Annotated in this window: 56 protein-coding genes and 1 other annotated feature; of the genes, 42 read left to right on the top strand and 14 right to left on the bottom strand. The window is 37.5% G+C overall.

Going from position 1 to position 57,405, the window contains the following annotated elements; translation table 11 throughout:
- The 3 genes from LY60_RS17495 to LY60_RS17485 form a co-directional block, all read left to right on the top strand.
- Positions 1-483: carboxyl transferase domain-containing protein (locus tag LY60_RS17495; protein WP_281291885.1), on the top strand; the 483-nt coding region annotated here is incomplete at its 5' end.
- A 10-nt stretch (positions 484-493) separates the two neighbouring features.
- Entirely contained in the window at positions 494-775 is a 282-nt protein-coding gene (locus tag LY60_RS17490; protein ID WP_145086957.1) for a sodium pump decarboxylase subunit gamma, read from the top strand.
- A gap of 16 nt (positions 776-791) precedes the next feature.
- A complete protein-coding gene (locus tag LY60_RS17485; protein ID WP_145086954.1) occupies positions 792-1,205 on the top strand; it encodes a biotin/lipoyl-containing protein in 414 nt (137 codons plus the stop codon).
- A 280-nt stretch (positions 1,206-1,485) separates the two neighbouring features.
- Here the strand turns inward: LY60_RS17485 and LY60_RS17480 are convergent, their stop codons facing one another.
- Positions 1,486-1,878, bottom strand: coding sequence for a nucleoside triphosphate pyrophosphohydrolase family protein (locus LY60_RS17480; RefSeq protein ID WP_145086951.1), 393 nt, complete (start codon positions 1,876-1,878; stop codon positions 1,486-1,488).
- A 156-nt stretch (positions 1,879-2,034) separates the two neighbouring features.
- On the opposite strand from LY60_RS17480, the gene LY60_RS17475 reads away from it, so the two are divergent.
- The 4 genes from LY60_RS17475 (at position 2,035) to LY60_RS17460 (ending at position 5,468) form a co-directional block, all read left to right on the top strand.
- Positions 2,035-2,472 carry a protease complex subunit PrcB family protein gene (locus LY60_RS17475; RefSeq protein ID WP_170226290.1) on the top strand — a complete coding sequence of 146 codons (438 nt, stop codon included), beginning with the start codon at positions 2,035-2,037 and terminating at the stop codon, positions 2,470-2,472.
- Between the two features lie 280 nt (positions 2,473-2,752).
- Complete coding sequence (ftsE, locus tag LY60_RS17470; RefSeq protein WP_145086946.1) at positions 2,753-3,448, top strand: cell division ATP-binding protein FtsE; 696 nt, start codon at positions 2,753-2,755, stop codon at positions 3,446-3,448.
- Positions 3,429-4,334 carry a permease-like cell division protein FtsX gene (gene ftsX / locus LY60_RS17465; RefSeq protein WP_145086943.1) on the top strand — a complete coding sequence of 302 codons (906 nt, stop codon included), beginning with the start codon at positions 3,429-3,431 and terminating at the stop codon, positions 4,332-4,334. Before ftsE ends, ftsX begins: the two co-directional genes overlap by 20 nt.
- 9 nt (positions 4,335-4,343) lie before the next feature.
- On the top strand, positions 4,344-5,468 hold the full coding sequence (locus LY60_RS17460; RefSeq protein ID WP_145086940.1) for a murein hydrolase activator EnvC family protein: 1,125 nt from the start codon (positions 4,344-4,346) through the stop codon (positions 5,466-5,468).
- Between the two features lie 113 nt (positions 5,469-5,581).
- Here the strand turns inward: LY60_RS17460 and LY60_RS17455 are convergent, their stop codons facing one another.
- Positions 5,582-7,147: an ATP-dependent metallopeptidase FtsH/Yme1/Tma family protein gene (locus tag LY60_RS17455; RefSeq protein WP_145086937.1), complete on the bottom strand. Its 1,566-nt coding sequence runs from the start codon at positions 7,145-7,147 to the stop codon at positions 5,582-5,584.
- Positions 7,148-7,447: 300 nt separating this feature from the next.
- On the opposite strand from LY60_RS17455, the gene infC reads away from it, so the two are divergent.
- The 28 genes from infC to LY60_RS17315 all read left to right on the top strand — a co-directional run bounded on the left by infC (position 7,448) and on the right by LY60_RS17315 (position 36,099).
- Entirely contained in the window at positions 7,448-7,957 is a 510-nt protein-coding gene (infC, locus tag LY60_RS17450) for a translation initiation factor IF-3 (RefSeq protein WP_040583762.1), read from the top strand.
- A gap of 18 nt (positions 7,958-7,975) precedes the next feature.
- Positions 7,976-8,170: a 50S ribosomal protein L35 gene (gene rpmI / locus LY60_RS17445; protein WP_019229347.1), complete on the top strand. Its 195-nt coding sequence runs from the start codon at positions 7,976-7,978 to the stop codon at positions 8,168-8,170.
- A gap of 27 nt (positions 8,171-8,197) precedes the next feature.
- Positions 8,198-8,548, top strand: a complete 351-nt coding sequence (gene rplT / locus LY60_RS17440; RefSeq protein ID WP_019229348.1) for a 50S ribosomal protein L20 — start codon at positions 8,198-8,200, stop codon at positions 8,546-8,548.
- Between the two features lie 589 nt (positions 8,549-9,137).
- Positions 9,138-10,493: a TrkH family potassium uptake protein gene (locus LY60_RS17435; RefSeq protein WP_170226289.1), complete on the top strand. Its 1,356-nt coding sequence runs from the start codon at positions 9,138-9,140 to the stop codon at positions 10,491-10,493.
- A 10-nt stretch (positions 10,494-10,503) separates the two neighbouring features.
- Positions 10,504-11,145 carry a potassium channel family protein gene (locus tag LY60_RS17430; protein WP_019229510.1) on the top strand — a complete coding sequence of 214 codons (642 nt, stop codon included), beginning with the start codon at positions 10,504-10,506 and terminating at the stop codon, positions 11,143-11,145.
- A gap of 2 nt (positions 11,146-11,147) precedes the next feature.
- Positions 11,148-11,939, top strand: coding sequence for a TrmH family RNA methyltransferase (locus LY60_RS17425; RefSeq protein WP_145086933.1), 792 nt, complete (start codon positions 11,148-11,150; stop codon positions 11,937-11,939).
- A 61-nt stretch (positions 11,940-12,000) separates the two neighbouring features.
- Positions 12,001-12,222 (top strand) — a binding site (T-box leader).
- 280 nt (positions 12,223-12,502) lie between these two features.
- Positions 12,503-13,525 (top strand): phenylalanine--tRNA ligase subunit alpha, encoded by a 1,023-nt coding sequence (gene pheS / locus LY60_RS17420; RefSeq protein WP_145086929.1) that lies wholly within the window; start codon positions 12,503-12,505, stop codon positions 13,523-13,525.
- A 9-nt stretch (positions 13,526-13,534) separates the two neighbouring features.
- Complete coding sequence (gene pheT, locus LY60_RS17415; RefSeq protein ID WP_145086926.1) at positions 13,535-15,928, top strand: phenylalanine--tRNA ligase subunit beta; 2,394 nt, start codon at positions 13,535-13,537, stop codon at positions 15,926-15,928.
- Positions 15,929-16,064: 136 nt separating this feature from the next.
- Positions 16,065-16,802, top strand: a complete 738-nt coding sequence (gene lgt / locus LY60_RS17410; protein WP_145086922.1) for a prolipoprotein diacylglyceryl transferase — start codon at positions 16,065-16,067, stop codon at positions 16,800-16,802.
- 173 nt (positions 16,803-16,975) lie between these two features.
- On the top strand, positions 16,976-17,257 hold the full coding sequence (locus LY60_RS17405) for a GIY-YIG nuclease family protein (protein WP_145086919.1): 282 nt from the start codon (positions 16,976-16,978) through the stop codon (positions 17,255-17,257).
- Positions 17,258-17,497: 240 nt separating this feature from the next.
- The gene (gene mraZ / locus LY60_RS17400) at positions 17,498-17,935 is read left to right on the top strand and encodes a division/cell wall cluster transcriptional repressor MraZ (RefSeq protein ID WP_019229505.1); all 438 of its coding nucleotides are present in this window, start codon (positions 17,498-17,500) and stop codon (positions 17,933-17,935) included.
- Positions 17,936-17,947: 12 nt separating this feature from the next.
- The gene (gene rsmH, locus LY60_RS17395) at positions 17,948-18,877 is read left to right on the top strand and encodes a 16S rRNA (cytosine(1402)-N(4))-methyltransferase RsmH (RefSeq protein WP_145086916.1); all 930 of its coding nucleotides are present in this window, start codon (positions 17,948-17,950) and stop codon (positions 18,875-18,877) included.
- A gap of 2 nt (positions 18,878-18,879) precedes the next feature.
- Entirely contained in the window at positions 18,880-19,350 is a 471-nt protein-coding gene (locus tag LY60_RS17390) for an FtsB/FtsL family cell division protein (RefSeq protein WP_145086913.1), read from the top strand.
- 11 nt (positions 19,351-19,361) lie between these two features.
- Complete coding sequence (locus LY60_RS17385) at positions 19,362-21,497, top strand: penicillin-binding transpeptidase domain-containing protein (protein WP_145086910.1); 2,136 nt, start codon at positions 19,362-19,364, stop codon at positions 21,495-21,497.
- 347 nt (positions 21,498-21,844) lie between these two features.
- Complete coding sequence (locus LY60_RS17380) at positions 21,845-23,329, top strand: UDP-N-acetylmuramoyl-L-alanyl-D-glutamate--2,6-diaminopimelate ligase (RefSeq protein WP_145086905.1); 1,485 nt, start codon at positions 21,845-21,847, stop codon at positions 23,327-23,329.
- 17 nt (positions 23,330-23,346) lie between these two features.
- Positions 23,347-24,321, top strand: coding sequence for a phospho-N-acetylmuramoyl-pentapeptide-transferase (gene mraY, locus LY60_RS17375; RefSeq protein WP_145086902.1), 975 nt, complete (start codon positions 23,347-23,349; stop codon positions 24,319-24,321).
- A 36-nt stretch (positions 24,322-24,357) separates the two neighbouring features.
- Complete coding sequence (gene murD, locus LY60_RS17370; RefSeq protein WP_145086899.1) at positions 24,358-25,734, top strand: UDP-N-acetylmuramoyl-L-alanine--D-glutamate ligase; 1,377 nt, start codon at positions 24,358-24,360, stop codon at positions 25,732-25,734.
- The gene (gene ftsW / locus LY60_RS17365; RefSeq protein ID WP_145086896.1) at positions 25,706-26,827 is read left to right on the top strand and encodes a putative lipid II flippase FtsW; all 1,122 of its coding nucleotides are present in this window, start codon (positions 25,706-25,708) and stop codon (positions 26,825-26,827) included. Before murD ends, ftsW begins: the two co-directional genes overlap by 29 nt.
- A gap of 81 nt (positions 26,828-26,908) precedes the next feature.
- Positions 26,909-28,036 (top strand): undecaprenyldiphospho-muramoylpentapeptide beta-N-acetylglucosaminyltransferase, encoded by a 1,128-nt coding sequence (gene murG / locus LY60_RS17360; RefSeq protein WP_145086893.1) that lies wholly within the window; start codon positions 26,909-26,911, stop codon positions 28,034-28,036.
- Positions 28,037-28,203: 167 nt separating this feature from the next.
- A complete protein-coding gene (murA, locus tag LY60_RS17355; protein WP_145086890.1) occupies positions 28,204-29,466 on the top strand; it encodes a UDP-N-acetylglucosamine 1-carboxyvinyltransferase in 1,263 nt (420 codons plus the stop codon).
- 156 nt (positions 29,467-29,622) lie between these two features.
- Positions 29,623-30,429, top strand: coding sequence for a cell division protein FtsQ/DivIB (locus LY60_RS17350; RefSeq protein WP_145086887.1), 807 nt, complete (start codon positions 29,623-29,625; stop codon positions 30,427-30,429).
- A complete protein-coding gene (locus LY60_RS17345; protein ID WP_145086884.1) occupies positions 30,422-31,132 on the top strand; it encodes a DUF881 domain-containing protein in 711 nt (236 codons plus the stop codon). Before LY60_RS17350 ends, LY60_RS17345 begins: the two co-directional genes overlap by 8 nt.
- A 32-nt stretch (positions 31,133-31,164) precedes the next feature.
- Complete coding sequence (locus LY60_RS17340) at positions 31,165-31,860, top strand: DUF881 domain-containing protein (protein WP_145086881.1); 696 nt, start codon at positions 31,165-31,167, stop codon at positions 31,858-31,860.
- Between the two features lie 36 nt (positions 31,861-31,896).
- A complete protein-coding gene (locus tag LY60_RS17335) occupies positions 31,897-32,217 on the top strand; it encodes a DUF1290 domain-containing protein (protein WP_212633507.1) in 321 nt (106 codons plus the stop codon).
- 95 nt (positions 32,218-32,312) lie between these two features.
- On the top strand, positions 32,313-33,389 hold the full coding sequence (ftsZ, locus tag LY60_RS17330; protein ID WP_145086874.1) for a cell division protein FtsZ: 1,077 nt from the start codon (positions 32,313-32,315) through the stop codon (positions 33,387-33,389).
- Between the two features lie 125 nt (positions 33,390-33,514).
- The gene (locus tag LY60_RS17325; RefSeq protein WP_145086871.1) at positions 33,515-35,119 is read left to right on the top strand and encodes an ABC-F family ATP-binding cassette domain-containing protein; all 1,605 of its coding nucleotides are present in this window, start codon (positions 33,515-33,517) and stop codon (positions 35,117-35,119) included.
- Positions 35,119-35,385, top strand: a complete 267-nt coding sequence (locus LY60_RS17320; RefSeq protein ID WP_145086868.1) for a hypothetical protein — start codon at positions 35,119-35,121, stop codon at positions 35,383-35,385. Before LY60_RS17325 ends, LY60_RS17320 begins: the two co-directional genes overlap by 1 nt.
- Before the next feature lie 513 nt (positions 35,386-35,898).
- On the top strand, positions 35,899-36,099 hold the full coding sequence (locus tag LY60_RS17315; RefSeq protein ID WP_019229488.1) for a cold-shock protein: 201 nt from the start codon (positions 35,899-35,901) through the stop codon (positions 36,097-36,099).
- 58 nt (positions 36,100-36,157) lie between these two features.
- On the opposite strand, the gene LY60_RS17310 is transcribed toward LY60_RS17315, so the two are convergent.
- Genes LY60_RS17310 through LY60_RS17285 form a run of 6 tightly spaced genes read right to left on the bottom strand, consistent with a single transcriptional unit; the run spans position 36,158 to position 42,015 of the window.
- On the bottom strand, positions 36,158-36,385 hold the full coding sequence (locus LY60_RS17310; RefSeq protein WP_145086866.1) for a hypothetical protein: 228 nt from the start codon (positions 36,383-36,385) through the stop codon (positions 36,158-36,160).
- Complete coding sequence (locus tag LY60_RS17305) at positions 36,386-37,393, bottom strand: ABC transporter ATP-binding protein (protein WP_145086863.1); 1,008 nt, start codon at positions 37,391-37,393, stop codon at positions 36,386-36,388.
- Entirely contained in the window at positions 37,390-38,382 is a 993-nt protein-coding gene (locus tag LY60_RS17300; RefSeq protein WP_145086860.1) for an ABC transporter ATP-binding protein, read from the bottom strand. The genes LY60_RS17305 and LY60_RS17300 overlap by 4 nt, the downstream gene beginning before the upstream one ends.
- A 7-nt stretch (positions 38,383-38,389) precedes the next feature.
- The gene (gene opp4C, locus LY60_RS17295) at positions 38,390-39,283 is read right to left on the bottom strand and encodes an oligopeptide ABC transporter permease (protein ID WP_145086857.1); all 894 of its coding nucleotides are present in this window, start codon (positions 39,281-39,283) and stop codon (positions 38,390-38,392) included.
- Positions 39,284-39,295: 12 nt separating this feature from the next.
- Positions 39,296-40,261 carry an ABC transporter permease gene (locus tag LY60_RS17290; RefSeq protein ID WP_019229482.1) on the bottom strand — a complete coding sequence of 322 codons (966 nt, stop codon included), beginning with the start codon at positions 40,259-40,261 and terminating at the stop codon, positions 39,296-39,298.
- A gap of 56 nt (positions 40,262-40,317) precedes the next feature.
- The gene (locus tag LY60_RS17285; protein ID WP_145086854.1) at positions 40,318-42,015 is read right to left on the bottom strand and encodes an ABC transporter substrate-binding protein; all 1,698 of its coding nucleotides are present in this window, start codon (positions 42,013-42,015) and stop codon (positions 40,318-40,320) included.
- Between the two features lie 377 nt (positions 42,016-42,392).
- Between LY60_RS17285 and metF the strand changes: the two genes are divergently transcribed.
- The 3 genes from metF to LY60_RS17270 are packed head-to-tail and all read left to right on the top strand — an operon-like array spanning position 42,393 to position 46,615.
- Entirely contained in the window at positions 42,393-43,274 is an 882-nt protein-coding gene (gene metF, locus LY60_RS17280) for a methylenetetrahydrofolate reductase [NAD(P)H] (protein ID WP_145086851.1), read from the top strand.
- 10 nt (positions 43,275-43,284) lie between these two features.
- Positions 43,285-45,666: a homocysteine S-methyltransferase family protein gene (locus LY60_RS17275; protein WP_145086848.1), complete on the top strand. Its 2,382-nt coding sequence runs from the start codon at positions 43,285-43,287 to the stop codon at positions 45,664-45,666.
- 58 nt (positions 45,667-45,724) lie between these two features.
- The gene (locus LY60_RS17270; RefSeq protein ID WP_145086845.1) at positions 45,725-46,615 is read left to right on the top strand and encodes a polyprenyl synthetase family protein; all 891 of its coding nucleotides are present in this window, start codon (positions 45,725-45,727) and stop codon (positions 46,613-46,615) included.
- Positions 46,616-46,853: 238 nt separating this feature from the next.
- On the opposite strand, the gene murC is transcribed toward LY60_RS17270, so the two are convergent.
- Positions 46,854-48,206 carry a UDP-N-acetylmuramate--L-alanine ligase gene (gene murC / locus LY60_RS17265; protein WP_246145564.1) on the bottom strand — a complete coding sequence of 451 codons (1,353 nt, stop codon included), beginning with the start codon at positions 48,204-48,206 and terminating at the stop codon, positions 46,854-46,856.
- Positions 48,207-48,446: 240 nt separating this feature from the next.
- Between murC and tsaE the strand changes: the two genes are divergently transcribed.
- Genes tsaE through LY60_RS17245 form a run of 4 tightly spaced genes read left to right on the top strand, consistent with a single transcriptional unit; the run spans position 48,447 to position 50,924 of the window.
- On the top strand, positions 48,447-48,917 hold the full coding sequence (gene tsaE / locus LY60_RS17260) for a tRNA (adenosine(37)-N6)-threonylcarbamoyltransferase complex ATPase subunit type 1 TsaE (protein WP_145086839.1): 471 nt from the start codon (positions 48,447-48,449) through the stop codon (positions 48,915-48,917).
- Positions 48,898-49,587 carry a tRNA (adenosine(37)-N6)-threonylcarbamoyltransferase complex dimerization subunit type 1 TsaB gene (gene tsaB, locus LY60_RS17255; RefSeq protein ID WP_145086835.1) on the top strand — a complete coding sequence of 230 codons (690 nt, stop codon included), beginning with the start codon at positions 48,898-48,900 and terminating at the stop codon, positions 49,585-49,587. Before tsaE ends, tsaB begins: the two co-directional genes overlap by 20 nt.
- Positions 49,588-49,596: 9 nt before the next feature.
- Entirely contained in the window at positions 49,597-50,043 is a 447-nt protein-coding gene (rimI, locus tag LY60_RS17250; RefSeq protein WP_145086832.1) for a ribosomal protein S18-alanine N-acetyltransferase, read from the top strand.
- A gap of 17 nt (positions 50,044-50,060) precedes the next feature.
- Positions 50,061-50,924: a M15 family metallopeptidase gene (locus LY60_RS17245; RefSeq protein WP_246145560.1), complete on the top strand. Its 864-nt coding sequence runs from the start codon at positions 50,061-50,063 to the stop codon at positions 50,922-50,924.
- 97 nt (positions 50,925-51,021) lie between these two features.
- On the opposite strand, the gene htpG is transcribed toward LY60_RS17245, so the two are convergent.
- The 5 genes from htpG to LY60_RS17220 all read right to left on the bottom strand — a co-directional run bounded on the left by htpG (position 51,022) and on the right by LY60_RS17220 (position 57,051).
- Positions 51,022-52,902 carry a molecular chaperone HtpG gene (htpG, locus tag LY60_RS17240; protein ID WP_145086829.1) on the bottom strand — a complete coding sequence of 627 codons (1,881 nt, stop codon included), beginning with the start codon at positions 52,900-52,902 and terminating at the stop codon, positions 51,022-51,024.
- A 201-nt stretch (positions 52,903-53,103) separates the two neighbouring features.
- Positions 53,104-53,640, bottom strand: coding sequence for a peptidoglycan-binding domain-containing protein (locus LY60_RS17235; protein ID WP_145086826.1), 537 nt, complete (start codon positions 53,638-53,640; stop codon positions 53,104-53,106).
- A 12-nt stretch (positions 53,641-53,652) separates the two neighbouring features.
- Positions 53,653-55,071 (bottom strand): peptidoglycan-binding protein, encoded by a 1,419-nt coding sequence (locus LY60_RS17230; protein WP_145086823.1) that lies wholly within the window; start codon positions 55,069-55,071, stop codon positions 53,653-53,655.
- 12 nt (positions 55,072-55,083) lie between these two features.
- Positions 55,084-56,496 carry a peptidoglycan-binding protein gene (locus tag LY60_RS17225; protein ID WP_145086820.1) on the bottom strand — a complete coding sequence of 471 codons (1,413 nt, stop codon included), beginning with the start codon at positions 56,494-56,496 and terminating at the stop codon, positions 55,084-55,086.
- A gap of 12 nt (positions 56,497-56,508) precedes the next feature.
- Positions 56,509-57,051, bottom strand: coding sequence for a hypothetical protein (locus tag LY60_RS17220; protein ID WP_145086817.1), 543 nt, complete (start codon positions 57,049-57,051; stop codon positions 56,509-56,511).
- Between the last annotated feature and the right edge of the window lie 354 nt (positions 57,052-57,405).

The raw sequence follows: 57,405 nt of genomic DNA, 5'->3' as shown, positions 1-57,405 counted from the left end.
CTTCTTACACTGATGGATGTACCGGGATTTTTGCCGGGAACACATCAGGAATACGGAGGAATAATAAGACATGGAGCAAAAATGCTCTATGCGTATTCAGAAGCAACAGTACCAAAGGTAACAGTAATAACAAGAAAAGCATACGGCGGGTCATACATAGCAATGTGCAACAAGGAACTTGGAGCCGACATGGTGCTTGCATGGCCAACAGCAGAAATAGCAGTAATGGGACCGGACGGAGCAGCAAACATAATATTTAAAAATGAAATAGCTGAGGCTGAAGACCAGAACGCAAAACGTAAGGAAAAAATAGAGGAATACAGAAATACAGTGGCAAATCCGTACACGGCAGCAGCAAGAGGCTACGTGGACCAGGTAATAGAGCCATCAGAAACAAGAAAAAGAATAATAAGCGCATTTGACATGTTGTCAGGCAAAAGAGAATTAAGACCTGTAAAAAAACATGGCAATATTCCTCTGTAAGGGGGCATGTATGAGTTTTTTAAGCAGTTTTTTCAAAAAAAAGAATGATGAAGAGCCAGAAAAGGTCCTTGAGAATCATGCAACAACAGAGGATGAAGATGAAATTGCCGCTGTTATAGCTTCTGTGCTTGCGTCAATGGATGAAGAAGAAGAAACAGTGGCAGCAATAACAGCTGCTATAGCAATGATGCTTGGAACTTCAGCCAATGATTTCATAGTGAGAAACATAAAAAGAACACCTGAAATGGACCCAATATGGGCAGTGGCAGGAAGAATGAAGTTAATGAGATAAAATACGGAGGAATAGAATGAAAAAATTTAATGTGACAGTAAACGGCAAATCATATGCTGTAGAAGTAGAAGAAGTAGGAGCAGGACAGGGTGGATTCACATATGCTCCTGTACAACAATCACCAGCAGTACAGGCGCCGGCAACGGCTCCTCAGATTTCCCCGGCAGTGGCTACCCCGGCACCAAAAGCAGCTCCTGCTCCTTCAGGACCGGTTTCAGGAGAGCTTTTGACAGCACCAATGCCTGGAACAATTCTTGATATAAAAGTTACTGAAGGCCAGACTGTAAAGGCCGGAGACATTGTATTGATTCTTGAAGCAATGAAAATGGAAAACGAAATTGTGTCTCCTAAGGATGGAGTTGTTAATAAAATCCATGCTTCCAAGTCTTCAACAGTAAGCACAGGAGATCCGCTGGTAACAATAGGCTAGTTTTTACAATTAAGAATTAAGAGTTAAGAATTAAGAATTGAATTCTTGAAACAAAAAAACTTAGGCAAAGCCTAAGTAAGACTATTGACAAACCCTGATTCTACAAACCGTAGGGGCGGATTTTGTATCCGCCCGTGTAATTAATTCAATAATTTTGTTATCTTCGGGAGGACAGTAGTCCTCCCCTACATTGTTGAATATTAACTTTGTCATCAACCTGAATTAGGCAATCCTAAGTTTTTTTATATCTTAAATTATTAATTCTTCATTATTTATTGTACTAAAGGAGGTTGTATATACCCAAGGTTTTAAGATGATCGAATTTTTTGGCCATTATGCTTTCAAAATCAAGATCTAGGGCTTCACACATGGACGCAATATAAAATAATAGTTCACCCATTTCTTCTTCTATTTTATCTCTGCATTTAGGACATAGAGTTCCTTCTATATGAGTATCCAAGTCCAGCTGATTTTCCTCCAGTGTTTTAGACGGTGAATATAGCTGTTTAGTTGCATGTATTTCAATGCAGCCGCAGTGTGTTGCAGATTTAAATACAGCTCTGTTGAGCATTGAAGTTTGTTCATCCAGCTTAGTGACAATATCCAGTATGCTTTTATTCAAAAGCTGCAAATTAGCTGTTAAATTCTGAAATTCATTACAATCGCAAGACATATTTTCAACTCCTTTCTTATATAAAATTATACTTAAAGACAAGCTTAGATGTCAAATACTTTATTATCACATTTTGTAAACAAACTGTGGCTATTTTAGCATAAATCATAAACATCAGAATAAAATATAAAGAAATATATATATAGGGGGATGTTTATGAAAAAAATAGTTACTGCAGTTGCGATTGTTGTTTTTATAGCTGCTATTTTGTTTTTTTTCAGATACTTCAGAGGAAAGGGTGCACAGGATGTGAACTTTGAAAGCATTGAACCGGAAAATATTCCAAGGCAAATCAGCGAAGTTCTTCCTAACTACAGAATGAAGGAAAAGGCCCTGGTATGCAGAATCAACGATGAAATTTATGTTGTTGTAACAAGAGGCGAAAAGAGCACAGCCGGATATGACGTTGAAATCGACAAACTCACTTTAAGCGATGAAGAAGGGGAAAAAGTGCTGACCGTGTATGCAAAATACACTGATCCGAAGCCCGGTGATGTGACAGCACAGATTCTTACATATCCTTTCACGGTAGTCAAGACAGATATGACAGAACTTCCTCAAAAGGTTGTTTTAGAAAAAGAATACAAAAATTAATTAAGAGTTAAGAATTAAGAATTATAAGATTAATTGAAGGTAAGTTCTTAAGTCAACGAAAAGTTGTTGTGCTGATAGCATTATGCAATTTGTGTCGTTGATTTTAAGAACTTATCTTTTTTTATGCATACTTACAGGTTTCGTTTTTATATGTCAAATTTTTTTGGTATATCCAAAAATAAACATTTCATTTTATGCAAAAATAAAGTAAAATAGAATAATAATAGTTGTAATTTTGTCAAAATGTGTTATATAATAGTAAGTGGTAAGAGGTGGAACAGTGATAGAATTTAATAACGTTTCAAAAACATATAAAAAAGAATTTACAGCAGTTAAGAATATTAACTTAAAAATAGATAAAGGCGAATTTATATTCATAGTAGGAAAAAGCGGCGCAGGAAAAAGTACTCTCATAAAATTGTTGCTACGAGAAATTTCTCCAAGTGAAGGAATCATTAATTACAACGGACTTGACATAAACAAAATAAGAAAAAGAAGTGTTGCTGAGTACAGGCGCAAAATTGGCTTTGTTTTTCAGGACTATCGTCTTCTTCCTAAAATGACGGTTTATGAGAATGTGGCATTTGCAATGGAGATGATATGCTGCAGTGCAAAAAGCATTAGGCGTGAAGTTCCGTTGGTGCTTAGCATGGTTGGATTAAGCGACAAGGCAAAATATTATCCGGACGAGCTGTCAGGCGGTGAGCAGCAAAGAGTTGCCATAGCCAGGGCAGTTATTAACAAGCCTGAGACCATAATTGCAGACGAGCCTACGGGAAATCTTGACCCGGAGACATCAAAGGAAATCATGAAAATCCTCACAGAAATTAATAAAAGAGGGACAACAGTTATAATGGCAACTCATGACAGGGAAATAGTTACACGCTACCAGAAAAGAGTCATTGAGCTTAAACACGGAGTCATTATCAGAGATATCAAAGCAGGGGGATATACAGATGAACCCAAAGAAAATTAAATATATATTCAAACAGGCATTAAAAAGCATGTGGAGAAACAGAATGATGGGACTTGCTTCCGTTGGATCTGTTACAGCAGTATTGATAATACTTGGTTTTGTGCTTATAGTGGTTTTAAATGTTAACAATGTTGCATTGGTAACAAAGGAAACATTTGATGAAATAGCTGTCTACCTGGATGATGATATCAGTGAAGATCAGATTAAGGAAATGGGCGATTCGTTCAAGGAAATAGATGGTGTGCTGGGAGTTGCTTTCCAGACCAAGGACTATGCCCTGGACAAGCTTAAGGAAGATTGGGGAAAGGATGCGTTTCTCCTGGAAGGTTTGAGGGTGAACCCTCTGCCAAACACTTATATTGTGCAGCTCAAAGATGTTTCCATGTCTGAGCAGGTCATTTCAAAGCTTGAGACATTTGAAGGCGTCGAGGATGTGCAATATTACAAGGATGCTGTAAACAGCCTCATAAAAATTGCTGACTTTGTAAAGAGGTTGGGAGCAGGACTTATAATAATGCTTTTGTTGATAAGTATCTTCATTATTTCCAACACAATTAAAATTACAGTGCTTAACAGACATAAGGAAATAGAGCTGATGCAGTATATTGGAGCAACAAACGGATATGTTAGAGGACCTTTTATGATAGAAGGCATTTTGCTTGGTCTTATTGGTTCACTGGTGGCAATTTTAATAATTTCACTTGGATACAACTACATTATCAACTATCTTGCAGGCCGTTATGTGGCGCTTTTATCTGGAATTTCCGGATACATGGTTGGAGTTGAGATGATTCTCAACGATTTGATAATAATATTTTTAACCATAGGAATAGGCATTGGAATATTAGGAAGCCTTGTTTCATTGAAAAAATTCTTGAGTGTATAGGGGTGTGTCATGTTTAGAAAAAGTATAGCTTTTACATTGCTCATGGTAACTGTGTTAAGTTTATTTCCGGCTGCGGCAGGGGGAAGTATTGCAGATTTACAGTACAAGCAGCAGCAAATCGAAAAACAGATTGCTAATATAAGAAAACAGGCTGATGCTCTTAAGGGCGAAAAGAAAAGCGTACAGCAGGAAATAGATGTCTTGGATGGTGAAATCAGAGCTTTAACATTGGAAACTGATAGCTATGAGCTGGAAAAGCAGGAAATTACAATGAAAATTGCTGAGTCCGAACAGAAAATCGCTGAACTCAACAATGAAATCGACAAAAACAATAAAATTTTAGAAGATAGATTAAGAGTTATGTACAAACAGGGAACATCAGGTTATATGGAAGTAATATTGAATTCTGAAGATTTGGTTGATGCTCTCACAAGGCTTGACATGATTCAGCTCATAGTTCAAAGCGATATTGATTTGTTAAAAAGCATAAGCGAACAAAAAACAGAAGTTGAAGAACTAAAAATTTCTCAGGAAACAGAAAGGCTTGAACTTACTCAAGTCATAAACCAACTGGCTGCAAAGCAAAATGAAGTTGAAATTGCTTCGCGTTCAAAAGAAACATATATGTCAAAACTTCAAAGCAACTTAGCAGAAATTCAAAGACAGGAAGCTGCAATGGAAGCACAGTCTGCTCAAATTGAAAAAGACATTATAGCTGCTCAGCGAGCAGTTGAGTACGCAGGCGGTGAAATGGCATGGCCTGTTCCCGGACAATACAGAGTAACATCAAACTTCGGAGGAAGAGCTGACCCAATAACAGGTGTTTGGTCTAGCCACGGAGGAACAGATATAGCAGCTCCTTACGGAACAGCAATAGTATCGGCAAATGACGGAGTGGTAATTTTTGCAGGATGGCATTATTCATACGGAAATTACATAATAGTTGACCATGGCGGCGGAATTGCAACATTGTACGGTCACTGCTCTAAATTATATGCAAGCAAGGGACAAGCAGTTTCAAGAGGCGAAACAATTGCGGCTGTAGGTTCAACAGGATATTCTACCGGAAATCACCTTCACTTTGAAGTCAGAATAAATGGTGTAAGAACTCAACCAATGGACTACCTTAAGTAAGCATATGTATTTACCACAAATAGTAGGGGCGGATCTTGTATCCGCCCGTTTTATTAATTCAATAATTTTATTATTTGCGGGAGGACACGAGGTCCTCCCCTACATTTTATTCTTCAAACCAGCGCTTTTTTCTTCTTTGTGTCTTCCATGAGTTCGTCAAGCTGGTCTGCATTCATTATTTCATTTTTAATGAGGTATTCTGCCACCTTTTCAACAACCTGCTTGTTTTCTCTTATGGTGTGTAGCGCCCGTTCATATGTTTCCTTTATCATGTCTGCAACTTCATCTTTTATGCTGTCAAGATAATATTTGAAGACTCTTTCATCAATACATGTGTTCTGTGTGTTTTTACCCATGCCGTAGCTGCAGATTATTTCATACACAATGTTTGTGGATTCTTTTATGTCATTGGAAGCTCCCGTAGATACTTCACCTAAGAACACTTCTTCGGAAGCTCTTCCGGCTAAAAGTACTGCAACCTTATCGCACAGTTCCTTTTTAGTATATAAGTATTTGTCTTCTGTGGGGAACTTCAAAACATACCCCAAAGCCTTGTCTCTTGGTATTATGGATATTTTCTGTACCTTGTCGATGTTTAGAATTTTAGCTGCAACTGCATGACCTGCTTCATGGTAGGCAACTATCCTTTTTTCTTTTTCTGAAACAGTTGAATGCCTGATTTCAAGTCCGGCAGCAACTTTTTCAATTGCAAATTCAAAGTTTTCACTGTTTATTTTTTTGCTTTTGTCTTTTATTGCTTTAAGAGCGGCTTCGTTTGCAATATTTGCAAGCTGTGCGCCTGAAAAACCATGAGTCTTTGTGGCAATGTCCTTAAGAAGTACTTTTTTGTCAAGAGGTTTGTTCTTTGTGTGCACTTCCAGGATTTTCAGCCTTGAATAGTAATTGGGGTTACCCACATAAATTTTGCGGTCAAAACGTCCCGGCCTCAGCAGTGCTTCGTCAAGCAAATCCATGCGGTTGGTTGCAGCAACAACAATAACATTGCTCGTGTTGTTGAAACCATCAAGTTCTATTAACAGCTGGTTTAATGTCTGGTCTTTTTCGTTGTTGCTTTCGGAGTTCCTTTTGGCACCAAGAGCGTCAATTTCATCTATGAATATGATGCTGGGAGCTTCTTTTCTTGCTCTTTCAAATATCATCCTTACTCTTTTTGCTCCAACACCAACATATTTTTCAACGAATTCAGAACCGCTTGAATATATGAATGTTGCTTTTGCTTCTCCTGCAATGGCCTTAGCAATTAAAGTCTTACCTGTTCCCGGAGGACCGTACAAGAGTATTCCTCTTGGAACTTTTGCATCCATGGATTTGTATTTGTCTTCATTGTTTAAAAAATCAATGACATCCATTAAATCATCCTTGATTTCCTCAAGACCTGCAACATCATCAAATCCAATTTGTATTTTTGGCTCTTCGGTTTTCTTTTTTTCAAAATAAGTTGTTGAAGACACAGTTTCATTTGACTCTTCAGGGAACATGTTTGAGCTGTTGTCGTTTTTTTTGCCTGATCTTTTCATGGATTTTATCATAAAAGCAGCATATAAAAGCATGGGCAGAAAAAATATTAATGGTATGGAATATTTATCTGATACTATTAAAATAATAATATTATATACAACAAAAGAAATTGTTAAAAATAAATATTTATTTTTTTTCATTTTACCTCCTCATGATGTTATGTTATAATGATGATGAAATTATCATTTCCATAACCAAAAAACTTATAACATTTTATAATAAATAATTGTTGACAATTATTGTAATGTTGTATATACTAATTAAGGAATCAAGAAGAAGTGACCGCTTCTCACCTTACGGCGTTATTATTACTGCCAGTATGGTTAATAAATACATACACTAGTTTTGTGTTGTTTAAGATAGCGGTGATTGGGCTGTCTTTTTTATTTTATAAATAATAAAGCAGGAAATAAGTTTCAGTTTATACTTAGGAGGTGTAAATTATAAAAGAACTTCAAATTAACGAACAAATTCGTGAAAAGGAAGTAAGAGTCATTGACTCTGATGGAAGCCAGCTGGGCGTAATCAGTACAAAAGAGGCATTGAAGATTGCAGAAACCAAGAAACTGGATCTGGTGAATGTATCACCAACTGCAGAACCTCCGGTTTGCAGAATCATGAACTACGGAAAATACAAGTACGCTCAGGCTAAAAAAGAGAAAGAATCTAAGAAGAAGCAAAAAGTAATCAATATAAAAGAAATCAGAATGACTCCGAATATTGAGGAACATGACCTTGCTGTTAAGGCAAAGAATGCGTCGAAATTCCTTGAAGACGGCGACAGGGTAAAAGTAGTTGTGCGTTTCAGAGGAAGAGAGCTCGGACACATGGATGCAGGAAGAGTTGTGTTGATGCAGTTTGCTGAGATGACATCTGAATATTCTACTATAGACAAATTACCAATAGTTGAGGGCAAAAACATGACAATGTTTTTAGCACCAAAAAAATAACATTAAGGAGGAACTGTTATGCCAAAAGTAAAAACTAACAGATCAGCGGCAAAAAGATTTTCTAAAACTGGAAGTGGACAAATTAAGAGGTCTAGAGCTGGAAAAAATCACTTTACAGGAAAAAAAGCTTCTAAATCTATAAGAAACTTAAGAAAAAGCACATTGTTATCAAGTGCAGACATGGACAGAATCAGTAAAATACTACCATATTAATAAGATTGGACACAGGAGGAAAACAAAATGGCAAGAATTAAAAGAGCTGTAAATGCTAAGAAAAACCATAGAAAAGTATTGAAACTTGCTAAAGGATACTACGGAGCAAAGAGTAAATTATATAAAACAGCTAATCAGGCAGTAATGAAATCACTGTCATATGCATATGTAGGAAGAAAGTTAAGAAAGAGAGAATTCAGACAGCTTTGGATTGCAAGAATCAACGCTGCAGCTAGACAAAACGGTTTGTCATACAGCAAATTCATAAATCTTTTGAAAACTAACAACATAGAAATCAACAGAAAAATGTTGTCTGAAATGGCAGTTTATGATCCAGCCGGATTCACAAGCCTTGTACAACAAGTTAAAGCAAATTAATAGCCGAAATGAGACTGTGAAAAATGCAGTCTTTTTTTATGCCCTAACCCTGTTTTTCCGACCGTAGTGAGAGAAAAACAGCGGCAGGTCAAACGCAACGAAATCCCAATTTATGCGACCGTAGGGAGCAGATAAATTGGTGATTGAGACTGCGCTATGCCCTAACCCTGAGAATTACAGTTTTGTAGGGGAGGACTACTGTCCTCCCGCAAGATAACAGCAAGACGGGCGGACACAAGGTCCTCCCCTACATAATGGTTAATATCGGTTTTGCAGTGAATTAAAATTAGTAAACGAAACTGCGCTATGCCCTAACCCCTACAAACCGTGGTTTCAGGTTCATTGCAGTTGCCAATATTGTCGATGCGTAGGGGAGGACCTCGTGTCCTCCCGAGGTTTTGTTAGTTAATATTAGCAATAAACAATAAATTTATAATCCCAAGTTATGCATCGTGAATTCTGGTGTTGAAACAATTTGTCGGCAATAAATTTATGTTGAAAAATAACACAAAAGTGTTATAATCTAATGACATAGTAATGCATAAATCATATTAGTTTGTGCATTTTATGATATATGAGGTAAAATCAAATGAAAAAAATATATAATGTTGTATGCGGCGTTAAAAGAAACCCTTACATGGTTTTCTTTCTTGGGTTTACAACAATCATTTTAATAGGAGCGATTCTCCTTACGTTGCCTGTTGCTTCACAAAACGGCAGAAGTGTAGGCTTTGTCAATGCTCTTTTTACGGCTACATCAGCAGTTTGCGTAACAGGGCTTGTTGTAGTTAATACAGCTTCCCACTGGACTGTCTTTGGCAAAACAATTATTGTGATGCTCATACAGGTAGGCGGGCTTGGAGTAATGACAATGACAGCTTTGATTTCGTTCTTCATTGGAAAGAGAATGTCCTTAAAAACAAGGGTATTTATTATGGAAGAACGAAATGTGGATGAACTTCAGGGTGTTGTAAGACTGACAAAGAATATTCTCATATTCACATTTGCAATTGAACTTATTGGAGCAATATTGTTTTCCTTTGTGTTTATAAGAGATTATGGAATTCAAAAGGGCATTGGATTTTCTGTGTTTCATGCAGTTTCATCCTTTTGTAACGCAGGCTTTGACCTTATAGGTAACAGCATGATCAACTATGTAGACAATCCGGTTATAACTCTTGCAGTCTGCGGGCTTATTGTGATTGGTGGTATAGGATACTACGTATTCTGGGATGTATATGAAACAAAAAAATTTCACATGCTGACACTTCATTCAAAGCTTGTTATTGTTATTACGGCAACACTTTTAATAGGCGGAACAATAATGATGTTCGCGCTTGAACACAACAATCCCGAAACAATGGGCAACTTAAGTTTATCTGGTAAAATTCAGGCTGCAATATTTCAGGCCGTAAATCCCAGGACTGCTGGTTTTAATTCTATTCCAACAGAAAAAATCAGAATGTCAACTGCGGTTTTTACTATATTTTTAATGTTCATCGGAGGTTCGCCGGCGTCTACAGCAGGTGGTATTAAAACAACAACTTTCGGAGTGCTGATTGTATCTTTTTATAATCTTGTAAAGGGTAAGAGAGATTTTGAGGTTTTTGAGAGAAGAATAACTCCTGATACAACCATAAGGGCTGCTGCCATTTTAATGATTTCATTGCTGCTTGTAATAGTTGTATCATTTGTTCTTGCCATTACAGAAGAAGCCACAGGTTATGATTTTCTGGATATGTTGTTTGAAACTGTATCAGCCTTTGCAACAGTTGGTCTTTCTAAAGGATTAACTCCATATTTAAGCGATGCCGGGAAGCTTATACTTTCATTGGTTATGCTTATTGGAAGAGTTGGGCCAATGACAGTTGCATATGCGTTTTTAAAACAAAATAAGAATATAGGTAATTATACTTATCCTGAAGGAAAAGTAATAATCGGTTAAGGAGAATAACATGAAACAGATAATAGTAGTAGGATGCGGAAGATTCGGATCTTCCGTTGCAAAGACACTTTCTAAACTTGGACATGACGTAATGGTTGTTGATCAGAACCCTGACATAATAAAGGATATTTCTGAATATGTGGCTCATGCAGTTCAAATGGATGCATTGGATGAACCTTCATTCAGGACCATGGGAATCAGAAACTTTGATGTTGCAGTAATAGCAATAGGTTCTGATTTGGAAGCTTCCATAATGGCTACACTCATAGCAAAAGAAGCAGGGGTTCCCACAGTTATAGCCAAAGCCATGAGCGAAATTCACGGAAAGCTTTTAATGAAAATAGGAGCAGACAAGGTTATTTATCCTGAAAGGGACATGGGCATGCGTGTTGCTTTTGGTCTTGTGACTCCAAACATACTGGATGTAATAGAGTTTTCTCAGGATTACAGCATTATTGAAACTGTAGCTCTTGAAGAATGGGAACAAAAATCATTGAAGGAACTGAATCTTTCAGACATGACAATTATTGCCATCAAGACTGGTGAACGTATAAACATTGTTCCTTCATCAGATGCGGTAATAAAAAAAGATGACATTGTAGTAATACTTGGAAATAACGACAACCTGAAAAAAATAAGTGAAAAAAGGTAAACATGGATTTAATAACAAGCAAGGATAACTTAAAAATTAAGTATGTGCGTTCATTAAGCTCAAAAAAATTCCGTGACCAGGAAAATTCATATGTGGTGGAAGGAATTAAGTTTGTGGGAGAAGCAATAACTGAAAAAGCAAATATAAAATTTGTTTTATTCAGTGAAAGTGCTTTGGATAAAAATGAAGCAAAGACTATGGAAAATGAACTTAAAAAAGTTAATGCTGATGTGATTGCATGCACAGACATTGTGTTTGATGCTGTCTCAGATACCATTAATGCTCAGGGAGTTCTAGCAGTAATAAAAAAGAATGACATAGATGATATAAAATTGCTTAAGAACTTTAATTTTGCTGTTATGTGTGACCGCATTCAGGACCCGGGGAATTTGGGAACAATCATAAGGACTGCTGATGCATTCGGCCCTGCCGCTGTTATAATGAACAAGGGCTGTGTGGACCAGTACAATCCAAAGGTTGTGAGAGCTTCTGCAGGTGCCATATTCAGAGGAAATTTCATTCATGGTGATGATGAAGAAATAATAAGAGGATTATATGAGCAGGGGTTTAAAATTTATTCAACAGTAGTGGAGTCTGATTTTACATTTGATGACATTGAAAAATCTGATAAAATCTGTGTTGTCATTGGAAATGAAGGACAGGGAGTTTCCCGGGAAATAATAGAGGCTTCCCATATGAATATTACAATTAAAATGTCAGGAAGAGCAGAATCCTTGAATGCTTCAATAGCAGCAGGAATCAGTATTTATGAAATAAGAAAAAAACTGTTGTAAAATAAATATTTATTTGATATAATCGGATTATTAAAGCTTAGAAGCTTTAAATAGAATTGAATATCAGGCAATGAAAAAGACGTAGGTATAAAATAAAGTTTTTACAGAGAATAATCATCTAGGCTGGAAATGATTTAAAACATTTATGCTGAACATTCGCTTTGGAGCTTGCGGGATGAAACAAAGTAGTCCTGCACGGTCAGACCGTTATATAAATGAGGCTTTTATAAAGATTTTCTTTATAAGAGCAAATTAGAGTGGTATCGCGGACTCCGCCTCTTACGAGGTGGAGTTTTTTTATGACCTAACCCCATTGTTGCGAGCGATAGCGAAGCAAGAATGGCAGGTAGGTCAAACGCAACGAAATCCAAATTTATGCGACCGGAGGGAGCCGATAAATTTGTGATTGAGACTGCGGACCGCTGATGACCATCAAAAAAATTGTCAAGTCAGTGGTAGATTAACGAAACTGAGTTGTTTGCAACTCAATATATTAGGGTAGAAGAATGAGTTAATGCTTATTCTGAACAATATTTGATTAATGGAATATGAAAGGAGAATTCATGAAAGAGCAACTTTTAAAATTAAAGACAGAAGCATTGGAACAGTTGAAACAATGCAACGATAATGCTGATATTGAAAAAGTAAGAGTTCAGTACTTGGGTAAAAAAGGAGAGTTGACGGTAATATTAAGGTCAATGGGTTCTTTATCCGAAGAAGAAAGACCCGAAATGGGAAAACTGGCAAATGAAGTAAGAGCAATAATAGAGGAAGAAATTAAACAAATCAAGGAAAAGGCATCACATCATGAATCAGCTGCAAAGCTTAAAACAGAAACACTCGATATAACTATGCCGGGAAGAATCCCTGAAATAGGCAGAAGACATCCTCTCCTCAAAGTTAAGGAAGAACTTGAGAGCGTGTTTATGCGCATGGGATACGATGTTATAAGCGGACCTGAAATTGAAACAGTGGCCAACAACTTTGACGACCTTAATGCACCATATGACCATCCTTCAAGAGACTGGTCAGACACATTCTACATAGCAGATGACTTGATTTTAAGAACACACACTTCACCGATGGAAATAAGAGTAATGAAGGAAGGCAAACTTCCCATCAGAATGGTTTCCACAGGAAGAACATTCCGTTTTGACGATGTGGATGACACACATTCACCAATGTTCCACCAGATGGAATGCCTTGTTGTTGACAAGGGAGTTACAATGGCAAATCTTAAGGATTCCATAGACCAGTTCGTAAAAGAATTGTTCGGCAGCGACATGAAGACACGTTTCAGACCGCACAACTTCCCATTTACAGAACCAAGTGCCGAAGTTGACGTTTCATGCCCAATATGCATGGGCAAGGGCTGCCCTTCATGCCATGGAACAGGATGGAGCATGGAGCTTTTAGGCTGCGGAATGACTCATCCAAATGTTCTCAGAAACTGTGGAATAGACCCTGAAGTATATTCCGGTTATGCATTTGGAATGGGAATAGACCGTGTTGCAATGGTTAAGTATGGAATTCCAAACATAAGACTTTTGTTTGAAAATGATGTAAGATTCTTAAAACAATTCTAGGAGGTTAAAATGTTAGTACCTATTAAATGGATGAGCCAGTATGTTGACATTAACACGGATGACAAGACATTGGCTGACAAATTGACACTTACAGGATCACACGTTGATGCTGTTATTGATTATAATAAAGAAGTAATAAATGTTAAAACCGGAAAAATTCTTGAAATAAAACAACATCCAAATGCTGATAAGCTTGTTGTAACTCAAATAGACATAAACGAAGCAGAACCTGTACAGATAATAACAGGAGCTAAAAACATATCAGAAGGAGACATTGTTCCTGTATCACTTGAAGGAGCTGTTCTTCCTAACGGACTTAAAATAAAGAAAACAAACTTCAGAGGACTTCCTTCATACGGTATGATGGTTTCCTACGAAGAACTTGGATTCGAAGATAAACTAATACCAAAGGAATCTAGGGACGGTATAATAATTCTTCCAAAAGACACTCCTCTCGGAAAAGACATAAAGGAAGTTCTGGAGTTAAACGGAAGTGCTCTGGAAGTTGAAGTTACATTCAACAGACCGGATTGCCTGAACATAGTGGGAATGGCAAGAGAAACAGCAGCAACATTGGGAACAAAGTTTAAATTCCCTGAAATTTCTGTTAAAAATGAACAAGGCGACATAAAAGATTACTTAAATGCTGTTGAAATTGAAGATGAAGATTTGTGCAGCCGTTTCTATGCAAAAGTAATCAAAGACATAAAAATAGGACCATCTCCATTATGGATGCAAAGAACACTCATGGATGCAGGAATGAGACCTATAAGCAACATAGTTGACGTAACAAATTACGTAATGCTTGAACTTGGTCAGCCTCTTCACGCGTACGACCTTGAAGCACTGGAAGGAAGAAAACTTGTTGCAAGAAGAGCAAAAAAAGATGAAAAAATAGTTACCATAGATCAGACAGAAAGAATATTAAAGGAAAACATGCTTGTTATTGCTGATGCTGAAAAACCTGCCTGCATTGCAGGAGTTATGGGCGGATTTAATTCAGAAATAAGCGACGATACAAAGGTAATGGTACTTGAAAGTGCAAACTTCAACCCTAAATCCATTAGAGAAACCTCAAAGAAGCTTGGAATGCGTTCTGAAGCTTCAGCAAGAAATGAAAAGCCAATGGGACACATGATGGTTGAACTTGCCAGCCTCAGAGCTTGTCAGCTCATAGAGATGATCGGGGCAGGAACTGTTGTCGGCGGATATCTTGAAGCAGGCAAAAATGATTATGACGCTCCTATAGTGACATTGAGACCATACAGAAGCGAAATGCTTCTTGGAGTTGATATTCCTGTGGAAGATATGCTTAAGTCTCTTAACACTCTTGAAATAGAAAGCACATTTGACGGAGAGAAAATAATCAGCAAAATTCCTTATTTCAGAACAGACATTGAACAGGAAGCAGATCTCATTGAAGAAGTTGGAAGACTTTACGGTTTTGAAAACATTGAGTCAAAACCTCTTACAGGAAGCACAAGAGTAGGAAGAAAATCCGAAATCCGTCTTCTTGAAGATGACATGAAGACAATTGCATGCGGTATGGGACTTTATGAAATTACAACATATTCATTCATAAGCCCTAAGACATATGACAACATATGTGCACCTGCGGACAGCCCACTTAGAAATTATGTTAAAATACTTAATCCTCTGGGAGAAGATTTCAGCTCCATGAGGACAACATTGATTCCAAACATGATGGAAGTTATTCAAAGAAACTCAAACAGAGGCGTTGATGATGCGAAACTGTTTGAAATAGGAAGCATTTTCATTCCTAAGTCTCAGCCTGTTACAGAAGAACCTTATGAAAAGCAGAAGCTTTGCATTGGAATGTACGGCAATTACGACTTCTATGACCTTAAGGGAATTGTTGAAGGAATACTGTCAAGATTTGGAATAAAATCATCAATCAAGGCAGTGAAAGACAACTCCACATTCCATCCCGGAAGAACAGCAGGACTTTTCATCAATGACGAGCTTGTTGGAATCTATGGAGAAGCAAGCCACCAGACAATTGAAAATTACGGACTTGACCACAAGGTTTATATAGCTGAAATTGATGTTGAAAAAATCCTTGAAAACAAAAACACAGAATGGAAGTATGAAGCTCTTCCTAAATATCCATCAATGGTGAGAGACATTGCTGTCATAGTAAAGGACGAAGTACTTGCAGGTGAAATGGAAGAAGAAATTAAAAATGTAAATCCTCACCTCATTGAATCAGTAAAACTGTTTGACGTATACAAGGGAGAACACATTGAAGAAGGCTACAAGAGCACTGCATTCTCTGTAACTTACAGAAACAAGGAACGCACTCTGAAAGATAAGGAAGTGGAAAATATCCACAACAAAATTCTTCAGGTTCTTAATAAAAAGTTTGAAGCAACATTAAGATAAATAAGAGGCATTTTAATGAGATCCCTCATGGCGTTCATCGCGTGAAGGATCTCATCTTATGTTGACTAATGAAGAATATAATTATATAATGGTTAATGTTGAATTTGGAAATACTAAAGAAAGATAAGGAGGCAATATGAATCCGGTAGCGTTTACGATATTTGGCGTTGATATAATGTGGTACGGGGTGCTCATATCTACAGGAGTACTGTTAGGAGTTGTTTTTGCTTTAAAAGAATGCAAAAGAATTGGATTTAAAGAAGATAACCTTCTGGACTTTTTACTGTATGCAATTCCGGCAGCTATAATTGGTGCCAGAGCATATTATGTAATATTTTCATGGGATTTCTACAGCAAGAATCCTGATCAGATTATAAACATAAGAAACGGCGGACTTGCAATTCATGGAGCACTCATAGCTGGCGTGATTGTGGGAGTGTTGTTCTGCAAAAAAAGAAAAATTAAAGTATTGGAGCTCCTTGACATAGTTATGCCAAGCGTTGCTTTAGGCCAGGCCATTGGAAGATGGGGAAACTTCATAAACCAGGAGGCTCACGGTGGCCCTACAGATTTGCCTTGGGGCATAATAGTAAACGGCCAGAAGGTCCACCCCACATTCTTGTATGAATCAATCATAGATTTATGCATATTCCTATTTTTAATGTGGTTCAGAAAAAACAAGAAGACAACAGACGGTCAGGTCCTGGGGCTTTACCTGATATTTTATTCTGCAGGAAGGTTTTTTGTTGAAGGACTGAGAACAGACAGCCTCATGTTTTTAGGAATGCGTGTTGCACAGCTCATAAGCCTGGGCTCAATACTGTTAGGAGTCATTTTGTTGGTTTACTTAAATAAAAAGAAAGCACAAAAATAACAGACGCTGTCATCCTGAACGAAGTGAAAGATGCCCTAACCCTATTTTTCAGATTTTTTTCTGAAAAATAGCGGTAGGTCATTCGCAATGAGCACCAAATTTATATGAACGTTAGTGAATAAATAAATTTGTATGCGAAACTGCGGGATCTCATTTTTGAAAGGCGGATTAACATGTACTATATTTATATTTTAACCAATAAATATAACAAGGTACTTTATGTTGGAGTGACAAATGATTTAATTCGCAGAATATATGAGCATAAGAACAGCCTAGCTGATGGGTTTACGGCAAAATATAAAGTACACAAGCTTGTTTATTATGATTGTACAGAAGATGTGATTTCAGCTATAACAAGGGAAAAGCAAATAAAAGGCTGGACAAGAGAAAAGAAAATAAAACTAATTGAATCAATGAATCCTGACTGGAAAGATTTATGGTCAGATTTGAATTAAAGATGAGATTCTTCGCTGACGCTCAGAATGACACAATACCTTCGGTATTGCAAAGTGAAAATACGGTAACGTATGACGCTGTCATCCTGAACAAAGTGAAGGATTTTTTTTTATGCGGTTGACAGCTCAGAAATTTCTACATGTATTTGTGGAGCAAAAAAATTTTTTTTATGTTTTTTAAAATAATTGTGGTAAATAATACCCACAATGTGGTATAATGTGCCCAGTAGGTGGTAGAAAATGTTTACTGGTGAATACATACATTCATTTGATGAAAAGGGAAGAGTAATAATACCTTCCAAGTTTAGAAATGAGTTAGGCGAAACGTTTTATATAGGTAAAGGACTGGATAAATGTTTATTTGTTTATCCTATTGAAACATGGAACGAATTCGTCGGTAAACTTAGAAACCTGTCAACTTTCAATAAACAGGAAAGATTTTTTTTAAGACAGTTTGTTTCCGGATTTTCTGAATGTTCTTTCGATAAACAGGGAAGAATACTGGTACCGCCGCAGCTGAGAGAATTCAGCGCATTAAACACCGAGGCTGCTATAATAGGGGTTATAGACAGAATCGAAATCTGGAACAAAGAAAGTTGGAATGATTACTCCAACAATGACGAATTTGATTTTGACAGCATAGCAGAAAAGATGTCAGATTTGGGGATAGGATTATAAAGGAGGAGTCACATGGATTATATACACAAGTCAGTATTGTTGGACGAATCAATTGAAGGGCTTAACATTAAGACAAATGGAATTTATGTGGATGCTACCTTAGGAGGGGGAGGGCATACTCAGGAAATACTAAAAAGAGCTGTTGATGGAAAAGTAATCGGTATTGACCAGGATGATTATGCCATCGAAAGAGCAAAAGACAAATTAAAGGAATTTAAGAATTTCATACCTGTTAAAAATAACTTCAGCAACATAAAAGAAGTTTTAGAGGATTTAAATATAGAGAAAGTAGACGGAATTATTTTTGATTTGGGAGTTTCGTCATTTCAATTGGATATACCTGAAAGAGGGTTCAGCTACAATTACGATATGCCTCTTGACATGAGGATGGACAAAAACCAGACAACAACAGCAAGGCACATTGTAAATGGATACGAGGAACACGAACTGTCACGGATTCTTTGGGAATACGGTGAAGAAAAGTGGGCTGCAAGAATAGCCAAGTTCATTGTACAGGAAAGAGAACATGAGTTCATTGAAACAACAGGACAGCTTGTTTCAATAGTAAAGAAGGCTATTCCAAAGCAAGTGAGGCAGGAAGGGTCACATCCTGCTAAAAGGACATTTCAAGCCATAAGAATTGAAGTGAACAGAGAGTTGGAGATACTTGAAAACACAATGAAGGATGCTGTTGACTGCCTGAACGTTGGCGGCAGGATTTGTGTCATAACATTTCATTCATTGGAAGACAGGATTATAAAAAATGCATTTAATGACCTTAACAAAGATTGCATTTGTCCTCCTGAATTTCCAAAATGCATGTGCGATCACAGGCGCAAATTAAAAATCATAACAAGAAAACCAGTGCTGCCATCTGAAGAAGAATTGGTCGAAAATCGCAGAGCACACAGTGCAAAATTAAGAATAGGCGAGAGGGTGTAATTATGTCGGCTTTGAGGAAAGAAGCAATTGAATTTGATTATGGACAAGATACTGAGCAATATTCTCAAAATAAAAGAAGAATAAAAAGAAAAAAGAATAATAATGTTATAGAAAGCTTTAAAAACACAGTCATGCTTGCTGTTACATTCATACTCGGAATTTTAATTGTTTATAATTATGCTGTCATTACAGATAAGCAAATGGAGCTTAATACATTGAATAAAGAAATTGTTAACCTTAATGACGACATAGATCAATACAATATTGCTCTGGAGAGTATTAAAAACACTAACAGCATTGAAGAAATGGCAAAGGCTTATCTGGGAATGAATTACCCTACAAGAAAACAAACTGTATTTGTTGACTTTGCATATGGAAATGAAGAAACTACCGAAGATGAAACTGAAGTACTTGCAGAAGATGAAAATTTATTTGTTGGATTGCTTGACAAGGTAGTAAGTTTCATTAGATAGGGGGTTTCCATATGAAAAAACGTGTAAAAAGCAATACTAACCTTCAAAATAAAAAAAGAATGTTGGTATTTTTGCTTTGCTTTTTTTTAGTTACAATTGCTTTGGTTATAAGGCTTGGATTCATTCAGATAATTAACGGTGAAGAATACAAGAAACAGGCTATGGAAAACTGGTCCAGGGATATTACCATAAGTGCAAAAAGAGGAACAATTTATGATGCCAAAGGTAAAAAACTGGCTGTCAGTGTTAATTCAAACACTGTAACTTGTTTTCCTGCTGATGTGAAAAAGGGAGTACAGACTCCTGAAGAAAAAGACGAGGAATCTGAGGAAACAGAGGAAAACACAGATAGCTTTTTTACAGGGCTTCTCAAAAGGCTAAACAAATCAATGTTTTCTGAAAAAGCGGCAGTAGAAAATATTCCGGTCAATACAAATACTCCTGAAGAAACGGCTGCAATTCTTTCGGAAATTCTGCAGATGGACTATGAGGAAGTTCTTAAAAAAATAACTTCCAACTATTCATATGTGGTGCTGAAGAAATGGATTACGGATGAGCAGGCTCAAGCCATAAGGGACAAAGGTTTAAGCGGAATAAACATTATTGAAGATAACAAAAGAATATATCCTTACGGAAATTTTGCTCCTTATGTAATAGGATTTACAAATGTTGACCAGGACGGACTTTATGGTGTGGAAGCAACATACAACAATTACTTGACGGGTATTCCGGGACGTACTGTTGTAAATACCGATGCATATGGAAGAGAGCTTCCTTTTGGTTACAATGAATACTATGAATCTCAGGACGGTCTTGGAGTTGTTCTTACAATAGATGAGGTTATTCAGCATTATGCTGAGTCAAGTGCTGAAAAAGTTCTTGCAGACTACAATGCTAAAAGAGCTACAATTGTAGTAATGGATCCAAACAATGGAGATATTTTGGCATTGGCTTCAAAGCCTGATTACGACCCCAATGAGCCAAAGGAACCAGTTGATGAGAAAACAAGCGCAGAATGGGCAGCCTTATCTAATGAGGATCTGCAAAAAGCATGGTTCAACATGTGGAGAAATCCTGCAGTAAATGATATTTATGAGCCAGGTTCAACTTTTAAGCTTATAACAACGGCCATATCTCTTGAGGAAAACACGGCTTCGCTTAATTCAACATATTACTGCGATGGATACGTTAGACAGATACCAGGTGAAAACATCAAGTGCTGGAGATATTACAGGCCTCATGGACAGCAGACATTGTCCGAAGCAATTCAAAACTCCTGCAATGATGCATTGGCTCAAATGGGTCTTGACATTGGCAAGGATTTATTCTACAAGTATATAAAATCTTTCGGGTTTGAGGAAAAATCAGGTATAATGCTTAACGGTGAGGCTCTTGGTCTCATTAAAGAGCCCATAAATATGAAGGATGTGGACGTTGTTACACAGGCTTTCGGCCAGGGTGTTGCAGTAACACCCATACAGCTTGTGGGTGCTGTTTCAGCAATATCAAACGGCGGAAATCTCATGGAGCCTAGAATTGTTAAACAGCTCATAGATGAAGAAGGAAATGTTGTTAAAAATTTCGATACTGTTGTCAGAAGAAAAGTAATTTCTAATGAAACATCAAAAATGATGCTTCAGATAATGAAAGAAGTAGCTGAATCCGGTACAAAGCAGGCTTATAGGGCAGGATACAGAATAGGCGGAAAATCAGGAACAGCTCAGAAGGTTATAGATGGACGTTATGAAGACGGAAAATTCATATCTTCATTTGTAGGGGTTGCCCCTGTTGATAATCCTAAGGCTGTAGCACTTGTAATGGTTGATGAGCCGGACAGAAACATTGGATACTACGGAAGTATTGTAGCCGGACCTGCTGCAGCGGATTTGCTTGAAAATATAATGAAATATTATGATGTTGAACCTGTTTACACTGAAGAAGAACTTGGCAAGGTTGAAGCACAGACTGTAGAAGTTCCGGATCTTTTGGGACTTACAATCGCAGAAGCAACTGATAAAATAATCAAGGCGGGTTTGGAAAGCAATATTACCATTGAAGTCGAAGCTGAAAGAATTGTTAAATCTCAATTTCCAAAAGCCGGCGAAAAGGTTGTGAAGGGTTCTGTGGTCACATTGATATTGAACTAGACGAAACGCTTCGCGCTTTGTCAGACTATCGCTTGACTCTGTCATCCTGAACGATGGTGAAGGATCTTATCTTTGTTGAAAACATGAGATTCTTCGGCTGCGCCTCAGAATGACAACGTCTGATATACTTTGTCATCAACCTGACGGAATGCGCTGCGTTCCGTCTTTTTTAAAATAATTTAACTTCTGCTTAATTTAGCATAGAGATTTAAACATTTGTTTTACCACATTTTTCAGCAAAGGTGCTTTGAAAAATGGTAATGGGACATACAGTATTTATTGTATTTGAATTTTAAATATGATAAAATTGCATATAATAACATACACTTTAATAAGGGAGCAATATTATGAAAATTAAAAATTTGCTTGAAGAAATTGAATATGAAAGTTATGTCGGAGATGAAAATATTAATATCACCGGCATTACAAATGACTCTCGAAAAGCAAAAATAGGCGATATTTTTGTTGCTATAAAAGGATACACCTCAGACGGACACAAGTTCATTGAAAGCGCTGTAAAAAACGGAGCATCTGCTGTAATGTGTGATCACATCCCAGAAGATGTTAAAGATATAAGCAATTTTATTGTTGTCAAATCACCTAGAGAAACCATGGCGCCAGCTGCCCACGTAATTTACGGCCGCCCGTCAGAAAAAATAAATATAACCGGCGTAACCGGAACAAACGGAAAGACCAGCACTACATATCTTTTAAAAGGAATTTACGACCATCTGGGAGAAAAATCAGGAATAATAGGCACAATGGGCGTACTGATAGATGAAGATAAAATAAAAATTGACAATACAACTCCTGAAGCGGCCGATATTCAAAATTACCTGTCAAGAATGGCTGAAAAAAATGTAACTCACTGTTTTATGGAAGTTTCTTCACATGCTCTTGAACTGAACAGAGTTGACAATGTGAATATTGATGTGGGAATTTTCACCAACCTTACAAGAGATCACCTTGATTTTCACATAACAATGGAAAATTACTACCTTGCAAAGAAAAAATTGTTTTATATAACAAAGGTAAACAACATAATAAATGTTGATGACCCTTACGGTGCAAGACTTTACAAAGAGTTAAAGACAGATGGAGTAAAAGCACTTTCAACAGGAATAGAAAATGATGCTGACATAAAGGCTTCAAATTTAGTTACTACTATGAAGGGCACATCATTTGATTTAAATATTTTGGGAGTTGAAAAGAAGGTTCATGTTAACACTCCTGGAAAGTTCAGTGTTCTTAATTCACTGGGAGCCCTTGGAGCAGCATATTGCCTTGGAGTTGACATTGATGACATAATTTTATCGCTGGCCGAAATAAAAGGTGTAAAGGGAAGGTTTGAAATACTTGAAAATCAGCTTGACTGCACAATAATACTTGATTTTGCCCACACTCCCGACGGACTTTTAAAGGTTATGGATACAATAGTTGAATTTGCAGAAGGCAGAAAAATTGTGATGTTTGGGGCAGGAGGAGAAAGGGACTTGTCAAGAAGAGCACCAATGGGTGAAATTGCTGGAAAGTATTGTGACTTAAGCATACTTACTTCCGACAATCCACGTTTTGAAGATCCTTACGACATATGTGTTGAAATTTCTAAAGGTGTTGAAAAAGCCGGTGGAAAGTACGAAATTATAGTTGAGAGAGACAAAGCAATTTATTATGCTATTGACAATTCCAAATCTAAGGATGTAATATTGTTGGCGGGAAAATCTACGGAGCCCTACCAGGATATGGGAACAGAAAAAGTTCCATATGATGAAGGATACATTGCGAAAATGGCAATAATAGATGTAGAGAAAAAAAGAGGATTAAGGAATTAGTCACAAAGGAGTTTAACATGCAAGGCAGCGGACAAATAATAAGAGTAATAATTGTATCATTTTTAATAGCACTGTTTCTTGGACCGGTTGTAATACCGGTATTGAAGCGCCTGAAAGTAGGACAAAGCATCAGAGAGGAAGGCCCTAAGTCTCACTACAGCAAGTCAGGCACTCCCACCATGGGAGGAATAATAATTTTATTAGCAGCACTCATTGCAATAGCTACCAGTGGCTATTACACTCAGGAAATATGGGCAGTGATGTTTTTCATATTTGGATTTGGATTTATTGGATTTTTAGACGATTATATAAAAGTTGTACTTAAGAGAAATCTGGGACTAAGGGCTTATCAGAAAATTTTAGGTCAGGTGGTGTTTGCTGTACTTCTGGCGCTGTACGGGTCAAAGTACAGCGTAAACGGAACAAAGCTTGTAATACCATTTGCCAATGCTGTAATAGATCTTGGCGTATTGTATATTCCATTTGTTGTGTTTGTAATTTTGGGAACTGTAAATGCCGTAAATTTAACTGACGGCCTTGACGGACTTAACACGGGAGTAACCTTGATTGTTATGGCAACATTCAGCCTTATAACAAACAGTTTGAGAGATACAAATGCAATTTATGGCGGAATTGCCATAGTGAGCGCTGCAGTCACAGGAGCATGTCTTGGATTTTTGAGGCACAATGCAAATCCTGCAAAAGTGTTCATGGGAGACACGGGATCTTTGGCACTTGGAGGTGCAGTTTCTGCTGTTGCAGTTCTTTCAAACATGGTTTTACTCATACCAATAATAGGCGGCATTTATTTTGCAGAGGCACTGTCTGTTATAATACAGGTATTACATTACAAGAGAACAAAGAGAAGAATTTTTAAAATGGCTCCCCTGCACCACCATTTTGAAATGTGCGGCTGGAAGGAAACAAAAGTAGTAGGAGTATTTTGGATTGTAACTGTTATATTGGCATTTATAGGCATTTATTCTATATAGTCACATAAAATAATAGTGGACTAAAGAGAGGTAAAAATGAAAAATAAAAAAATACTTGTTATCGGGCTTGGAGTTTCGGGAATATCATGCATTAAAGCCCTTCATAAACTGGGAGCAGTTATATATGCATATGATGAATCACCACAGGAAAAATTATATGAAAAGCTTCAGGAGCTCAGTTCAATCCAAGCTGAGTATTTCTTTGGAAGCAGCGATATAGAAAATATCCCTATGGATGAGCTGGATTTTGCAATAAAAAGTCCCGGAATAAAGTATGAGGTGCCAATTGTTGTTAAGTTAATAGAAAAAAGCATTAAAATAATAAGCGACGTTGAAGCTGCCTACATGGTTACAGAAGCTTCATTCATATCAATTACGGGAACAAACGGCAAGACAACCACAACAACTCTCATAGGTGAAATTATAAAGGAAAGTGGCAGAAACTGCAAGCTCACAGGAAACATAGGCTTTGGAATTTTTGACGATGCCATGAATTCTAAAAAAGGTGATGTGCTGATTGCAGAAGTAAGCAGTTTTCAGCTTGCGGGAACATATGACTACAAGCCTCAAATAAGCGTCATGACAAACATAACTCCTGACCACATGGATTATCACCATACAATGGAAAATTATGTTGAAGCTAAATTTAAGAACGTAATAAATCAAGATGAAAATGACTGTGCAATATTAAATTATGAAGATGAAATTATAAGAGATTATTCCCCCAACATAAGAGCAAAGAAAATATTTTTCAGTTCTGAAAGAGTACTTGATAAAGGAATCTTTGTCCTTGATGGAAAGATGGTATATAAAAATGAAAAAGATACAATTTTTATAATAAACACAAAGGACATTTTTATTCCTGGCAAACATAATCTGGAAAATGCAATGGCAGCGGCCGGAGCAGCCATAGCGCTTGGAACTGATGTTGAAACAATAACTAAAGTATTGAAAGAATTCAAAGGCGTTGAACACAGACTTGAATTTTGCGGTGAATACAACAATGTGAAGTTTTACAATGATTCAAAGGGAACAAATCCCGACGCTTCCATAAAGGCTGTTCAAGGAATAGAAAAACCAATTGTGCTCATTGCAGGTGGCTACGACAAAAAATCACAGTATGATGAATTTATACAATCATTTGACAACAAAGTAAAGGCCTTGGTGCTCCTTGGTCAGACTGCCGATGACATAGAAAAATGTGCACGCAGTTATGGATTCACAAATATTTATAAAGTTCAAAATATGGATGAGGCAGTGAAAAAATGCTTCGAATTAAGCGAAGAAGGCGACAATGTTGTTCTTTCTCCTGCATGCGCAAGCTGGGGAATGTACCCCAACTACGAGGTGAGAGGAAGAGACTTTAAGGAAAGGGTTAAATATTATGGAGGAAGCAGTACACAAAGCAGGTAAAAAGACTGTTGACTGGGTTTTGGTTTTTATTATTGTAGTATTGGTTCTCTTTGGGTTTTTAATGGTTTACAGTTCCAGCTATCCTGACGGATACTATAAGTTTAACGGAGATCCGTTTTATTTTCTGAAAAAGCAGGTAATAGCAGCTGTAATAGGAATGACCGGAATGATATTTTTTGCAAATATACCTTATAAAATATATGCCAGGTTCAATAAGGTAATTCTTGTTGCATGCGTGGGATTTGCCCTTTTGACGGTGATTATGGGAATAGCTTCTAATGGAGCACAAAGGTGGATAAATATAGGCGGTATAACATTTCAGCCTTCAGAAATAATTAAAATAGGCGGAGTTTTATACATGGCTGACTACTTTGATCGAAACCGCAAAAATATGAGTTCCTTTACAAAAGGTTTTATTCCTTCAATGGTTTTCATAGGAGTTTTCTGCGGTCTGATTGCTATGCAGGATGACCTGAGCACAGCCATAATTCTAGGCGGAACTCTCATGGTTATGTTTTTCTGCGCAGGAGCAAGGCTGAGCCATTTGTTCCTTCTAGTGGGAGCTGCTGTAGCAGGTGTTGTTGTTATGATTGCAATGCAGCCTTACAGAATTACAAGAATAATAGTCTTCTTTGACCCGTTTAAATATAAGCAGGACCAGGGATGGCAGATAATACAGTCACTATATGCCCTCGGAACAGGAGGACTGTTCGGAATGGGAATTGGGAAAAGCAGACAAAAGTTTTTTTATCTCCCCGAAGCGTACAATGACTTTATATTTTCAATAATTGGTGAAGAGTTAGGATTCATTGGGTGTGTGTTTGTAATGCTTGCTTTTGTAGTCTTTGCCTGGAGAGGGTTAAGAATATCAATGAACACAGAAGATTTTTTCGGAAGCCAGACGGCATTAGGACTTACAACACTGGTGCTTGTTCAGTTCATGATACATGTTGCTGTAGCAACATCATCAATGCCTCCCACAGGTAGAGCCCTGCCTTTTATTAGTGCAGGTGGATCTTCTCTGATGTTTCTACTTTGTTCCATGGGAATTTTATTAAATATTTCAAAATATTCAAATACATACAGAAGTTAAGAAGTAGCAGGCAATAATTCATTGCCTAGGAAATACAATGACATTAAATTGATCTATATAAAAAAGGAAAGTGATTAATAAATGAGAGTGCTTATAACCGGCGGAGGAACAGGGGGACACATAAACCCTGCTTTGGCCATTGCTCAAAAGGTAAGACTTGCGGATCCATCCAATGAAATATTATATGTAGGTACAAAAAAAGGAATGGAGAGCGAACTCGTTCCAAAAGAAGGCTTTGAATTCAAATATGTTACTGCAAAATATCTCAGAAGAAGCCTAAGCATTGAAAACATAAAAACAATTTTGGCCTCAATCAAGGGAGTTATGGAAGCCTCAAGAATAATTAAGGATTTTAAACCTGACATAGTTGTTGGAACCGGAGGGTATGTGTGCGGACCGGTAGTTCTTGCTGCAAGCCTTAAAAAAATTCCAACCATGATACATGAGCAAAATGTTTTTCCGGGAATCACAAACAAACTGCTTTCAAAGGTTGTTGATGTAATCATAATAAGTTTCAAGGATGCTGAAAATTATTTCCCCAAGGAGTCTGCCAACAAGCTGGTGCTTGTTGGAAATCCTGTGAGAAAAGATATACTTACAGCAGACAGGAGAAAATCCAGGGCTAACTTTAAATTAAATAGTGACGATATATTTATATATTCCTTTGGAGGCAGCGGGGGACAAATAAGTTTAAATGAAGCAATAATAGAAACAATAGAAAAATACAACGGTAATAATAGTATTAAAATTCTTCATATAACAGGCAAGAAGCATTATGAAAAGTTTATGGAAGAGCTTAACAAAAAAGTAAAACCACAGAGCAACATTGAAATCAGGGATTACATGTATGATGCTGCATCTGCACTTTCAGCTTCTGACATAGTCATAGGAAGTGCCGGCGCTATAACCATTGCTGAAATTACAGCCATAGGAGTGCCTTCCATACTTATACCCAAGACCTATACTGCAGAAAACCACCAGGAGTACAATGCCCGTGCCCTTGAAAAGGAAGGGGCAGCAAAGGTGATTCTTGAAAAGGACTTAAATGGAAGTGAACTTAGTAATGCCATTGATGATATAATAAAGAACAAAAATGTTCTTAAGGCAATGAGCTTGAACTCAAAGAGAATGGGAAGCACTGACGTTGAAGGAAAAATATATGATATTATGTTGAATCTGACCAACTTAAAAACCAAAAGTAACAAGTAATATGAAATTGCATAACATATTATATGATTATCTGAATCAGTACAAAAATCGAAGCAAGTTATATTTATATAACTTGCATTGCATTCTCAGGAACTGATAGTCATATTGAGGTTTCCGGAATGTTATTCCGGTTAACCGATTATGTTACTTGTTGCGGAGGGATAAAGATGGGAAGCTTTATAATTGAAGGAAGAAACAGCTTAGAAGGAATAGTTGACATAGGCGGGTCAAAAAATGCTGCTCTTCCTATTTTAGCTAGTACGGTTATCAGCGGAAGAGAATATCTTCTTGAAAATATACCAGACATCGAAGATGTAAAAGATATGCTGGAAATATTGCAAGACATGGGATGCACGGTTCAACACGACAACGGTGTTGCTCTCATTGACACAAGAGGACTTAATACTTCTCAGGTACCGGAAAAACTTGTAAGAAAAATAAGGTCATCAATAATATTGATGGGAGCTGTTCTTCAAAGGACAGGAAATGTTGAAATTGCATATCCCGGGGGATGCGAAATAGGACTTCGTCCAATAGATTTGCATCTGAAGGGTTTAAGAAAACTTGGAGTTGAGATCATTGAAAAAAGTGGACTTTTAGTTGGCAAAGTCACAGAGCCATCAGGCTGTGAAATTCAGCTTGACTACCCAAGTGTGGGCGCAACAGAAAATATTATGTTGTTTGCCGTTGGAATACCAGGAAAGACAGTGATATATAACCCTGCGAAAGAACCGGAAATAGTTGACTTGCAGAACTTTTTGAACACATGCGGATACAGTGTGAGCGGTGCAGGAACAGGATCAATAATAATAGAAGGAAAAAAACCAGAAAATACAGACACTGTAGAATATAAGATTATTTCCGACCGTATTGAGGCAGGAACTTATTTGAGTGCAGCATCATCGATGAAGAGCAAAATTTACATAAGAAATATAGAAAAATCTCATTTCAAGTCAATTACTTCAATATATGAAGATGCCGGATGTGAAATAAGAGAAACTCATGGAACAATTGTAATTTCAAACCAAGGAAGAATAAAAGCAGTAGAGAAAGTTACAACTCAGCCGTATCCGGGATTTCCAACAGATATGCAGGCGCAGTTTATGGCCAGCATGGCAACAGCCGACGGAATTTCAATTATAGAAGAAACAGTGTTTGATTCTCGTTACAAACATGTACCGGAGCTTCAGAAAATGGGAGCAAACATCACAACAATCGGAAGAGTGGCAGTTGTTGAGGGAGTCCACAAGCTTTATAGTGCCGAGGTTGAGGCAAAAGATCTTCGGGGAGGGGCTGCTCTTGTAATAGCAGCATTAGGAGCTGAAGGAACTTCAAAGATAAACAACATTTACCATATAAACAGAGGCTATGAAAAATTTGTGCAAAAACTGCAAAATATAGGAGCCGTAATAACAGAAACAAAAAATTGATATGAATAAACTTTAACCGTGCCATTCTGAGGGCGTAGCCCGAAAGATGCCCTAACTCTATGTTTCAGGTGCTTTTCCTTGCTTTCGCTCAGGATGACAAAATCGGTGATACTATCTAAAATATAAAAATCAATACTAAAGATACCAGGTAAAAAAATGGCTGAAAAAAGAAACAACAAACAAAGGAAAAAGAAAAAGAAGAAAAAATTCAGAAAGCTATTCGTAAGTACAGCAGCTTTTATTACGGCTGCTGTAGTTGTTGTTTTTTGCCTTTATTACGTATATTTTAAAACACCTTATTTTGAAATTACGCAGGTCGATGTTGCAGGAAACGTATTGTACCAGAAAGATTACATCATAGAACAATCACATGTTGATGAGGGAGAAAGATTGTTTTCAGTAGACAGAGCAAAGGTAAAGGAAAATCTTGAAAAAGAAATCTACGTGGAAAGCGCCCGTGTAGTTTACGAGCTGCCCAACAAAATATATATTGAAATAAAAGAAAGAGTTGAGAATTATCAGATACATTACAACAATGAATATATTGTTACAGACAAGAGTGGCATAGCCCTTCGTACATCAGCTGAAAAAAACGACCTTTTGACTATTGAAAGTTTGACTGATGTATTATACAATATAGGAAACACAGCAGAATTTGCTGGCATTGATAATATTAGCAACATTTTTGATACTTTAGAATATCTGAAAGTTGAATTCGGCAGCGAAACAGTAAAGGGCATAACAGCCTGCAAAGACAACAGCGTTATGATAAACACGGAATATGGCACTGTGATTAGAATAAAGCTTGGTGAGGACATAAAGTATCAGATTGTGTTTGCCATGAAAATAATAAACGAAAGACTCAACAACAACTTGACAGTTGCTTCAGGGTTAATAGATTTTACAAAGGGGGACAGTCCGGTGTACATAGAGGACTATAAAATGGAGGATTACAATGAGTAAGTTGTGGCAAAAGGTAATGCTGTTTGCTATAAGTTTGATTCTAGGGGTTGTTTGCATGATGCAAATTAGAACAACAAACAATGTTCTTGGGAATGAAGACCCTCAGAACATTGCAAGCCAGCTTGACAACGAGCTGACAGAGCTGACTCTTCAGAAAAATGAATTGAGAGAAGAGCTTGATGCCTTAAAACAAACAGCAAAAGAAAATGAAGAGATTTATGATGCAAAAGAGGCGGAACTTGAGAGATTAAAGGAAGAACTTGCAAATCAACAAATTTTATCAGGTTATTATGAAGTGAAAGGGCCTGGAACAATAATCACCATTGATTCAGAACCTAATTCCTATGTGAGCCTGGCTTCCAGCCACCAGTATATTCTGGCGCTCATCAGTTATTTAAACAATGCAGGTGTCGAGGCAATATCCATTAACGGACAGAGATACACAAACTATACTGAAATAGTGCCTGTGCTGGATCACATCAATGTTAACGGTGTTGCATTGGTGCTTCCGCTGGAAATAAAGGCAATAGGCAATTCCAGAACAATAGATGCATCACTTAATTTTGTAGGAGGAATAGTGTCTCAGCTGAGCCAGATAGGATATACAATCGAAACAGAAAATTCTTCCGAAATATTCATCAACAAGTACGATGGAGAAAAAGAATTCAAGTATGCTGTTCCAATTACCATAGAGGAAGAATAAGATGGGGGGAGATTCACATAAAACTAAAGACAATGAACTTAATCATTTTTATTTTGGTTTTTATTGTGTCTGCTGCAATTGTAAACGGAGCAGATGCAGGTGTTGATGAAAATACAATTTATGCACTTAAAAACTTAAATAATTATGAAAAAAATGTAAAAGATATGCGCGAAGTTGTTAAAAACCTCCAGGATGAAGTTTTATACGAAAAAAGTCAGGCAAAGGATTTAGATGACCACAATTTTCTTGAATCTATGATAGAAATGAATCATCAGATTGAAGAATTGAAATTTTACAATGGTTTTACTGATGTAAGAGGTCCGGGAATAATGCTCAGGGTTTCAGACAGTACAAGTGATGACGAGAACCTTGATATTATGGATAAAATAGTACATGACGTAGATATAACAGTGCTTCTCAATGATTTGAAAAGTGCAGGAGCAGAAGCAATAGATGTTAACGGCAAAAGAATAGTAAACATTTCAGAGGTGGTATGTGCTGGACCGGTACTTAAAATAAATGGAGAAGCAGTGCCTGCTCCATTTGTAATAAGAGCCGTGGGGGACCAGGAAAAATTGTACAACGTTGTTACTGAAGAAGGAACATATGCATATGACCTAAAAAACAAATACGGAATGGAAGTTGCGGCCATTATGAGCTACAACCTTGTAATACCAAAGTTTTACGGAATAAATTCCGAGAATAAATTTGCGCAGAGCGCAGAATAAGGGGTTGAAATAATGATTTACGTAGTTGCAGGCCTGGTGCTTGGAGTAGTTGCAGGATTAAATTTAAATTTAATATACAGTCCTGAATATTCAGTATATATAGCTATTGCTGTGTTGGCAATATTAAACACAATTATGAATATGTTGTCAGAAAATTTAAATGGAGAATTAACTCCTGTAAAAAGCGGTGCGTTTTTAGCAAGTGACGTTGTATTTGGATTGTTTTTAGCATATGTGGGTGAGCAGTTAGGGCTTCCTGTGTACCTTGCAGCAGTATTTGCATTTGGAAATAATATTTATAAAAAGTTAAGAATTATGATAGATTTTTGGCTTGAAAAATATAATAAAAACAAGTAAACTAATTAAAAATGTGTATGAAAATTTATAATTATGTGATATAATATTTTTTATAATGAATAAGAAAAATTTTCTCTCGTTTAGGAGGTCAATATATGTTTCAATTTGAAGAACCATCAGAAAGACTGGCAAATATTAAAGTAATCGGCGTCGGAGGCGGCGGCAATAATGCAGTAAATAGAATGATTGAAGCTGGCGTAAGAGGTGTTACGTTTATAAGTGTTAATACGGACAAGCAGGCATTATATTCATCAAAAGCTGAAATCAAATTTCAGATAGGCGAAAAATTAACAAACGGTCTTGGTGCGGGTTCAAAACCTGAAATAGGTGAAAAGGCAGCTGAAGAAAATAAGGCTGACATAGCAGAACTTGTTGAAGGAGCAGATATGGTGTTCATTACTGCCGGTATGGGTGGCGGCACCGGAACAGGAGCAGCTCCGTACATTGCAGGTGTTGCAAAAGAACAAGGAATACTTACAGTTGCCGTTGTTACAAAACCTTTCATGTTCGAAGGCAAGAACAGAATGAAAAATGCCGAAACAGGTCTTAGAAAATTAAAAGAAAATATTGATACCCTTGTGGTTATACCAAACGACAAACTCCTGGAAATATCAGACAAGAAAACTACAATGCTTGAAGCATTTACATTGGCAGACGATGTTTTAAGACAAGGTATACAAGGCATTTCAGATCTTATTGCAATCCCTGCAATCATGAACCTTGACTTTGCCGATGTTGAAACAATAATGTCAGGTCAGGGTCTTGCACACATGGGAATCGGTCAGGCAACGGGAGAAAACAGAGCTCTCAATGCTGTTAAGCAGGCTATACAAAGCCCTCTGCTTGAAACAAGCATAAACGGAGCAAGAGGTGTTCTCTTAAATATCACAGGCGGCACAAGCATGGGAATTCATGAAGTGAATGAAGCGGCCAAACTCATAGAAGAAGCTGCAGACCCGGAAGCAAATATCATATTTGGAGCAAATATTGACGAATCAGTTGGAGATACTATTAAAATCACTGTTATTGCAACAGGTTTCGGTGAAAACAACGCTGCAGACACTAAGACAGCAAAATCTGAAAGCACTAAGGCCGGTAAGGAAGAAAAACCAAGCAAGGAAAGCAATCCATTTGATTTCACAATTCCAAATTTCCTAAACAAGAAAAATTAAAATAATGGGAGCCGTGAAGAATAATAATTCGAAGGCTCCTTTTTAGCTTGCATTATTACATTGAATATGATATTCTTTTTAGGTTAAAAAAGAAAATTTAAAATATTATATATAAGGATGATTAAATGATAACAGTAACAAATTTAAGCCTTCAATTTGGGGGAAGCAAACTTTTCAACGACGTAAATTTAAAATTTGTGCCGGGAAACTGCTATGGCGTAATTGGTGCCAATGGTGCAGGAAAATCAACTTTCCTGAAAATATTGTCAGGAGAAATTGACTACACATCAGGAGAACTGTCAATACCAAACAATGTAAGAATGTCCGTGCTGAAACAGGACCACTTCATGTATGATGAATTTTCCGTAATGGAAACAGTTATGATGGGAAACAAGAGATTATATGATGTGATGAAGGAAAAAGATGCTCTATATGCAAAAGAAGATTTCACTGACGAAGATGGAGTAAAAGCTTCAGAGCTTGAAGGTGAATTTGCTGAAATGAACGGCTGGGAAGCAGAGACAGAAATTGCTCAGATTCTTCAGGGCCTTGGAGTAGGTTCAGATCTTCATTATTCGTACATGAGAGATTTAAACGGCGGTGACAAGGTTAAAGTAATGCTTGCTCAGGCATTATTCGGAAGACCGGGAATCATACTGCTTGATGAGCCTACAAACAACTTGGACATTGAATCCATCAACTGGCTGGAAGACTTCCTTCTGGAATTTGAAGGTCTTGTAATTGTTGTATCCCACGACAGACACTTTTTGAATACAGTGTGCACTCACATTGTGGATATTGATTACAAGAAAATAAGCATGTATGTAGGAAACTACGACTTCTGGTATGAATCAAGCCAGCTTATGCAGCAGCTCATGAGAGACCAGAACAGAAAAAGAGAAGATAAGATTAAAGATTTACAGAATTTTATCCAGAGATTCTCTGCAAACAAATCAAAATCAAAACAAGCTACATCAAGAAGAAAGCTTCTTGAAAAACTGGAAATTGAAGAAATGCCTGCTTCTTCAAGGAGATATCCATTTGTTAAGTTTTCTCCGGACAGAGAAGTTGGAAATGAAATACTTACTGTTGAAGGTTTGTCAAAAACAATTGACGGCACTGATGTACTGAAGAACATTTCATTCAGAGTGAACAGAGATGACAAAATAGCATTCGTTGGAGAAAACGAGCTTGCACAAAGCACATTGTTCAAAATTCTTGTAGGTGAAATGGAGCCGGATACAGGAACAATCAAATGGGGACAGACAATTACGAAATCATACTTCCCCAAGGACAACTCCGAATTTTTCGATGGAGTGAACTTAAACCTTGTTGACTGGATGAGACAATATTCTGAAGATCAGTCTGAAAGCTTTTTGAGAGGATTCTTAGGCAGAATGCTGTTTTCAGGTGATGATGCTTTAAAACCTGCCAATGTATTGTCAGGAGGAGAAAGAGTGCGATGCATGCTTTCAAGAATGATGCTGTCAGGTTCTAACGTACTTGTACTTGACCAGCCTACAAACCACTTGGATCTTGAGTCAATCACAGCCCTTAACAACGGCTTGATGGATTTTAAAGAAATTGTGTTGTTTTCTTCACACGACCACCAGTTTATTCAGACTGTTGCAAACCGCATAATTGAACTTAATGAACAGGGAATGGTTGATATGGCCATGACCTACGATGAGTATTTGGAAAGAAAAGAAAACAGACAGAGGGTGAGTTAATGAATAAAAAGTGTGCTCAGGAAATGAGTTTTGAGGATTTCAAAAATTCCATAAGTCCTGAAATGCTTAACGAACTGACAAAAATGAATATATCATACAACAGAGCATACAGTATATTTAAAGACATTCTCATGGAATCACATCTTGAGGATGATGAAGAAATGGGTACAATGGACAGCATTGTTAAGCACATAATTCTTGATTATACAGATGAAATGCTGGCTGATGAATTCTGCAAATATGAAACGGACTGGGAAGAACATTAACAATAAAATAAGGCGCCTATTGCGTCTCAGGCAGATGAGTAGCTTTCGACGTTGTCATTCTGAGGGCGTAGCCCGAAGAATCTCATGTTTTCAATAAAGATGAGATCCTTCACTATCGTTCAGGATGACAGGTCGGGGTTTGTCAACAGTCGGAGGCGCCCATGGTGTTTTTCTTTTTTTAAAAATAGTTCTTTTGCAAGTGTATATTCTTTGAAGGTTGTCAACTTATGTTATTATTATTCAATTATGCAAATTTATAGACATTGGCGGAAATGTTTGCAATAATGTCTTCTTGTCGGAAAATAGTGATTTATGACGTGAAAAAATTGTGCTTCGTATTTAAAATAATGTTGACAAATCTCAATTTCTATGGTATTCTTTAAGAGTATTACAGATGTATTTATAGATTTCACATGTTTTTAGATATTATATGTGTCACTGTATATAATATGTAAAAATGTGTGAATTTTTTTATACAATGGAATATAAATAATATTATTTAGGGAGGTACTCATGGCTAAGGGTACAGTTAAATGGTTTAACTCAGAAAAAGGATTTGGATTTATCACAAAGGAAGATGGAAATGACGTATTCGTACATTTCTCAGCTATCCAGGGAGACGGATTCAAGACTCTTGAAGAAGGTCAAAAAGTAAGCTTTGACGTTACTCAAGGAAACAGAGGCGACCAAGCAGCTAACGTTACTAGAATATAACGAGCACAAATAAAACCGGGAAGCAATTCCCGGTTTTAATTTTATTCAAAATGTTTAACTAATAAAAATATCCAAGCAGAAACACCACACATGCCATTATTGCAACAAATGCCGCAAAGTAAGGAAGTATCAGTGATAACACGGCCAGTATAATAGCTGGAATATCATTTTTTTCCAGTTTTAATTCTTCCTGTTCATTTGATTTTTCATTTAGATTTTCATGAGGCAAGTTAGCAAGTCTTATTTTTTCCAAATCTTCTTCAACTCTTGATTTTAAGAATAACATTTAAAACACTCCATTCACTTTATGACACATTGAAAAATGTCCATCGTATATTTCCATGTATTCAGGTGTCTTTTCCTTACATATTTCATGCGCATAAGGACAACGGGTGTGAAAACGGCAGCCTGACGGAGGATTAGCCGGAGAAGGAATGTCTCCTTCCAATATAATGCGTTTCTTATTTTGTCTTACAGACGGATCGAATGATGGCGCTGCTGACAGCAATGCTTCTGTATAAGGATGAAGAGGATTTGTAAATATCTCTTTTTTGCTTCCTTTTTCCACTATCTGGCCAAGGTACATGACCGCAACTTCGTCACTGATAAACTTTACCACTGACAAGTCATGTGAAATGAACAGATATGTCAGCCCGAAATCTTCCTGGGCATCTTTTAATAAATTTATTATTTGAGACTGAATGGACACATCAAGAGCTGAAACAGCTTCATCACATACTATAAATTCAGGATTTACTGCCAGGGCTCTTGCAATGCAAATACGCTGACGCTGACCACCTGAAAACTGGTGAGGATAACGGTCTGCCTGCTCTGGAAATAATCCGCATCTCATGATTACTTCAATTGCTTTTTCTTTCATTTCTTTTTTTGATTTAACAATGTTGTGCTGCAGCATGGCTTCGCCTACAATTTCATAAATGGGAAGCCTTGGATTCAATGAACTGTATGGATCCTGAAAAATAATCTGCATTTTTGTGCGCATATGATTGATTTCGCTTTTATGCATTTTATATATGTTCTTTCCGTCATATTCGACAGAACCATCTGTGGGGTCAAGAAGCCTCAGCATAGTCCTGCCAAGTGTAGATTTGCCGCAGCCTGATTCACCTACTATACCCAGGACTTTCCCTTTTTTTATTTGAAATGAAACATTGTCCACTGCCTTGACGCTGCCTGTTGAACGCTTAATGATTCCAGTTTTTATGGGGAAATACTTTCTTAAATTTTTTACGGTTACTAGACTATCGACCGCATTTTCGCTGTAAGAGCTCATAGCACTTCCTCCTTGTCTTCATTGGTGTAAAGCCAGCATGCAATTCTGTGTTCTCCTTCAAGAACAATCTCTTTTGGAAAAGATTTTCTGCAAATATCCATTGCCTTTTCACACCTTGGATTGAAAGGACATCCTTCAGGCAAATTGCTGAGATCCGGAACATTTCCCGGAATGACATGAAGTCTTGTGCTTGACGTTGCCATATCCGGCTTGGAACATATGAGACCTATAGTGTAAGGATGTTTGGGATCCTTGAATATGTCTACTACAGTTGCTACCTCCACAACCTTACCGGCATACATAACCATTACGCGGTCACTCATTTCTGCTATTACTCCAAGGTCGTGAGTGATAAAAATTATAGACGCATTTATTTTTTGTTTAAGTTCATTCATAAGGTCAAGCACTTGGGCTTGGATAGTTACATCCAGTGCTGTAGTAGGTTCATCGGCTATGAGCAGTCTTGGTTCACATGCAAGGGCCATTGCAATCATTGCTCTCTGACGCATGCCTCCTGACAGGGCAAACGGATAATCATCAACTACGCGCTCAGGGTTTGGAATTTTCACCAGCTCAAGCATTTTAATGCTTTCTTTGTAAGCTTCATCCTTGGTCATGCCTCTGTGAAGCATCATGGTTTCGCTTATTTGTCTTCCTATTTTAAAAATCGGGTTTAAGGAAGTCATGGGTTCCTGGAATATGAAAGATATATCATTTCCTCTTATTTCTCTGATTCTTTCATCAGAGACTTTCAACATGTCTTCTCCGTTGAATAATATTTCTCCTCCTTCATATTTTCCAGGGGGAGTTTCAACTAATCTGACCAATGACATACAAGATATGCTTTTGCCGCAACCTGATTCTCCTACTATGCCTAAAGTTTCTCCTTCATTTACATAAAAGCTGACATCATCAGCAGCCTTAACAACACCTCTGTCTGAATAGAAATAAGTTTTAAGGTTTTTTACATCCAATAATATTCTGCTCATGATAACCTCATCTCTTCATTTTAGGGTCGATTGCATCACGCATGCCGTCGCCCAGTATATTAAAGCACATAACAGAAATAAAAATACATATTCCGGGAGGTATCCAATACCACCATTTTTGCTGGATAATAAGAGTGTTTCTTGCTTCCTGTATCATATTTCCCCATGTGGGTGTAGGAGGTGAAACTCCAAGGCCTAAGAAACTCAATGATGTTTCAGTCAATATAACACTTGCCATCCCAAGAGTTGCATAGACTATTACATAAGCCAGGACATTTGGCAGCAGGTGACGAAATATTCTTCTGAAGTCACTTATGCCTAATGCTTCGCATGCTTCCATGTATTCCATTTCTCTGAGAGTCAGTATTTGTCCCCTCACAATTCTTGCAATGCTGGGCCAGCTAAGCAGCGCAAGAACAATTATAAGATTTGTTACACTGTTTCCAAATACGGCCACAATGGTGATGCAAAACATCATAAATGGAAAGGACATAAATATGTCTGCAAAGCGCATTATGACTATGTCTATAAAACCGCCGTAAAAGCCGGATAAACTGCCTAAAACAACTCCTGTAACGCATTCAAGGGTTACTACAGCCAAAGCAAGACCTAAGGATATTCTTCCTGCATAAAAAAGTCTGACAAATAAATCCCTGCCGATTTTATCTGTTCCAAGCCAGTGTTCAGAGCTGGGGGCCTGATCTCGGTTTTGCATATCTGTAGTTTCTATGGAATACTGGGATAATTCAGGAACAATTATACACAGACCTATTATAATAACAAGCAAGTACAAGCTTATCATTGCCATTTTGTTCTTGCGTAATCTGTAAAAAACTTCTCCCCAATATGATAGGTTTTTGTGTGAACTTTTTGTATTTTTAAGAACTTCACTTTTTACCATATGAGCACCCCCTTAATCGTATCTGATTCTTGGGTCAGCAATTGCATACAGTATGTCTGCCACCAATGTTCCCATAAGTGTCAAAACTGCTAGCATTGCATTAATGCCAAGAATCAACGGATAATTTCTTGTCATGGTTGCTTCAACAGAAATTTTACCAAGTCCCGGAAGAGCAAAAATTGATTCAGTAACAACGGCTCCTGACAAAAGTGAAGGTATCCAGAAGCCAAGAAGAGTTATTATAGGAATGACAGCATTTCTGAAGGCGTGTCTGTATATTACAGTTTTTTCCTTAAGACCTTTAGCACGAGCCGTCCTAATGTAATCCTGCTTTATTACTTCAAGCATGCTTGAACGGGTGTAGCGCATGAAGCTTGCCGTAGAGCCAAGGCCAAGAACAATGCTCGGCAAAACAAGGTGCCATGCTACATCCAATGCCTTATCAACGGGGTTTGTTGACATTAAAAGAGGGTCCTTAAGCCCGAATAAAGGGAAAATCTGAATATCAACAGCAAAATTTTTTAAGAGCAAAAGTCCAAAGAAAAAGGACGGGATGCTTATACCTATGAACGACACAACGGTGAGAACGTTGTCGGTGATGCTGTATTGTTTAGTGGCACTTATTACACCGGCAGGTATGCCTATGATTACCGAAATGGCCAAGGAAACAAGAGATAATAGCAGTGTAGGTCCCACATAATCTTTCATAACATCCACAACGGGTTTTTTGTGGTTGATTGAATAGCCGAGATTCCCGTGAAGGGCTTCTCCTATCCAGTTAACAAATCTTTCGTACCATGGAACGTCAAGTCCCAGCTTTTGAGCCAATTCAGCTTTTTGTTCAGGTGTCATTTTAGGAATCATCATGTTTGAAACCGGAGTACCTGGAGCTTGCTCAAGTATGAAAAACAATATGAATAAAATTCCAATAAAAACAGGAATCATCTGAATAATGCGCCTAATAATGTAGTTTTTCATAAAACCACCTCTTTCGTTTTATTTTAGAGAGGGGAGGAGACCCTCCCCTGAATGTATTATTCGATGGTTATATTTTTCAAACATTGATCCCAGGTTCTGTATGTTCCAAGATCCATTCCTTTTACTCTGTTGTTGATTCCCCATATTTCACTCCTGTAAGCTATGATTACATGAGGAATTTCATAGTTCATTATCTTTGCCCATTCATTATAAATTTCTTTTCTTTTTGCAGTATCAAATTCGGCTTTTCCGGCCTTAACCAATTTCATGGCTTCAGCATTTTTGTAACCGGATGCGTTAAAACCTCCTGCTACAAATGCATCATCATCAAACAGGGCTCCTGTTGGGTCAGGGTCAATATCAAGAGAAAATCCCATTGTGTATATGTCAAAGTCTTTTTCACCCGGTGCTGCATCCATTGTACGTGATGCAACAGTGTCAAAGTCCATAAGTTCTATTTCAAGTTCAACACCTAATTGTTTCCATGTGTCAGATGCCATGCCTGACAATGTTCCAGGCCATGATGAGTCAGTATAAACAAGCCAGTTAACATGGAACTTTTCTCCGTCCTTGTATCTGTAACCATCGCTGTTCATAGTCCAGCCTGCTTCATCCATGAGTTGTGCTGCCTTATCCATGTCAAACTTGTAAGCGTTTAGTTCTGAAGGATCCGGGAATGCCCAGGATGAAGGTGAAATAGGAGCCATACCTACAGAAGCCAAGCCTTTACCATATTGAGCTTCTATGAATGATTCTCTGTCAAGAGCATACATTAGTGCCTGCCTTACTTTAACATCTGCAAGCTTTGGCCTTGTTGTGTTGAAGCACATGAATGTGTATCCGTTTCCAAGGAAGTTTGCAATGCTTATATTTGATAGAGCTTCAGCAGCTTCAAGATTTTCAGCGCTAGAAGGTATTTGTGCAAAATCTATTTGATTTGTCTGCAAAGCTGAAAGAATGCTTTCATCCGGTACTTCACTTAATAAGACGCCGTCAATTTTTGCTGCGCTATTAGGATCCCAGTAATTTGTGTTTTTCATAAGCTTTATAAATTGCTTCGGTTCCCAGCTGTCAAAAACCATGGTACCTGAACCTAGAGGTTTTTCATTTAATGCAAGGAAATCTTCCCATGCGTCAAAAGCATAATAATCTGAAGGCATTATGCCGTACATGAAGTTTTGAATATTAGCCGGTGCAGCTGAACCTTCAGCATATGTAAATGATATTGTTTTGTCATCTATTATTTTTATTCCTTCAAAAGTATCTTTAGCTCCGCTGTGGAATTCTTCATAGCCTTTAAGACTGCTTACAGCGTAAGCTCTAGGACCATTGTAGTCAGGGTGAGCAATTGTTTCATATGTAAAGGCCACATCTTCGGTGGTCAGATCTGAGCCGTCGGAAAACTTGATTCCGTCTTTCAGTGTAAATGTATAGGTGAGTTTATCTTCTGAAATTGTCCATTCTGCAAGGACAGGAATCATTTCGCCGTCTGCGTCGTTTGTAACAAGTTTTTCAAAAATAGAGTCTGCTACATAGGTGTCGTAAGTGTTGTCTGACATAATTGGATTAAATAATCCTCCAAATCCAGTGCCGCCAAATTTTAAAATCTTGTCAGCTTTAGGCGTTTCAGCAGGCTGTTCAGCAGGTTTTTGCGGTTCTGACGGTGTCTGAGCCGTCTGGCTTGTACAGCCTGCAAATAACATAACTGTCATCATAACAGCTAAAATAAGTGATACTAACTTTCTTGATTTCATTTTACATTCCCTCCATATTAATTATTTTATAAATACAATTCATAGCAATTTGCCAGAACTGCATATATTCAAAGATAAATTTTAGAATTTTGCATTAAATTCAAGTAATGGATAATGATGTAAAAAAACGTTTGCATAATTACATTATAACCTAAACAAAATTGATAGTCAATTTTATTTATTACAATGTTTATACTAATTTTTACTTAAGTATCTATTTATATGATAAAAACAGTCGCAATATGCAGGTCTGTTAGAGCTGAAGAGATTTGAAAGAATATTTATAAATAAATGTAGTAAATAATTATTTTTCATATCGGTTTACAGTTTCAAACGTCTATGTTATAATAGTCAAAAATTAAAAAGGAGCAAGGACAATGCATATTACTGACATTTTTAATAAAAAGAAATTTGTTTTTTCTTTTGAAATATTTCCGCCTAAAGCCACTTCATCCATAGAAACAATTTATAAGACACTGGAGTCATTAAGCGACTTAAGGCCTGATTATATAAGCGTTACATATGGAGCAGGAGGAGGAAACAATCAAAACAAGACAAGAGAAATTTCTTCCATCATTAAAAATAAGTATGGCATTGAGACTATGGCTCACCTCACTTGCATTCGCTCGACAGGTGAAGAAATTATTGATACGCTCAGAGATCTCAAAAAAGAAGGAATTGAAAATATTCTTGCCTTAAGAGGAGACATCCCCCTTGAGGAAGAAGTAAAGGGAGATTTTCAGCATGCTTCAGATTTGGCAGAGTTCATCATGTCTAGGGACAACTTCGATTTGGGAGGGACCTGCTATCCGGAAGGTCACGTAGACTGCAAAAATCTGGAGGAGGATGTTAAAAATCTTAAATTCAAAATTGAAGCAGGAGTAACACACCTTACGACACAGCTATTTTTTGACAACAATGACTTTTACAATTTCCTGAATCTTGCAGAGAAGCACAATATTAATGTTCCTATACAGGCTGGAATCATGCCTCTTACAAACAAAAGCCAGATAGAAAGAATTGTAACACTCAGCGGTTCAAAAATACCTGAAAAGTACATACAGATTATGAACAAGTTTGAATATGACAAGGATGCAATGGCGGATGCAGGAATAGCATATGCTTCTGAGCAAATAATTGACCTCATGGCAAACGGAGTTGACGGTGTGCACCTTTACACCATGAACAATCCTTATGTTGCAAGAAAAACACATAACAATATCATATCTCTGGTTCATTCTTTAAACAGAGAAATATAAGAGGTAAAACATGAATTTTAAAGAGTTTATTGATAATAATCTTGTTTTGTTTGACGGAGCCATGGGCACAGAGCTTCAAAAGAAGGGCCTTAAACTTGGGGATGTTCCTGAAACGCTCAATATTGAACAAAGAGACATAGTAGTAGAAATTCACAAAGAATATATAGAAGCTGGTTCCAACGTTGTAACAACAAACACATTCGGTGCAAATGAAAAAAAACTCCAGGCAACAAATTACTCGGTAGAAGAAATTATAGATGCTGCAGTGAAGGCTGCAAGAGAAGCAATCGGAAACAAAGAGGTCTTTGCTGCCCTTGACATAGGACCCATTGGTGAACTTGTTGAACCCATGGGAATTCTTACATTTGATGAAGCCTATGAAATATTTAAGAGGCAGGTTGTTCAGGGCGAGAAATCAGGAGCAGATCTCATTCTCATTGAAACAATGACTGATTTGTATGAAATGAAGGCAGCATTGTTGGCTGCAAAGGAAAACACAAATCTTCCAGTTCTTGCAACCATGTCCTTTGAAAAGGATCACAGAACATTCACCGGGTGTCTTCCTTCTAGTATGGCAGTAACACTTGAAGGACTTGGAGCTGATGGAATAGGTATAAACTGTTCACTGGAGCCAAAGGAAATCAGGCCAATTGTGGAAGAACTCATGAACTGGACAAATCTTCCGGTGCTTGTACAGGCCAATGCAGGCCTTCCGTCTGTTATAGATGGGAAAACGCACTATGAAATAGGTCCTGAGGAATATTCTGATGATGTTCTTGCGTTCATAGGAATAGGTGTATCAATGCTAGGAGGATGCTGCGGAACATCGCCTGAATACATACGTGAAATAAAAAAGAAAATAAGCAGGTTGACAAAGGTTGAAAGATCAGAACAAAAATTTCATGCTCTATGTACGCCATCAAACACAGTGCTGGTTGAAGGAGTAAAAGTAATAGGCGAAAGAATAAATCCAACTGGAAAAAAGATGCTTAAAGAAGCATTGAAAAACAGTGACATGGATTACATCCTGAAGCAGGGAGTTTCTCAGGTAGAAGCTGGAGCAGAGATACTGGATGTGAATGTTGGACTCAGGGAAATAGACCAGAAAGAAATGATGAAGAAGGTAGTTAAGGGTCTGCAATCAGTTACAAATGCACCACTTCAAATAGATTCATCAGACATGGATGTAATTGAAGCAGGTTTAAGGTATGCAAACGGAAAAGCAATAGTAAATTCTGTAAATGGAGAAGACCAGGTGCTGGAAAAAATTTTGCCTCTGGTAAAAAAATACGGCGCTGCTGTTGTGGGGCTTACCCTTGATGAGAGAGGAATTCCAGACAATGCTTTGGAACGCTTCAAAATTGCAGAAAAGATACTGAACAAGGCATTGGAGTACGGCATAAAAAAAGAAGATGTTTACATAGACACCCTGACTCTCACATGCTCTGCTCAGCAAAAGGAAGTAGCAGAAACCGTAAAGACATTGACAATGGTTAAGGAAAAGCTTGGATTAAAGACAGTTCTTGGGGTTTCCAACATTTCATTCGGTATGCCAAACAGACCGCTTATAAATGAAACTTTCCTTGCAATTGCCATGGCAGCAGGACTTGATCTTCCTATCATTAATCCAAACGATGAAGCAATGATGGATAAGGTGTATGCGTTCAATGTTCTTTACAATCATGACAAAGGGTCAATAAAGTATATCGAAAGATACGGTGATAAATCTTCTGCAGAAACATCTCCAAAAAAAGAAAAAAAGGAAGAAACACTTTATGACATGGTAGTAAAGGGTTTAAAGGAAAATGCTGCAGCCAAGACTAAATTACTCCTCAGTACAAAGACAGAGCTTGAAATTGTAAATGAATTCCTCATTCCTGCCCTTGATGTTGTGGGAAGTGATTTTGAAAAGGGAGTAATTTTCCTTCCGCAGCTCATTCAGTCAGCAGAAACAGTGAAGTCATCCTTTGATGTATTGAAGGAAAGTCTCAAGAAAAATGAATCTGCCGGTATAAGCAATGGGAAAATTATACTGGCAACTGTAAAGGGAGATATTCATGATATTGGGAAAAACATTGTAAAAGTTATACTGGAGAACTATAATTATGATATAATTGATTTGGGCAAGGATGTTTCTGCTGAAAAAATAGTTGAAGAAGCAAAAAAATATGCAGATGAACCAATAATCGTGGGATTGAGCGCCTTGATGACAACCACCATGAAGAGTATGGAGGATATAATCGAAGAACTCAGAGACAATGGCATTGACTGCCCTGTAATGGTCGGCGGAGCAGTACTGACTGCAGAATATGCAAGAAACATGGGAGCAGATTACTACGCAAAAGATGCCAAGGAAGCAGTGGAAATAGCAAGAAAAGTGTTCAACAATTAACAGCGGGGAGCAGGTTAGTCAATGCTCTTTCGTTAATTTTATAGTTCAGGGGTTTGAAATGGAATTTAAAAATTGGATGGATGAAAAAGTTTTAAAAATAGAAGAATGTCTTCGTACAATAATAAAAGAAGAAAAAAATCCTCAAAAAGTAATTTACGAATCAATGAATTACAGCCTTTTGTGCGGCGGAAAAAGGCTTAGGCCTGTCTTGATGCTTGGAACATATGAATTGTTCAAAGACAATGCAGAGGAAATTATTCCTTTTGCCTGCGCCATGGAAATGATACACACATATTCATTGATTCATGATGATTTGCCTGCCATGGACAATGATGATTACAGGCGTGGACGATTGTCAAATCACAAGAAATTCGGTGAAGCAACAGGAATTCTTGCAGGTGACGGGCTTTTAAACAGAGCATTTGAAACCGGGCTTGAAGCTGCCTTGAAGAGTAAAGTTGAAATAACAAGTGCAGTTAAGGCACTTTACGAAATTGCAAAGTCTTCCGGTGCAGATGGAATGATTGGCGGTCAGATTGTGGACATATACGGTCATGACAAAATATCATCTGTTGAGGAGCTTAAATACATGTATTCCCTAAAGACAGGTGCTATCATAAAAAGCAGCGTCAAAGCCGGCGCAATTTTAGGAGGAGCTGATGAAAATCAGCTTAGGGCTCTTGAAACATATGCAGACAATATAGGTATTGCATTTCAGATAGAAGACGACATTCTGGATGTAACAAGCACCCAGGAAAAATTGGGTAAGAAAATAGGAAGCGACATTGCAAATGATAAAGTTACATATCTGTCCTTTTCAACAATAGAAAAATCAAGAAAAGATGTTGAACAGTTCACGGATGAAGCAATAAAAAGCCTTGAAATGTTTGGCGACAGAGCAAAACATCTCATAGAATTGGCAAAATATCTTACAAACAGGGACCACTGATTTAATATAATTAAGAATGAAGAGTTAAGAATTAAGAATTTTGGAAAGGACAGCAAAGCTGTCCTTTTCTTTTAAAAAAATTATTTGACAATAGCGGTAAATTAGAAATCACGGATTGTAGGGGAGGGTCTCGTGCCCTCCCGCATATATTTGATTAACAAAGAACAGGCATGCTTTGCATGCCTGTTCCTTCCATTAATTCTTAATTCTTCACTCTTAACTCTTAATTAAATATACCTTAATTATTAATAAGCAGTTCTGCCACTGAATCTACACTTCCTGCACCCATGGTTATTACGGTGTCGCCTTCTTTTGCCATGGATCGGATCAAATCTGCAGCTTCTTCAAAACTTTCTGCATAATGTGCATCTTTTGAAAGAACATTCATCTTTGCAATAATATCCTTTGAATGAATTTCTCCATTGTCTATTTCTCTTGCAGCATAAATGTCCAATAAAATTGTTTCATCTGAGTGCGTAAGTGCTTCAGCAAATTCATTCAGGAGTTTTTTCGTCCTTGTGTAAGTGTGAGGCTGGAATACTGTGATGATTTTTCCGGATGTATATGATCTTGCAGTCTTCAATGTTGCTTTCATTTCAGAAGGATGATGTGCGTAATCATCTATTACGCTGGCTCCGTTTAATGTTCCTTTGTATTCATACCTTCTGTGAGTTCCTTTAAAGTCTGCAAGGCCCTTTGCAATTGTATCAAGATCTATGCCAAGAGAAATGCATGCAGCTGCTGCTGCAACACTGTTTAAAATGTTGTGCTCTCCGAACACGCTTAATTTTATGTCTGCTATTTTTTTGCTTCCCTTCATGAGTGAATAAGAAGGAGATGGAACGAGCTTTATGTCAGCAGCATAATAATCAGCGCTGTTATCTGTTCCAAATGTTACAACATTGCACTTAATATCCTTGAACAGGTTTTTGTTAAGCACATTTGCGACAAGATGTCCTGTTGAAGGAAGTTTTTTAGCATATTCAAGAAATGCATCTTCAATATCACTTAAGTCCTTGTAATAATCCAGATGGTCTTCTTCAATATTTAATATGAGTTCAACTGTTGGATTGAACTTAAGGAAATTGCGCTTGTATTCACATGCTTCTGTAAGCAGCATGTCGTAGGAGCCGTGCATGAGGTTTCCGCCCATGGAATCCATTTCTCCGCCTAAAAATATGGTTGGATTCATTTCAGTTTCCATGAGGATTGAGGAAAGCATTCCTGTTGTTGTTGTCTTGCCGTGTGTTCCTGACACGCAGATGGCATTTTTGTACTTTTTCATGATAAGGCCGAGAAATTCAGCCCTGTCCATAATGTTTAGGTTCAGTTCCTGTGCTCTTACAAGTTCAGGATTATCTTTTGAAATTGCAGATGTATATACTACAAGGTCTATGTCAGTGCCAATGTTTTTTCCTTCATGGCCAATGTTTATTTTAGCACCTAGTTTTTCAAGCTTTTTTACTATGTGGGATGAGTTTCTGTCAGAGCCTGATACCCTTACTCCTTCATCAATCATTATTTCAGCTAATGCACTCATGCTTATGCCGCCAATCCCTATAAAATATATATGATTAAAATTATTATTCATTGCAATCTCCTCAAATATTTGATATTTCATTATATGATTGTTAAGAGCAAATAATTATCATTTGCACGTATTTAAAATTTATTCAAAATATTATAACATGTCCGCAGTCTTTGTTCAATTAAATTTTAAGACTTGGACAAGGTGATATATTCCTTGATTTTTTATATGTGCAAATGTATAATGAACGATAGATGTGCGGCAAAATGGAGTCTTCCTGATGCCGTAAAAAAGAGGTAAGAAATGAAAATTAAAGTCAATAATTTACAGGATACAGAAAAAATAGGAAAAATAATAAGCAGGTGCCTTGAAAAAGGGACTGTTTTATGCCTTGACGGGGATTTAGGAGCAGGCAAGACTGCAATAACCCAGTTCATTGCAAAAGAATTCGGAGTAAAAGAATACATCACCAGCCCCACGTTCAACATCATAAAGGAATATGAAGGACGGCTTCCATTTTATCACATGGATGTGTACAGAATTGAATCAGAAGATGACATGTATGATTTAGGCTATGATGAATATATATATTCTGAGGGTGTAACAGTTATAGAGTGGTCCGAAAATATAAGAACAATACTTCCTGATGAAAGAATAGACATAAAAATAGACAGAATTGATGAAAACAAAAGAATCATGACAATTGAAGGCAAGGGAGTTGTTTATGAAAAAATTACGGAGGAGCTGAAAAATTATGAAAATACTTGCAATTGAATCAGCATCTGTGACAGCATCCTGTGCGGTTTCTGAAGACTTCAACGTACTTGGTGAATTCACATTGAGCCACAAAAAAACACATTCAGAAAAGCTGATGCCGTTAATTGAAGAACTATTAAAAGAGCTTGAAATTAAAATTCAGGACATAGATGTAATAGCAGTTTCAGAAGGCCCCGGTTCATACACTGGACTTCGTATTGGGGCAGCCATAGCAAAGAGCTTGGCTTTTGCAGGAAATTTGCCTATTGTAAACATACCCACAATGAAATCCTTGGCAGGAAATGTATATGATAAAGAGAAGCTCATTGTTCCAATTATGGATGCGAAGGCAGGAAGGGTGTATGCAGGCATTTATAAATGGGAAGGGGAAGAACTGAAATGTGTAAAAGAGCAGTTCCCGTGCAACATAGAAGAGCTTGTGGATATTTTAAACCAATACCAGGAACCGGTTATATTAGCAGGAGACGGTTCTGTAAGTTACAGAAATATAATTGAAGAAAAATTAAACAACAAAGCTTATTTCACCCCAAACAAGTTCAACAACCTGAATGCTGCAACGCTTTGCTTCATAGGCTGCAGTATGGCAAAAAAAGGGGAGACAATAACGGCATCAAACTTTAAGCCGCAGTACCTGAGATTGTCACAGGCAGAAAGAAATAAAAAATAGGGGGGCAACATGAATCAAGTCATCATAAGGGGTATGAAAAAAGAAGATATTGCTCAGATTATTGAAATTGAAAAAAAATGTTTCTCTTTGCCCTGGTCAAGGGATGCATTTGTAAATGAACTGAAAAATGATCTTGCTTATTACCAGGTCGCTGAACTTGGAGAAAAAATAGTTGGCTACATGGGCATGTGGAAGGTCATTGATGAATGTCACATAACAAATGTTGCTGTTATACCTGAATACAGGAAACAAAACATTGCTTCAATGCTCATTGAAAAAATGGTTGACATATGTGTGTGCAGCGAAATAGTGGCTATGACACTTGAAGTGAGGGAGTCAAATATCCCTGCTATCAATCTGTACAAAAAGTTCGGGTTCGTTTCAGCAGGCAAAAGACCAAGATATTATCAGATGCCTCTGGAAGATGCAATAATTATGTGGAAGAAAATCAACTAGCCTGCAAAGGAGAAAACATGAAGAACACAAGAAAATATAAGAAGAGAAGATTGTTCATTACTATGGCAGCTTTGGTTTTAATACTGGTTGTTGTTGTAATTTATGTAGAAGGAAGATTAAAAGATGAAACAGGACTTCCTCCAACAGCTGAAGAGCCTGTTCATGAGGAACCAGTTGAGGAGGTGCCGGATAAAGAAAATCCGGTTGATGAAGTTCCTGGCGGTGAAAACAAGGATAATGAAAATGAAAATCCGGCAGAAAAGCCACAGGAGCCATCAACGCCGGATGATGTTAACATGGTTGAAGACCCTGCAGCAATAGATGCCTTGGTGAACAAGAAAAACAATTTATCCAGCACATATGTGCCTGAAGACCTAGTAAAACTTGAGGGTATTCCCACAGTACTTGAAAACCCTGAAATAAACCAGCTTAGAGAGACGGCATACATTGCGCTTAAGGATTTGTTCCAGGCTGCAACTGATGAAGAAGGCTATGAGCTGCATGCACGTTCAGGCTACAGGTCATATGGCACTCAGAGAGATCTTTACAATTCATATGTAAAAAATCACGGGCAGGCTGCCGCAGACAAGTACAGTGCAAAACCAGGACAAAGCGAGCACCAGACTGGTCTTTCAATGGATATAACATGTGCAGCCATGAACTTTCAGCTGGACGATACATTTGGAAATACTGATGAAGGTAAATGGGTTTCAGAAAATGCCCACAGATTTGGTTTCATTGTGAGATATCCAAAAGGCAAGGAAGATATTACAGGATATTTTTATGAGCCATGGCACATAAGATACCTGGGAGTTGAACTGGCAACAAAGGTATATGAGTCAGGATTAACATTAGAAGAATACATGGAAAGCAATATGTAGGGGAGGACTACTGTCCTCCCGTGCTGACGTGTACTAACATAGTTGAATATGCTTTGCCACCAAACAAAAATAGGCCGTAAGGCCTATTTTATATTTTTTAGTTGTTGATCAGTTCGTAAACATCATTCGCATATTGTACAGGATCTTCTATCTGTAGTCCTTCAATGAGAAGAGCCTGATTGTATAATACGCTTGAAAGTTTCTTAAGTTTGTCCTTGTCATTTTCAAAGGAATTCTTGATTTTTCCAAACATTTCATGGTTTGTGTTGATTTCCAGAATTTTTTCTGCATGAATATTTCCCGGATTGTCAGGCATTGACTGAAGAACTTTTTCCATTTCAATTGAAAGCTCTCCTTCAGAAGCAAGGCATACAGGATGAGTTTTAAGTCTCTTTGACGGTCTTACTTCCTTAACTTTTCCGTCAAGTGCTTCTTTCATGAATTCAAAAATGTCCTTGTTTTCATTTTTGTTTTCATCATTTTCGTTTTCGTCAGTTTTTAAATCCATATCTGCACTTGAAACGTTTTTGAATTCTTTTTCCTTGTAGTTCATGAGAACCTTGATTGCAAATTCATCTATCTCATCTGTGAAATAAAGAATTTCATAACCGTTGTCTGCAACAATTTCAGTTTGAGGAAGTTTATCGATTTTTGCTGTGCTTTCTCCTGTTGCATAGTAAATGTATTTTTGATCTTCCTTCATTCTGGAAACATATTCGTCAAGTGTCGCAAGTTTCTTTTCTGTTGAAGAATAGAACATCAAAAGGTCCTGAAGCGTTTCCTTGTTAGCGCCCCATTCACTGTACATGCCGTATTTCAGTGTTCTTCCGAAGCTTTCAAAGAACGCTACATATTTATCTCTGTCGTCCTTAAGCATTGACAAAAGCTCGCTTTTGATTTTTTCCTTTATTTTTTTCGCAATGAACTGAAGCTGTCTGTCATGCTGCAGGGTTTCTCTTGAAATGTTCAGGGATAAATCAGCTGAATCAACTAAACCCTGCACAAATCCGAAATAATCAGGGAGCAGATCGCCGCACTTGTTCATTATAAGAACTCCGTTTGAATAAAGCTCAAGTCCTTTTTCAAATTCCTTTGTGTAAAAATCAAATGGAACCTTGGCAGGTATATAAAGGATTGAATTATAGCTTGTAAGGCCTTCCACACTTACATGAGTGTAACGAAGAGGCTTTTCATAGCCAAAGTGTTTTTCCATGTAGAAGTTTTCATAATCTTCCTGGGTGAGTTCACTTTTGTTTTTTCTCCATATAGGAACCATGCTGTTCAATGTTTCATCTTCCATGTACTCTTCGTATTCATTTTCGGTTCCTTCTTTGTGTTTTCTTTTTTTAACCATCATTTTAATAGGGTACTTGATGAAGTTTGAATATTTCTTTACAAGAGATTTTATGTTGTAAACATCAAGGTATTCATCATAATCTTCTCCCTCGGTGTTTTGTTTTATTTTCATTATTATTTCAGTTCCTGTTTTTTCTTTTGTGCAGCTTGTAATGGTATATCCGTCGGCGCCTTCTGATTCCCATTTGTATGCTTCTTCTGACCCAATTGATTTGCTTATTACGGTTACTTTTTCAGCAACCATAAATGCTGAATAAAAACCTACTCCGAACTGTCCAATTATATCTACTCCATCTTTAGCCTCGTTGTTTTCCTTGAAATCAAATGAACCGCTTTTTGCAATTGTTCCAAGATTTGAATCAAGTTCTTCCTTTGTCATTCCTATTCCTGTGTCAGAAACAGTGAGAGTTCTTTCATCTTCGTTTACGGCAATTCTTATGTAAAAATCGTCCTTGTTGAAAACAATGCTGTTGTCCGTAAGAGATTTGTAGTAGCTTTTGTCAATTGCATCGCTTGCATTTGAAATGAGCTCTCTTAAGAAAATTTCCTTGTGTGTGTAAATTGAATTGATCATTAAGTCCAAAAGTCTCTTGGATTCAGATTTAAACTGTTTTTTTGCCATAGTTATTCCTTCCTTACAAATAAATTAATTGCAAATGCAATTTATCAAACGTGTTGTTAGCACTCTTCACTGCTGAGTGCTAACTCTATTTTAGCAAATGCTCATCAATTGTCAATAGTCTGGAAGAAAATTTTACAAAATTAGTTATGAAATTCTCTGCCGGATGTTTAGCATAAAAAAATGCTGATACTGGATCAGCAATTATTTATAATCGTATAATTTGCATGTGCTGTAAATTGAAACCATGGTGTTCCAGGTTTCCTTGTCGACAATGCCGGTTACTGGCAGCATGCTAATTTTTTGAAATTCCTTTACAGCTTCTTCTGTCTCATGGTCATATTTGTCGTTTATTTCAATTTTCTTGTAATTCTTATATTTTCTGCAGAAGTTGTTGAGCATAATTTTCAGTACATACACAATGTCTCCCGAGTATCCGATTTTTATGTTTCCGAAATCAAAAGATCTGCATGGTAATTTATAAGGCATTTCCTTAGATTTCAAATGAAGGCTGTTTTCTCTTACTATGGCTTTCCATGTGCTGTAATCAACCCTGCCTGTAACGGGAAGACCTGAAAACCTCTGAAAATTTTCCACCGCCTTTTTTGTTTGAGCATCATATGCTCCTGACAAATCAATACGTGGTATTTCAGGGTTAGAATATGAAATGTTTCTTAAGTATTGCTGAATTTCTGTTATGGCTGAAGTTTCACCTTCTTGATTGAAGTTGTTATATATCATAATAGTCTCCTTTCACTGTTGTACAGCAGGAGGATTGTATCTTAAATTTACATATACCTCCGCTAGTTTGTTCCATGTGTCAGCATTTACTATTCCTGTTGATTCAAGCCCGTAAAGACTTTGGAAGACTGAAACTGCCTCTTCTGTTGCAGGGCCGAAAACTCCGTCCCTTTGTATGGAAGGTATTTCTGGAATAAATAATGCTATATAAGCAAGCATAGTCTGCAATAAGATGATGCCTGGGTGTTCGGTTCCCATACTTATGCTGTATGGTATTCCCATAAAACTTATACCTGGAAGGTATATACTTGCAATAGGAGTATTGGCAAGTATGGGAAATACATTCCTGTACAGCACATTCCATGTTTCCTGTGTCACTATTCCCGAAGGAGGAAGGTTCATTGCATTTTGTAAGGCTGTTACAGAAACAGTTGTATCCGGGCCATAGAAGCCCGTTACAGGAACTGGAGGAATATTTGTGTTTTGCTGGGACATAAGGTTAAGAAAGTATTGAAGCACAGTTATAACAGGGCGTGTATCACCTTCTAAAAGAACATTTGAATATAAGTGTATCAGTTCGTTTATGAGAATTCCTTCTGTTGTCAATTCAGCAAGTCTTGTGACAGCCACATAGATGCGCCGTATCCTGTACCAAGTGTCGCTGTCTACAACTCCTGTAACCGGAAGATTAAAGACTTGCTGAAATACTCTGACTGCAGCCTCTGTTTCTTCACCGTAGTACCCGTTTATTGGAACTACGGGTATTGCCGGATAGTTTCGTGATATTCTATTAAGGGAGTGCTGCATCCTAAAAACTGGAATACCTGATTCACCCAAAGCCAGAGGAGTGCCTGGATAAGTTCCCACAATTTCCTCTGCAATTGAATAAGGTGCTATGTTCACATCATTTCCGTAGTAGTACCTGAGTATGTCTATGGCTGTGTAGCCCTGGTTGGCCAGGTCAACACTGCCCCACTGGTACATGCCGTTGCACTGTGAAATTCTCCCGTCGCAAAATTCTGTGAACAAGGGTTCAATATGGCCTTGGCGCACAACATATTCATCAAAAATATCATCTGCAATATTTGCAACACTATCAAATATTCCTCTTTCATGGACATAAGCCTGGTCGAATTGAGTTGAATTTGTAATATCAAAGTCATAACCTCTGCCTCTGTACCATTCTGTGAAAATTCTGTTCATTGCTATTGAGGTGATTGCATGAATGTTTGCTCTTAATGCTTCTTCCGGCCATGTTGGATACAATTCACTGGATGCCACATTTTTTATATAGTCCAGGTATGGAACTGTGACGTTCAATGCTTCTTCGTCAGGTGGTCCCAGGTGGACTGTTATGTTGGCGGGGAAAGATACTATGGTGTGAGGTATTGCTGCTCCTGGAATGTGTATGTCAGTTTCCGGAATACTCATATTATCACCTCACTAGCTGATTTCATTTCCTGGAAATTGCCCTTGATTCCTTTGTACTCCAAATCTAAGTTCCCTGTAAACCTGGACAATTCTGTTCCATGTTGCTTGCTGCACTATACCATCAGGGTTAAGTCCGTACTGCCTTTGAAATGCAGTGACAGCAGCTCTTGTTTCAGGACCGAATACACCGTCCGGCGTTACTGAAGGAATGGCAGGTACCACAGATGATATGAATGCAAGATATTCCTGCATGATGAATACACTTGGACCTTCAGAGCCTTCCCTCAAAATAACGTTAGGGAACAAAAGAGCCGGCAGAGCAATTGCTGAAGGTGGAAGTGCCCTCAATATTCCAAGTATGTTGTTGTACATTGAATTCCATGTAGCATCATCTATTATGCCTGTGGGCTCAAGCCCCATAGTTTTTTGAAATTCTATTATTGATGTCCTTGTATTTGGACCTAGTATTCCGTCAATGTCAACTGCAGGTATGGAGTTGTAATATGCTGAAAGAACATTGAGAAAATACTGAACAAGCTGCACTCTTGGTACAACTTTTCCTTCCTCGATTTCAGTTACTATATCCGGAGGAATGTCACTAACAAGTATTCCCTGTGAAGTAAGCTGAGCAAGGTTTCTTACTGCTACATATATTTTTCTTATTTCATACCATGTTGCCTTGTCTATGACTCCTGTTTCAGGTAAATTGAATGCTTCCTGGAATGCTCTTACAGCATCGGCCATTCCTTCAGTAAATTCACCGTTTATTGGATATACTTTCGGAATAGCGGGAAAGTTAACAGAAATAGCATTGAGGGCCATTTTTATCAGCAGTACATACTGGTTGTTGTCACCTACACTTAGGGGGACGCCTGGGTATGTTTCTTCTAAATTCACTACTGGAGCATTTCTGACAATATTGATGTTGTCTCCGTAGTAGTACTGAAGTATTTCATAAGGAACATATCCCTGTGCTGCCAAGTCAACGGTTCCCCACTGAAACATGCCTTCACATATTGAAACACGTCCGTCGCAAAACTGGGCGTACAAGGGTTCCACCTGGTTTTGCCTTGCAATGTAATCGTTGAAAATATCATCAACAATTCTGTCTATGGTGTCAAATATTCCTCTGTTAGGAACAAAGGCCTGATCAAATTGTGTCGTGTTTGTAATGTCAAAATTATATCCTCTTGACCTATACCACTCTGTGAATATTCTGTTCAATGCAATTGATACTATTGCGTATATATTTGCTCTTAGGGCGCTTTCAGGCCATGTTGGATATAGCTCGCTTGAAGCTACATTTTTAACATAATCAATAAACGGTACAGTTACATTTTCTGCCGGTTGATTTGGAGCTCCAAGATGTACGGTAATGTTATCCGGAACTACAACAGTTGATAATCCTGGTACTTGTGTGCTCATGTAATCTCCTCCTTATTCATTTGAAATATCCGCTGGGGTTGGAGGAATGACAACAGTCTGACTGCCTTCTTCCTCTGTGGCACCTTCCATTACGGGAATCAAGCTCACTCTGTAATTTGTGGCAACATCAGGGTAAACACGAAGATCAATAATATTGACAGTGTAATATCCTATTGCTTGAACTCTCATGTTGTAGGTTGAAAAATAAAATGTAGGACTTTCTAAAGGATTTTCCGGATTGTATTCTACAGGAACTTCCATTGTTGGAACTCTTCCGTTTATGTTGCTCACAACATGGTAAAGTGCATTTTCTTCTCCATCTTCGTCAATTGTGTAAATAGTCACAACGGCGTCTTTGACTGGCAGTGCTCCCAGGGCTGTGTAAACTCCCACATTTATGTAACCGGTGCTGGCTAAGGGCAGTGGAATTTCTTCAACCGGCTGCGGTTGAGGTTGTGGCTGGGGCAGAGCTTCAGTTTCTAATATTTTAACAATCATGTTTTGAGCCTTGTATGGCCGTATCCTGTTATATTGGTCAAAGTTATTATATTTCATGGAATCACACCTTTCATAATTTTCAGCTACTATTCAATATATGCAAAATGTTCACAATTGATTTCTTTAATGAGTATTATTTTGCGGTGGGATGGTTACAAATATATTGACAAAATTTTGTTTATATAATATACTTTGAACGTCAAAATAATAGCAAAATTATTTTGCCTGCGGTATCGATTGACTTTGAAAAGAAATTTATTGTATATATACTTGGTTATATATATAAATCTTAGGAGGTATAAAATTGCCAAACGACAAATTGATGGAGCTCAGGGAATTAAATGAAAAAATAAAGCTGGGCGGCGGACAAAAGGCAATAGACAAACAGCATGAAAGCGGCAAACTGACTGC

Source organism: Sedimentibacter saalensis, assembly GCF_007830175.1.
Taxonomy (GTDB): Bacteria; Bacillota; Clostridia; order Tissierellales; family Sedimentibacteraceae; genus Sedimentibacter; species Sedimentibacter saalensis.
This window is presented reverse-complemented; position numbering and strand designations above follow the sequence as displayed.

Bases quoted from the DNA above. Each gene is read 5' to 3' on its own strand.
- opp4C (WP_145086857.1), bottom strand. From the start codon at position 39,283: ATGGTAAAAAGTGAAGTTCTTAAAAATACAAAAAGTTCACACAAAAAC.
- LY60_RS17300 (WP_145086860.1), bottom strand. From the start codon at position 38,382: ATGAGCAGAATATTATTGGATGTAAAAAACCTTAAAACTTATTTCTAT.
- rplT (WP_019229348.1), top strand. From the start codon at position 8,198: ATGGCAAGAATTAAAAGAGCTGTAAATGCTAAGAAAAACCATAGAAAA.
- LY60_RS17235 (WP_145086826.1), bottom strand. From the start codon at position 53,640: ATGATATATAACAACTTCAATCAAGAAGGTGAAACTTCAGCCATAACA.
- htpG (WP_145086829.1), bottom strand. From the start codon at position 52,902: ATGGCAAAAAAACAGTTTAAATCTGAATCCAAGAGACTTTTGGACTTA.
- tsaB (WP_145086835.1), top strand. From the start codon at position 48,898: ATGAAAATACTTGCAATTGAATCAGCATCTGTGACAGCATCCTGTGCG.
- LY60_RS17310 (WP_145086866.1), bottom strand. From the start codon at position 36,385: ATGTTATTCTTAAAATCAAGAGTTGAAGAAGATTTGGAAAAAATAAGA.
- LY60_RS17345 (WP_145086884.1), top strand. From the start codon at position 30,422: ATGAGTAAGTTGTGGCAAAAGGTAATGCTGTTTGCTATAAGTTTGATT.
- LY60_RS17270 (WP_145086845.1), top strand. From the start codon at position 45,725: ATGGAATTTAAAAATTGGATGGATGAAAAAGTTTTAAAAATAGAAGAA.
- murD (WP_145086899.1), top strand. From the start codon at position 24,358: ATGAAAAATAAAAAAATACTTGTTATCGGGCTTGGAGTTTCGGGAATA.
- rimI (WP_145086832.1), top strand. From the start codon at position 49,597: ATGAATCAAGTCATCATAAGGGGTATGAAAAAAGAAGATATTGCTCAG.
- ftsZ (WP_145086874.1), top strand. From the start codon at position 32,313: ATGTTTCAATTTGAAGAACCATCAGAAAGACTGGCAAATATTAAAGTA.
- murG (WP_145086893.1), top strand. From the start codon at position 26,909: ATGAGAGTGCTTATAACCGGCGGAGGAACAGGGGGACACATAAACCCT.
- LY60_RS17475 (WP_170226290.1), top strand. From the start codon at position 2,035: ATGAAAAAAATAGTTACTGCAGTTGCGATTGTTGTTTTTATAGCTGCT.
- LY60_RS17480 (WP_145086951.1), bottom strand. From the start codon at position 1,878: ATGTCTTGCGATTGTAATGAATTTCAGAATTTAACAGCTAATTTGCAG.
- LY60_RS17340 (WP_145086881.1), top strand. From the start codon at position 31,165: ATGAACTTAATCATTTTTATTTTGGTTTTTATTGTGTCTGCTGCAATT.
- mraZ (WP_019229505.1), top strand. From the start codon at position 17,498: ATGTTTACTGGTGAATACATACATTCATTTGATGAAAAGGGAAGAGTA.
- mraY (WP_145086902.1), top strand. From the start codon at position 23,347: ATGCAAGGCAGCGGACAAATAATAAGAGTAATAATTGTATCATTTTTA.
- LY60_RS17385 (WP_145086910.1), top strand. From the start codon at position 19,362: ATGAAAAAACGTGTAAAAAGCAATACTAACCTTCAAAATAAAAAAAGA.
- lgt (WP_145086922.1), top strand. From the start codon at position 16,065: ATGAATCCGGTAGCGTTTACGATATTTGGCGTTGATATAATGTGGTAC.
- LY60_RS17390 (WP_145086913.1), top strand. From the start codon at position 18,880: ATGTCGGCTTTGAGGAAAGAAGCAATTGAATTTGATTATGGACAAGAT.
- LY60_RS17320 (WP_145086868.1), top strand. From the start codon at position 35,119: ATGAATAAAAAGTGTGCTCAGGAAATGAGTTTTGAGGATTTCAAAAAT.
- murA (WP_145086890.1), top strand. From the start codon at position 28,204: ATGGGAAGCTTTATAATTGAAGGAAGAAACAGCTTAGAAGGAATAGTT.
- ftsW (WP_145086896.1), top strand. From the start codon at position 25,706: ATGGAGGAAGCAGTACACAAAGCAGGTAAAAAGACTGTTGACTGGGTT.
- LY60_RS17275 (WP_145086848.1), top strand. From the start codon at position 43,285: ATGAATTTTAAAGAGTTTATTGATAATAATCTTGTTTTGTTTGACGGA.
- LY60_RS17315 (WP_019229488.1), top strand. From the start codon at position 35,899: ATGGCTAAGGGTACAGTTAAATGGTTTAACTCAGAAAAAGGATTTGGA.
- metF (WP_145086851.1), top strand. From the start codon at position 42,393: ATGCATATTACTGACATTTTTAATAAAAAGAAATTTGTTTTTTCTTTT.
- pheS (WP_145086929.1), top strand. From the start codon at position 12,503: ATGAAAGAGCAACTTTTAAAATTAAAGACAGAAGCATTGGAACAGTTG.
- pheT (WP_145086926.1), top strand. From the start codon at position 13,535: ATGTTAGTACCTATTAAATGGATGAGCCAGTATGTTGACATTAACACG.
- LY60_RS17225 (WP_145086820.1), bottom strand. From the start codon at position 56,496: ATGAGCACACAAGTACCAGGATTATCAACTGTTGTAGTTCCGGATAAC.
- LY60_RS17220 (WP_145086817.1), bottom strand. From the start codon at position 57,051: ATGAAATATAATAACTTTGACCAATATAACAGGATACGGCCATACAAG.
- LY60_RS17325 (WP_145086871.1), top strand. From the start codon at position 33,515: ATGATAACAGTAACAAATTTAAGCCTTCAATTTGGGGGAAGCAAACTT.
- LY60_RS17435 (WP_170226289.1), top strand. From the start codon at position 9,138: ATGAAAAAAATATATAATGTTGTATGCGGCGTTAAAAGAAACCCTTAC.
- LY60_RS17290 (WP_019229482.1), bottom strand. From the start codon at position 40,261: ATGAAAAACTACATTATTAGGCGCATTATTCAGATGATTCCTGTTTTT.
- LY60_RS17405 (WP_145086919.1), top strand. From the start codon at position 16,976: ATGTACTATATTTATATTTTAACCAATAAATATAACAAGGTACTTTAT.
- LY60_RS17460 (WP_145086940.1), top strand. From the start codon at position 4,344: ATGTTTAGAAAAAGTATAGCTTTTACATTGCTCATGGTAACTGTGTTA.
- rpmI (WP_019229347.1), top strand. From the start codon at position 7,976: ATGCCAAAAGTAAAAACTAACAGATCAGCGGCAAAAAGATTTTCTAAA.
- LY60_RS17245 (WP_246145560.1), top strand. From the start codon at position 50,061: ATGAAGAACACAAGAAAATATAAGAAGAGAAGATTGTTCATTACTATG.
- LY60_RS17485 (WP_145086954.1), top strand. From the start codon at position 792: ATGAAAAAATTTAATGTGACAGTAAACGGCAAATCATATGCTGTAGAA.
- murC (WP_246145564.1), bottom strand. From the start codon at position 48,206: ATGAATAATAATTTTAATCATATATATTTTATAGGGATTGGCGGCATA.
- LY60_RS17490 (WP_145086957.1), top strand. From the start codon at position 494: ATGAGTTTTTTAAGCAGTTTTTTCAAAAAAAAGAATGATGAAGAGCCA.
- LY60_RS17425 (WP_145086933.1), top strand. From the start codon at position 11,148: ATGGATTTAATAACAAGCAAGGATAACTTAAAAATTAAGTATGTGCGT.
- LY60_RS17350 (WP_145086887.1), top strand. From the start codon at position 29,623: ATGGCTGAAAAAAGAAACAACAAACAAAGGAAAAAGAAAAAGAAGAAA.
- LY60_RS17305 (WP_145086863.1), bottom strand. From the start codon at position 37,393: ATGAGCTCTTACAGCGAAAATGCGGTCGATAGTCTAGTAACCGTAAAA.
- LY60_RS17430 (WP_019229510.1), top strand. From the start codon at position 10,504: ATGAAACAGATAATAGTAGTAGGATGCGGAAGATTCGGATCTTCCGTT.
- rsmH (WP_145086916.1), top strand. From the start codon at position 17,948: ATGGATTATATACACAAGTCAGTATTGTTGGACGAATCAATTGAAGGG.
- tsaE (WP_145086839.1), top strand. From the start codon at position 48,447: ATGAAAATTAAAGTCAATAATTTACAGGATACAGAAAAAATAGGAAAA.
- LY60_RS17455 (WP_145086937.1), bottom strand. From the start codon at position 7,147: ATGAAAAAAAATAAATATTTATTTTTAACAATTTCTTTTGTTGTATAT.
- LY60_RS17285 (WP_145086854.1), bottom strand. From the start codon at position 42,015: ATGAAATCAAGAAAGTTAGTATCACTTATTTTAGCTGTTATGATGACA.
- ftsX (WP_145086943.1), top strand. From the start codon at position 3,429: ATGAACCCAAAGAAAATTAAATATATATTCAAACAGGCATTAAAAAGC.
- LY60_RS17230 (WP_145086823.1), bottom strand. From the start codon at position 55,071: ATGAGTATTCCGGAAACTGACATACACATTCCAGGAGCAGCAATACCT.
- LY60_RS17380 (WP_145086905.1), top strand. From the start codon at position 21,845: ATGAAAATTAAAAATTTGCTTGAAGAAATTGAATATGAAAGTTATGTC.